Source organism: Streptomyces sp. NPDC023481 (genome assembly GCF_055560195.1).
The window spans coordinates 250,281-295,646 of record NZ_JBVHJE010000010.1 but is presented as its reverse complement, the minus strand read 5'-3'; the positions used below and the strand labels follow the sequence as shown (position 1 = coordinate 295,646).

Sequence of the window (45,366 nt, the reverse complement as noted above, 5' to 3'; positions counted from 1 at the left end):
GCCCCCCCCCCCCCCCACCCCCCCCCCCCCCCCCCCCCCCCCCGCCCCCCCCCCGCCCCCCCCCCCCCCCCGCCGGCCCCCCCCCCCCCCCCCCCCCGCCCGGCGCCCTGTCGCGGGCTGCTTCAGTCCTTCCGTTCCGGCGGGCTGATCTGCGACTTCCTGATGGCCGAGCCGGTCGTGCCCCACTTCTCGAGAATGCGGTCGTAGGTGCCGTCGGACAGCAGCCTGTTCACCGCCGCCTGGAACGCCGGAGCCAGTTTCGTGCCCTTCCTGAAGGCGAAACCGACGTCCAGGCGGTGGAATTCGTTCAGGAACTTCAGGCCCTGCTGGTGCGCGACCGCGTAACGCAGGCCGTTGATCGTGGACATCACGATGTCGCTGCGGCCCTGCTGGAGCGAGGACCAGATCGCGCTCGACTCGGCGTACGTCTGCACCTCGTACGCCTTCCTGCCCGCGTCGGCGCACACGTGCCTGTTCTGCTCCAGCGTGGCCTCGAACGTCGTGCCCGCGCTGGTCGCGACCTTCAGGCCGCACAACTGCCTCAGGTCGGTGACCTTCGACAGCTTGCTGTCCGCGCGGGTGACGAAGCCCTGCCCGTCGTTGATGTAGGTGACGAAGTCGATGGTCCTGCGGCGCTCGTCGGTCACGCCGAAGTTGCTCGCGCCGACGTCGTACTTGCCGCTGTCCAGGGCGGGCAGGATCGCCTCGAAGCTCGCCTGCTCCACCTTGAGCCGGACGCCGAGGACCCGGGCGACGGCCCGGGTGAAGTCGACGTCCTGGCCGGTCAGGGCCTTGCCGTCGTCGAGGTAGGTGGTGCCGGGCGGGGTGCCCCCGACGCTGACCGCGACGGTGAGGCTCGTCGTGCCGGCGGGCAGCAGCCGCGCCGCGGAGCCGTCCCTGCGCACGGCGGAGACGACGTCCGTGGTGGGCACCCCGCCGGACCTGGCCGCCACGCCGGAGGCGTCCGTACCGCCCGGGCCACCGGACCCGGAGCCGCAGGCGGTCAGGAGCAACGCGGCCGCGGTGATGGTGACAAAGGGCAGTACATGTCGATAAAGGGACTTGTGCATCGGGTAGCGGTCTCCTGGAGCAGAAGGGGTACCGAAAGCAGAAGAGGTGCCGAAAGCAGAAGGGATGCCGGGAGCGGCAGAGGTGCCGAGGCGCGAGGGGGGCGCGTGTGAAGGCGGGAAGAACGGCGGAGTGCCGGAGAACGCGAGAACGCCGCCCCGGGGGCGGGCGCGCAGGGGGTCAGCTCAACAGGAACAGGACCACACGCGACCGAAGTCGATGTGGGAGCGGGTGACCAGCCACTGCTGTGGATGCATGGGCCAAGTGGAACAGGCATCCGGTTTCCCGTCAACCGAGTTGAGATGTACGGCTCACACTCTGGACAGCCTTGACAGCGGACGGAAACGCCCCCGTACTCTCGGTGCACGGCCCTGCTGAGGGGCTCGGCCGTATCCGCGCCGCACAGCGCACCCGTGTGAAGGCACCGCCCGTTCCGACGCCTCATCGCGTCTTCGACGACTCGCGTCACGGAGCCTTCGCATGTCATCCGACACCCTCGCCAAAGTCCCCACCGCATCGGACCTGCCCGAGCCGGCCGACGCCCCCCGGATCGTCCCGCAGCGCCGGTACGGCCAGTGGGCCGCGGCCGCCGCCGTCCTCGTGCTGCTCGGGTTCGCCGTCAACTCCGTCCTGCGCAACCGGGCGTTCCAGTGGGACGTCGTCGCCGACTACTTCACCTCGGACTCCGTCCTGCGCGGACTGTGGCTCACGCTGTGGCTGACCGCGGTGGTGATGGTCCTCGGCTTCGCCCTCGGCACCCTGATCGCCGCGTTCCGGCTCTCCGCCAACCCGGTGCTGCGCGCGGTCGGCTGGGGGTACGTCTGGCTGTTCCGGTCCATCCCGATCCTGGTGCAGCTGCTGCTGTGGTTCAACATCGGGGCGTTGTACCCGCGGCTGTTCGGCGTGCGGACCGTCGACCTGCTCAGCCCGGTCGCCGTCGCGATCATCGGCCTCACCCTGCACGAGGCCGCCTACGCCGCCGAGGTCGTCCGCGGCGGCGTCCTCTCCGTCGACCGCGGCCAGATCGAGGCCTCCCAGGCGCTCGGCCTGAGCCCGTGGCGGCGCCGGCGGCGGATCGTGCTGCCGCAGGCGATGCGCGCCATCGTGCCACCCGCCGGGAACATGCTGATCGGCACCCTCAAGGGCACCGCGATCGTCAGCGTCATCGCCGTCAACGACCTGCTGTTCTCCGCCCAGTTGATCTACCACCGCACCTACCAGGTGATCCCGCTGCTGATGGTCGCCACCCTCTGGTACGCCGTGGTCACCTCGCTGCTGGGCATCGGCCAGTACTACGTCGAGAAGCGCTACGCCCGCGGCACGGGGAACGCCCGATGAGACAGCAGCTGGTGATCGTCGGAGCCGGGCCGCGGGCGACCGGCATCCTGGAACGCCTCGCCGCCAACACGCCCGAGCTGTACGCCGGTCCGGGCCTCGACATCCATCTGGTCGACCCCCATCCGCCGGGCGGCGGACGCATCTGGCGGCAGGCGCAGTCGCCGCTGCTGTGGATGAACTCGCAGGCCGAGGACGTCACCATGTTCACCGACGACACGGTGCCCATGGCCGGCCCGGTCCGCGAGGGCCCCACCCTGCACGAGTGGGCCGGGCTGGACGGCCGTACCTTCCCCGACCGGCAGCTCCAGGGCCGCTACCTGCGCTGGGTGTACGAGCGGGCCCTCGCCGAACTGCCCCCGGACGTCACCGTCCACCATCACCCCCACCGCGCCCTGCGGGTCACCGGGCCGCGCGAGGGCCGCCAGCAGGTCTGGCTGGAGGGCCGCCCGCGCCCGCTCACGGCCGACCTGGTGATCCTCGCCGTAGGGCACCAGGACGCCGAACTCGACACCGAACAGATCGCGTTGTCCGCGTACGCCCGCGCGCAGGGTCTGGTGCACCTGCCGCCCGACTTCACCGCCGACAGCGACCTCTCCGCGCTCGAACCCGGCGCACCCGTCATAGTCCGCGGCTTCGGGCTGGCCTTCGTCGACCTGATGGTGCTGCTCACCGAGGGGCGCGGCGGGCGGTACGACGGGGAGACGTACGTGCCCTCGGGGCGGGAACCGGTGCTGTACGTCGGCTCCCGGCGCGGGGTGCCGTACCACTCGAAGATCGGCTACGACTGGACCGGCGACCGGCCCCCGCTGCCCCGCTTCCTCGGCCCCGCCGAGGTGGACGAACTGCTCGCCCGGCCCGGCGGTTTCGACTTCCGGCGCGATGTGTGGCCGCTGGTCGACAAGGAGCTGGGCTTCGCCCACTACCACCGGCTGTTCACCGCCCACCCCGGGCGCACGGCGATGGCCTGGGCCGACTTCGAGGAGAAGTACGCGGCGGCCGGCGGCACCGCCGAGACCCGGGCACTGGTCGCGGCCGCCGTACCGGATCCGGCCGACCGGCTCGACCTCGGCGCGCTCGACCACCCGCTGCAGGGCGTGCGGTACGCCTCGCACGACGACTTCCAGGAAGGGCTCCGGGAGTACATCGAGGCCGACCTCGGGCGCCGGCACGACCCGGCGCACAGCGCCGACCTGGCCGTCTTCCTCGGGCTGCTCTCCGTCTACGGGCAGCTCGTGCGGCTCGGCGACATCGGGACCTGGTGGCACGGCTTCTTCAGCTACCTGGCCTCCGGGCCGCCCGGGCCCCGGCTGCGGCAGATGCTCGCGCTGTCCCGGGCCGGACTGCTCCGGTTCGTCGGGGCCGGCATGACCGTCACCGCCGAGGACGGCGTGTTCCGGGCCACCAGCCCCACCGTGCCGGGCTTCTCCGTCGAGGCCCGGGCCCTGGTGGAGGCCCGGCTGCCCGAGCCCACCCTCGGGCGCGCCCGCGACAGCCTGCTGCGCGAACTGCACGCCGACGGCGCCGCCGAGACCCCCGAGGGACTGCTCCGGATCGACCCCGGCGACGGCCGGATCCTCGACCGCGCCGGACGCCCGCACCCCCGGCGCTTCGCCCTCGGCCCCTACACCGACGCCCGCACCCCCGGCGCCTTCACCCGCCCCCGCACCGGCGGCCCCGCCTTCCGGCAGAACGACGCGACCGCCCGGGCGGCACTGGCCCTGCTGAGCGGCTCACTGGAAAAGGAACTCGCGCGATGAGTGTCATGGTCGACATCAGGTCGGTGCACAAGAGCTTCGGCCCGCTGGACGTACTCAGGGGCATCGACCTGAAGGTGCGCGCCGGCGAGGTCACCGTCGTGCTCGGGCCCTCCGGCTCCGGCAAGTCCACGCTGCTGCGCACCATCAACCACCTGGACAAGGTGGACCGGGGCGAGATCCGCGTGGACGGCGTGCTGATGGGCTACCGGCGGACCGGTGACAGGCTGCGCGAACTGCCCGAGCGGGAGGTGCTCAGGCAGCGCACCCGGATCGGCTTCGTCTTCCAGAACTTCCACCTCTTCCCGCACCTCACCGTCCTGGACAACGTGGTCGAGGCGCCGGTGTCCGCGCTGAAACGGCCCCGGAGGGCGGCGGTGGAGAACGCGCACCGGCTGCTGGCGCGGGTCGGACTCGGGGACAAGGCCGACGCCTATCCGCGGCAGCTGTCCGGCGGGCAGCAGCAGCGGGTCGCCATCGCGCGGGCGCTGGCGTTGGAGCCGAGGCTGCTGCTGTTCGACGAGCCGACGTCGGCGCTCGACCCCGAGCTGGTGGGGGAGGTGCTGGACGTCATCCGGGACCTGGCGGCGCAGGGCACGACGATGATCGTCGTCACGCACGAGATCGGGTTCGCCCGGGAGGTCGCCGACACGGTCGTGTTCATGGCCGACGGGCGGATCGTGGAACAGGGGCCACCGGCGAAGGTGCTGGGCGCTCCGCGCGAGGACCGCACCCGCGCGTTCCTGGCGAAGGTGCTGTGAGGGCGCGGGCGGCGGGACGCGCGGGGGGCGGGGATGAGTAGTCTGCTGCACCTCGCGGCCGCCCTCGATCTGCCGGGAGTGGCCGACGGCGGGGCGCACGTGGAGCTGGCGCGGCTCGCCGAGCGCGGCGGACTGGACTTCGTGACGCTGGACGACTCCTTCGCCCGGCCCGGGCCCGACGCGCTCGGCGTGCTGTGCCGGGTGGCGCCCGAGACCCGGCGGATCGGGCTGGTGCCGACCGTCACCACCCCCCACACCGAGCCCTTCCGGGTGCAGGCCGCCGTGGCCGCCCTGGACCGGGTCAGCGGGGGCCGGGCCGGCTGGCGGACCGACGTGTCCCCCACCGAGGCGGAGGCCCGGCTGTCCGGCCGCCCGCACCCGGCTCCGGCCGAGACCGTGTGGCAGGAGGCGGCCGAGGCCGCCGGCGCGGCGGGGATACCGGGGGACGGCCGGGCGGACCGCGCCGGGATCCGGGACGCGTCCACCGGCCGGTTCCTCGACCGGGACCGGCTGCACCGCGCCGACTTCACCGGCACCGCCTTCCCGGTCCGGGGCCCGTCGACCGTGCCCCGGTCGCCGCAGGGCCACCCCGTGCGGGTGGTCGACGCCACCGACGGCCCCACCCGGGCGGTCGCCGCCCGGTACGCGGACGTAGCCCTGGTGCGCGCCGTCGCGCCCGCCCAGGCCGCCGGCGCCCGGGACCTGCTGCGCGAGGAGGCGCGGGCGTCCGGCCGGCACCCGGACGCGCTGCGGGTCCTGGTGACCCTGCTGGTCGACCTCGGCGACGGCGAGTACGCGGCCGAGCCGGGACACGGGGGCGGCGGCCCGCGGCCCACCGTGCGGGGCCCGCTGTACCGGGGCGGCCCGGTCGACCTCGCGGAGCTGATGGCCTCCTGGCACGCCGACGGCGTCACCGACGGCTTCCACCTCGTCCCCGTCGAACCGCGGCGCGATCTGGAGCGGCTGGTCAACGGCACGGTGGCGGTGCTCCAGCACCGCGGACAGTTCCGTACCTTCTACCCGGGCAGCACCCTGCGCGAGCACCTGGGCCTGGCCCGGCCCGCCCACCGCCACACCGCCCCCGGGGCGACGCCCGTCCCCGGGGCGACGCCCGTGACCGGGGGAACGACATGACCGCCCGGCGGCCGCACCCGGTTGCCGTGCCCCTCTCGGGCTGTCCCCGCCGGCCGGGGAGAGCCGGACATGACGAGCCGTTCACCGTGGAAAGGAACCGATGGCATGACGACCGACGCGTCCGACGCCTGGAAGCAGTGGCACGAGCAGCGCGTGGAGAGCGTCTCGGCGCCCTACGGGCCGCTCGCGCTGACCGCGACGCACTGGATCGAGGATTATCCGGAGGGTCGACTTCCGGACATTCCCGGGAACTGGGTGGCGGCCGAGGACGGAGTGGTGCTCACGGCCGCCGGGGCCGACGGGCTCTCCGTGGCCGGCCGGCCCTTCTCCGGCGAGGTCAGGCTGGCCGCGGACAGTGGTCCGGAATCCCGGTCGCGGGTCGCGCTCGGCGGCAAGCGGCTTGTCGTACTGGTGCGCGAGGGGGTGTGGGGCGTGCGGGTGTACGACCCCGACTCCGCCGCCCGGCAGGCCTTCCGGGGCATCGAGGCCGGGCCCCACGACCCCCGTTGGTCGGTGCCGGGGCGGTTCACGCCGTACGACGGCACGCGCACCATCCGGCTCGGCAACGCGGACGGCCGTGAGCGCGGCTTCGCCCTCGCCGGCGAACTCACCTTCGCGCTGGGCGGACAGGAGCGGACGCTGAAGGTCGCGCAGCAGGGGGACGGGCGGCTGTGGGCGGTGTTCGCCGACGCCACCAGCGGCGACACGAGTTTCCGCTTCCGCTTCCTCCACGCGCCGGCCCCGGACGCCGAGGGGCGCACGACCGTCGACTTCAACCGGGCCCAACTCCCCCCGTGCGCCTTCGCGGACCACTTCATCTGCCCCTTCCCCGCCCCCGGCAACACGCTGGACGTGGCGATCACGGCGGGGGAGCGCCGGCTGAGCTGACGGCGGTGCGCCGGCCCGGGCCGCCTTGGTGCATCCGGGTGGTTCCGGGCCGACGGCCGAAAGGCACCCTTGTGCCGACCGGCCGTTCGGCCGAATACTCCCCCCAGCGCTTGTCAGGGGCATGCGTATTCGAATATCCGGTCGGTCCCCTGGCTGCGCCTCACGGGCCCCGACCCCACGCGGGCCCCTGACTTCCCTTGGAGGGAACGACAAGTGAGGAACAAGCGCACCACTCCCCGCGGCACCATGGCGAGACGCACCCGGCTCACCGCCGTGGCCACAGGCTTCCTGGCCGCGGCCGCGTTCGCCGCCCCCAACGCGAACGCCAGCGACGGCCACACGTTCAGCGCGAGCCAGCTCACCAAGGCGAGCGACTCCGTCCTCAAGGCCGACATCCCCGGTACGGCCTGGGCGGTGGACGGCAAGTCCCACCGCGTCGTCGTCACCGTCGACAGCACGGTGTCGCAGGCCGAGATCGCCAAGATCAGGAAGCAGGCCGGCGCCACCGCGGACGCCCTGGTCGTCAAGCACACACCAGGCACCTTCAAAGAGCTCATCTCCGGCGGCGACGCCATCTACGCGAGCAGCTGGCGCTGCTCGCTGGGCTTCAACGTCCAGGACTCCAGCGGCAACTACTACTTCCTCACCGCCGGGCACTGCACCGACGGCGCGGGCACCTGGTGGTCGAACTCCTCCCACAGCACCACGCTCGGCACCACGGCCGGCTCCAGCTTCCCGGGCAACGACTACGGCATCGTGCGCTACACCAACAGCTCGGTGGCCAAGTCGGGTGCCGTGGGCAGCCAGGACATCACCAGCGCGGCCACGCCCTCCGTGGGCACGACCGTCTACCGGCGCGGTTCCACGACCGGCACGCACAGCGGCCGGGTCACCGCGCTGAACGCCACGGTCAACTACGGCAACGGCGATGTCGTGTCCGGCCTGATCCAGACCACCGTCTGCGCCGAGCCCGGCGACTCCGGCGGCCCGCTGTACGGCGGCACCACGGCCTACGGTCTGACCTCGGGCGGCAGCGGTGACTGCACCTCCGGCGGTACGACCTTCTTCCAGCCGGTGACCGAGGCGCTGAGCGCCTACGGGGTGCACGTCTTCTGACGATCGGCCCCCGCTGACGGACGAACCCCGGCAAGCCCCCGCACGCTCCGGCGTGCGGGGGCTTCCTGCGTGCGGGCGCCGCGCGCCTCGCCAAAGAATCGCTGTTGTGTTCGAAGCAAGTTCGCTGACCGGGGCTGATGGGGCTAGAGTATTCGAACGAGCGTACGATGAACGTATCGGATGTATAGGCTAAAAAGGGTGAAGTGATGGAGGTGCGGCATGGAGGGTTTCGCCCACGTGCACGTCGCGTCCGGTTACTCCGCCCGCTACGGCGCATCCCACCCCGAACAGCTCGCCCGGCGGGCGGCCGAGCGGGGCATGTCCGCGCTCGCGCTCACCGACAGGGACACGGTCACCGGCGCCGTCCGGTTCGCACAGGCCTGCGCGAAAGACGGAGTCCGGCCGGTCTTCGGAATCGACCTGGCGGTGGAGGCCCTCGCACCTCCGCCGCCCGTCCGGCGTGCCCGTACCCCGGTGCGTGGCGGCGCGCACGTCGTCGAGCCGCCGCTGCGGTTCGTGCTGCTCGCGCAGGACCGCGCGGGATGGGCGCGGCTGTGCCGCATCACGTCGGCGGCCCATGTGGGGGCCGTGTCCGGTACGGCGCCGGTGGTGCCGTGGGAGGCGCTGCGCGAGTACGGCGGACCCGGGCTGACCGTGCTGCTCGGGCCGCTCTCGGAGCCGGCACGGGCGCTGTCGGTGGGCCGGGAGGATGTCGCGACAAGGCTGCTGGCGCCCTGGAAGGAGATCTTCGGGAGGGGCGTCCGGTTGGAAGCCGTTACGCAGAAACGTTTCGGCATCGGGCCGGGATCCCTGCGCCTGGCCGCTCGCACCCTTGCCCTGGCCGACCGCACCGGCACCACCGCCGTGCTCTCCAACGCCGTCCGCTACGCCGATCCCGACCAGCACCGCCTCGCCGACGTCCTGGACGCCGCGCGCCTGCTCCGACCGGTCGACCGGCGCCACCTGGACACCGGGCAGCGCTGGCTCAAGGACGAGCGGCACATGGAGACGGTCGCGCGAATGATCACCGAATGCGCCGGAGGAGACATCCGCCGGGCGCGCCGTCTGATGGCGGACACCGCCGCCACGGCGGCCGCGTGCGCGCTCGATCCCCGGGCGGACCTCGGACTCGGCACCCGCCACTTCCCGGAACCGTCCCTCTTCGGCGCCGAGCCCCGACCGGACGGCGCGGCGAAGTTCCTGCGCAGGCAATGCGAGACCGGCATGGCCAGGCGCGGCCTCGACCGCGACCGAGCGGCGCTCGACCGGCTGGACGAGGAACTCAGGGTGATCTCCGCGCTGAACTACGACTCGTACTTCCTCGCCGTCGGCCAGGTCGTGGCCGACATCCGGGCCAAGGGCATCAGGGTCGCGGCCCGCGGCTCCGGCGCCGGCTCGATGGTCTGCCACGCTCTGGACATCGCCACCGCCAACCCGCTCGACCACCGCCTGCTGTTCGAACGCTTCCTCAGCGTGCGCCGGGCCTCGCTGCCCGACATCGACATCGACGTGGAGTCCGCCAGACGGCTTGAGTGCTACGACACGATCTTCGAACGCTTCGGCAGGGAACGGGTCGCCGTCACCGCCATGCCCGAGACCTACCGCGCCCGCCGCGCCCTGCGCGACACCGGCCTCGCCCTCGGCATCGCCCCGGCCGAGGTCGACCGGATCGCCAAGAGCTTCCCGCACCTGCCCGCCTCCGACATCACCGGCGCCCTCGCCGAACTGCCCGAACTGCGCCGACTGGCCGCCGAGGCACACCGCTACGGACCGCTGTGGGAGCTGGCCGAGGGCCTCGATTCCCTGGTGCACGGCATGGCCATGCATCCCTGCGGCGTGGTCATCAGTGACGCGACCCTCCTGGACCGGCTACCGGTGCAGCCCACACCGCAGGGCGACTACCCCATGGCGATGGCGGCGAAGGAGGAGATCGAGGCTTTGGGCAACATCAAACTCGACGTCCTCGGCGTGCGGATGCAGTCCGCGATGGCCCACGCCGTCACCGAGATCGAGCGGACGACGGGCGACCGTATCGACCTCGACGACCCACGGCAGGTGCCGCTCGACGACGCCTTCGCGTTCAAGCTCATCCAGGACAGCCAGACCCTGGGCCTGTTCCAGCTCGAATCGCCCGGCCAGCAGGACCTGCTGTCCCGACTGCAGCCGCGCGACGTGCAGGACGTCATCGCCGACATCAGCCTCTTCCGGCCCGGACCGGTCGCCGGCGGCATGCCCGAGCGATACATCGCCGCCCGGCACGGCGGGAGACCGTCGTACGCACATCCGGACCTGGAGCCGGTGCTCGCCGACACCTACGGCGTGACCATCTGGCACGAGCAGATCATCGAGACCCTCTCGGTGATGACCGGTTGCGACCACGCGCTGGCGGAGATCGCCCGGCGGGCGCTCGGCGAGAAAGACCGGCTGCCCGGCATCAGGGAGTGGTTCCACGGCCGGGCACGCGTGCGTGGCTACAGCGAGGCCGTCCGCGACGAGGTCTGGAAGACCGTGGAGGCCTTCGGCGCATACGGCTTCTGCCGCGCTCATGCGGTCGCCTTCGCCGTACCGGCGTTGCAGAGCGCCTGGCTCAAGGCGCACTATCCGGCGTTCCTGCTGGCGGGCCTGCTGGAACACGACCCCGGGATGTGGCCCAAACGGGTCCTCGTCTCCGATGCCCGCCGCCGGGGCGTCCCCGTCCTGCCCGTCGACGTCAACCACTCCCTGGTGAAGCACACCGTGGAGAAGGCCGATGGAGACCAGTGGGGCGTGCGGCTCGCGCTGTCCGAGGTCCACGGCATCAGCGAGGAGGAGTGCGCCCGCATCGAGGAGGGGCAGCCGTACGGATCGCTGTCGGACTTCTGGCAGCGGGCCCGTCCCAGCAGGCCGGTCGCCGAACGCCTCGCCGAGATCGGCGCCCTGGACTGTCTGCACGACGGCCGCCTCACTCGACGTGATCTCCTGCTCCAGATCGCCGAACTCCACCGTGCATCGCGCACGCGGTCCGCCGGCAAGGGCCAGCTGCCCATCGACGCGGGTGCCGTCGGCGGGGCGGAGCCCAGCGGCCTGCCGGAGATGACCGGACGCGAGGCTCTCGACGCCGAGCTGAGCACGCTCGGGATCGATGTCTCCAAGCACCTGATGGAGCACCACCACCGGCTGCTGCGCGAGATCGGCGCGACCGACGCGGCCCATCTGGCCGGTCTGCGAGCCGGGCGGCAGGTCCTGGTCGCCGGTGTGCGTGCCTCCACCCAGACGCCGCCGATCGCCAGCGGCAAGCGGATCATCTTCGTCACCCTGGAGGACGGGTCCGGCCTGGTCGACCTGGCCTTCTTCGAGGACTCCCATCCGGCCTGTGCGCACACCGTCTTCCACAGCGGCCTGCTGCTGGTGCGCGGCACGGTCCAGGTGCGCGGTACCCGCCGTACCGTCGTCGGCACCATGGCCTGGGACCTGGACCGGATCGCCGCCGCCCGCCGCGACAACGGCCCCGAGGCCGCGCTCGCCCTCCTCGGCGAGAGCCATCCGCACCCGACCCCCGCCCAGCCGCGGCGCACCCTGGCCAACGGCACCACCGGCGCCCGCCTGCACCCGTACGCCGACCTCCAGCCCGCCGGCGCCCGCTCGGCCGACCTGAAGAAGTTCGGCCACCGCAGCCCGGGGAGCGCAGGATGAGCACACGTCAGCGGCACATCGCCCACCTCCATCTGCACGCCACGCTGACCGAGGATCAGTACGCTGATGTCATCGAACTGATGTATGGAATTACGCCCCATGTCCAGGCTGTCCCGCCCAACGCCGTACAGCTGGACCTGACGTCGGCGCTTCGGTACTTCGACCTGTCCCCCTACGATGTCGTCCAGCTGGCGAAGATGAGGCTGAAGCTCTTCTACGGCATCGACAGCAGCGCAGGTCTCGCGGGCAACCGCATGGTGGCCGCCATGGCGGCCGACGCGTCCGCGCCGGGGGACACCACCTGGGTTCCCGCCGGGCGGGCGGCCGACTGGCTCCACCCCCGTCCGGTCACGGCACTGCCCGGGATCGGCCGCACCACGGCGGAGACGCTCGGCAGGTACGGCCTGCACACGATCGGCCAGGTCGTCGAGCTGCCCGCGGGTACCCTGCAGCGACTTCTCGGTGCGGGCCCCGCCCGTCTGCTGGCCGAGCGGGCTCGCGGTCACGACCCCCGCCCGGTCACCCCTTCGGAACCGGCGGCGCACCTGGTCGCCGACCTCGTGCTGGAACGGGACTGCCTCGACCCGGCGCAGCATCACCGCGTGGTCCTGGGACTCGCCGACCAGATCGGCCAACGCCTGCGCGGCGAACGTCAGATCACCAGCCGGCTCGCCCTCACGGTGAGGTACGCCGACCGCAGCTCCACCACCCGTACGCGCGCGCTGGCAGAACCCACCAACCACTCACCGGCCCTCGCGGTAGCCGCCCTGGGCCTGCTGAACGCTCTCGGGCTGCAGCGGGCAAGAGTCCGCGCCTTCGTGGTCCGCGCCGACGCTCTGCTGCCGGCTCACAGTGCGTTCCACCAGCTCTCCCTGGATCCCGGCGACGATCGCGCCCGCGCAGCCGAAGCCGCCGCCGACCGTGCCCGTCGGCGTTTCGGGCCTGACGTCATACGCCCGGCGACCCTGGCCGACTGACTGCGCCGAGAACCACTGGTTTTCGGCGGAGGCGGTCGTGTGAGACATGGGGTTCCCGTTCCTGCCGGCGGGGCACCGAGTCCAGGAGACCCCCTGTTGCGGCGTCGGCCGGCGGTGATCACCTCAGCGGACCTCCCGTGCGTACGGCGCCACGGTGATCCGGTCGATGAGCGGGGCGTAGCGGGAGCGGAGGAGTAGGCCGGGGAAGGTGTCCGAGGCGTAGGTGGTGCCGTCGAAGTCCGGCAGTTCCTCGGAGCGGAACGTGATCGTGTTCGGTCCCTTCGCGAGGCGGACCGGGACCGTCAGCTCCCAGAAGTTGTTCGGGTGGAAGGTGTGCGGGAAGCCGACGCGCTGCATCGCACCGCCGTTCACGGTGATGTCGGCGTGCCGGACGAGCGGGTCCGGGTTGTAGTGGGTGGCTTCCGACTGCTCCGGGTTGGAGTAGCGCAGGCGCAGCGCGTACAGGCCGGCCCTGTCCGCGGTGACGGTGAAGGTGGCCGTGTTGCCGTTGCCCGGGTCGCCCCCGATGCCGGTGATCGCCGTACCGTCGGTGGCCAGGGACAGCGGGGTCAGCGTGGCCGAGCCGGCGAGCCTGGCGTCCTGGGCCTCGTACGTACGCGCCTTGAGCGTGCCCTCGGTGGGCGTGACCGTGAGGCGGTCGACCAGCGTGGCGGCCGAAGCACCGGTCACCGTCACCTTGTTGATGCCGCCCGAGAGGGAGACCGCCACCGCGTGCCGGTCCTTGGACAGGCGCAGTACGTCGTGACCGTTGACGGAGAGCCGGGCGTTCGCGGCGCCCAGGGTGTCGACCCGGAGGGTGGCCTCGCGGTCGGCGGGGGAGTAGACCCAGAACGTCGCCGTCTGGCCCTTCGCGACGCGGACCGCGCCCGAGCCCGTGGCGGGGGTCCCGGTGTGCTTCGGCAGGTCGTAGACGGGCCGCGCGCCGCCGCTCGTCCAGGCCAGCTCGCCCTCGTACACCCGGGTGGCCGCCGAGGCGTCCGGCAGGGTCAGGGTGAGGCGGTCGACGATGGCGTCGCCCTTGGTGGCACGCCTGCCGTCGAGGCTCTTCGCGGCGAGCGTCAGGGTGTGCCTGCCCTTGGTGAGATGCACCTTGGTGTCGGTGTGGTCCCACACCACCCACTTGTAACCGAGCGGCAGGTACAGCTCCTGCTCGCCGTCCGCCCTGCCGTCCACCCGCAGGAAGACGTTGGTGGGGCCCTGCTCCTTCACCTTGTCGAAGGTGTTATGGGAGTTGGCGAAGACACTCAGGTCGTACGTGCCGTCCTGCGGCACGTCCACCGTGAAGTCGAGTGTGACGTCCGAGCCGGTGCGCAGTCCGCCCACGTCGTAGCCGCCGGAGGTGTAGAACTTCGACACGTCGCGCGGCGAGCCCTCCGGACCGTTCCTCGAGTAGCCGGACCCGGTGTGGGCGGCGTCCTCGGCCTCGTACGAGCCCCGCCAGCGCACCGGCGCGGCCTGCGTGCCCTTCGCCTTCCCGGCCGGGCTGAGAACGATCTCGTACGCCGAGGACTCCTTCAGCGCCGGCAGCGTGCCGTCGCCGAAGTCGACGACGACCTCGCCGTCGTCCCCGACCGGCAGGTTCGTCTCCGTGAGCAACTCGGGGCCGGAGCTGTCGCCCACTTGCCCGCTCCACCCGATCTCGCGCACCCATGCGTGCACGCTGTCCCCGAAGACCTTCTCCGGGACGCCCGCGAAGGTGATGTGGCCCTTCCCGGTGGACCCGCCGAAGATCAGCCGGGCCTGCTTCTTGTGCTCGTCCAGCGTGGCCACGCCCTGCATCGTGTAGTTCTCGCCCGGGAACGGCGGGGTCACCCTCACCGTGTGCCCGCTCATCGAGGCGTACGAGTGCAGCAGCCACCACTGGCCGTTGCCGCGGGCCGACTGCACCGCGGAGTCGGAGAGGTTGCCGTCGATGTTCCAGTACGCGATGTCGGCGTCCACCTTGGATTCCTCGATCGCGGACGCCCACTGGATCATCTGGCCGGGGACGGAGGTGTGGTAGTTGAAGGCGTACTCGTTGATGTTGACGGGGAGCCGGGTGCCTTCGTGGTCGGTGCCCTCGAACAGCTCCTTCTCCCACGCCCGGTACGTGGCGACGCTCTCGCGCACGGCCTCCGGGTGGCTCAGTTCGTGCCAGGTGATGACGTCCGGGAGGGTGCCGGCGGCCAGGGTGTGCGCGAGGAAGCCCTTGACCTGGTCGTACAGGACGCTGGTGTTGGGGCCGGCGATACGGGCGTCGGGCATCCTGCCCTTGATGAGCCTGTAGACCTCGTCCCAGGCGGCGAAGTAGGCACCAGGGTCGGTGAGCCAGCTGACCTTGTCGTAGCTCCACTCACCGGTGCCGAACATGTTGCCCTCGGGCTCGTTGAACGGCACGAAGACGATGTTGTCCTGGTAGCGCTTCGGCAGCCGCAGCACCTGGTCGACCTGCTTGGCGATCTTCTGCTTGTAGAGGTCGAGCTTCTCGGCCGGGGTGGCGCCGGGCCACTCGTACGGGAAGCCGCGGTGGATGTCGGTCATGTAGATGTACACGTCGCCGTCGGTGGAGTCGGCCAGCGGCTTCACGACGTCGAGTGCGTCGGCACCGGGGTGCTGCGGGCCGTCCTGGGCCTTGGTGGAGACGGTGCGCAGCCCCATGCCCTGGATGAGGTTGTCGGTGGGGACGTCCGGTCCGTACACGCCGTAGAGGGTGCCGGAGGCACCGCCGTGGAACGCGCCGGTGTCCGAGGCCAGATCGACGGTCAGGGCTCCCTCGCGGACCACGGTGACGGTGGCCTCCACCGCGCGTCCGGCGGCGGTTCCGGCGACCGTGAAGCGTCCCGGCCGGGCGTACTTCCCGGACGGTACGGCGTCCCAGGCGATCGGTGTGTCGCGGTCGTAGCCGTCGGAGAAGGAGGAGCGGACGGCTGCGGGGAGGGACGGGGCCGTCCCGGTCGTCGTACGGACCGCGAAGGACGTCCGCGAGAGCTGCCGAGGCGTCGGCACGGCTGCGACGAGACCGGCCACCTGTGCGGGGCTGAGCGCGGAGTGCCAGACCGTGAAGTCGTCGATCACGCCCTCGAGCAGCGGGTCCGGGTAGAAGGACTTGCCGATGTAGCCGGCGGTCGTGGCCGCACCGTCCAGCAGGTCCGTGGCCTTGACGGTCGTCTCGGCGGAGGAGACGGGCACGCCGTCCAGGTAGGTGGTGACCCGGTGGGCGGCGGTGTCGAGGGTGACGGTGACGGTGCGCCAGCCGTCGGCGGGGAGCGGTTCGTAGCCGGAGATCTGTGCTTCCGCGCCCCCGCCTGCGGTGGTCACGGCGGTGCGCAGCACGCTTCCGTTGTACGGGGTGGTGAACAGGTATCGGGTGGTGTCGGTACCCAGGTCGAAGATCCGCTGCCAGGCCGACGTGCCGCTCCACTTCACGCGGGCCGAGACGGTCAAGTCGCTCGCGTCGCCGAGCACTTCGCGGGGCAGACGGACGTACGCGCCGTCGGACGTGGGCGCTCCGCCGGGCAGGGCCAGCGCTCTGCCGCCCTCGTGGCCCTCGACGGACTGCGCGGTGGAGCCGTTCACCAGGGTCGCCGTCAGGCCGTTGCCGGAGCTGTCGGTGATCCGGCCGGAGGCGGGGTCGTCCTGGTCGAAGGTGTAGTGGGCGACGGGCTGGGGCGTGTCGGCTGCCTGCGCGGGGACGGCCGGCGCCGCCAGCAGGCCCGCACCCAGGGCCAGCGCCATGGCGGCCGGGGCGCGGCGGCGGCCGGATCTGTCAGCGGATGACATGGATGGCGTCCTCAGTCCTCGTATCGGCGTGCATCGAACCGGTTCGATCGCGGGCGGCACGGTGGTGGGGCGTTTCTCCGGGGCAGACTGACCTCCGGCCTCGCTCCCGTTAGAGGGCGGGGCAGGGTCGGCGGCCGCCGGAAGGAATCACGTCATCGAACCGGTTCGGGGAAGCTAGCACCGGTGCCCCAGACCGGCAATGCCTCCGACACGAGCTTCTCGCGACGGTTCCGGGCGCAACCCACCCAAGTCCTGCCGGCATTCCGGCGGTCTCGCGTCGGGCGGGGAAAGTGCGGCCAGAGGTGTTGACAGACGGGGGGTCAGTTCCTACCTTCACTTCACGCGAACCGGTTCGACAACCGGGACTCGCCTTCTCCTCCGCCCCGCACCCCTCACCACCGGCAGGCGTACCCTCCGACGAGATGCCGAACCGGTTCGAGCAAGGAGCCCCTCGTGAACATCGGTGAGATCGCCCGCCGGGCCGGTGTCTCAAGGAGCACCGTGTCCTACGCACTCAGCGGCAAGCGCCCGGTCTCGGACGACACCCGCCGCAGGATCCAGCAGGTCATCGACGAGCTGGGCTACCGCCCGAACGCCAGCGCCCGCGCCCTGGCCAACGGCCGCACCAGCACGATCGGCCTGGTCTTCCCGCCGGCCGGCAACCACTACACCGGGATGCAGCTGGACTTCATCGGCAGCGTGGTGGAGGCCGCCGCGGCCTACGACTACGACGTGCTGCTGTCCCCGAGCGGCGTGGACAGCGACCGCTCCTTCCAGCGGCTGCTGGGGGAGCGGCGGGTCGACGGCGCGATCCTGATGGAGATCAGGCTGGCGGACGACCGGGTCGATCACCTGGCCGACCTCGGCTTTCCCGCCGTCGCCATCGGCCGCACCGCACACCCCGAGGGCAGCTGGTGGGTGGGCCTGGACCACACCGCGCTCGCGGCGGCGTGCGTGCACCACCTGGCGGACCTCGGCCACCGCCGGGTCGCCTTCGTCAACCGGCCCGAGCAGCTGCTGCGCGCCGGATACGAGTCCGCCCACCGCGGTCTGGACGGCTTCACCAAGGCCGCGGCCGAGCGCGGGCTGACCGTGCGGACGTACTGCTGCGGGGACGACGCCGCCTCGGGGCAGGCCTGCCTCCAGCAGATCCTGCACGACGACCCGGCCACCACCGCTCTGGTCACTTTGAACGAGGCCGCGCTGGGCGGGCTGTACCGGGGGCTCGCCCAGGCCGGCCGTCATGTGCCGCGCGACTTCTCCGTCACCGGGGTCGTCGCCGGACGCTGGGCGGAGACGGTGACTCCGCAGCTCACCGCGGCCGACGTACCGGCTGAGGAGATGGGCCGGTGCGCCGTCGACCTGCTGGTGGAGCGGCTCGACCACCCCGACGCACCGCCCCGGCACCATCTCCTCGCGCCGCCGATCTCCCTGCGGGCCAGCACCGGGCCCGCCACGGCACCCTGACCGCTCCCCGCGGACAACCTCGCACCCACCTCACCCGCCGACCGCCCTCTGCTCAGCGGCGCTGTTCGGCGTGCCCGTCACTCCTCACCACCCCGTGCCTCGGCACCCGCATGCCCAGAACAAAGGACCCCTCGCCATGAACAGCTCCTCCAGACAGCGCCGTCTGACCGCTGCGGCCCTCACCGCCCTCGCCGTCGCCGTCACCGCCACCGCCTGCTCCTCCGGCTCGGGCGGCACCGGCTCCAAGGGCGCCGGCAGCGGGACGTACACCGTCTGGGACCCCTACCCGCAGTTCGACAAGGGCTCGGCCTGGGTGAAGCTGCTCGACCAGTGCGGCACCAGGGCCGGGGTGAAGGTCAAGCGGACCGGCTTCGACACCAGCGACCTGGGCAACAAGACACTCCTCGCTGCCCAGCAGGGCAACTCGCCGGACGTCCTCATCGTCGACAACCCTGTGGTCTCCACCCTCGCCGAGGCGGGCGTGCTCACCACGACCGACGACAACAAGCTGGACACCTCCAAGGTCGACCCCAACCTGCTCGCCGCCGGCCAGTCGGGCGGCAAGGCCTACGGCACGCCGATCGGCGCCAACACCCTCGCCCTCTACTACAACAAGAAGGTGCTGAAGGAGGCCGGCGTGGACGTCTCCTCCGTCAAGGACTGGAAGTCGCTGACAGCGGCCCTGGCCAAGGTCAAGAAGGCCGGCGAGAAGGGCATCACCTTCTCGGCGATCGGCACGGAGGAGGGCAGCTTCCAGTTCCTGCCCTGGTTCTGGGGCGCGGGCGCCAAGCTGACCGAACTCGACTCCGCCCAGGCCGTGTCCGCCCTCTCCCTGTGGAAGGACTGGCTGAAGAGCGGCTACGCCCCCAACTCGGTGCTCAACAACACCCAGACCACCAGCTGGCAGGAGTTCGCCGGCGGCGACTACGCCTTCGCCGAGAACGGCACCTGGCAGCTCGCCAACGCCAAGAAGGCCGGCTTCGACTACGGCGTGCTGCCCATCCCCGCCGCCACCGGCGGCAACGCCGCGGCCCCGACCGGCGGCGAGTTCGTGACCATCCCGGTCCAGCAGGACACCGGCCGCTACGCCACCTCCCAGAAGCTGGCGACCTGCCTGACCAGCGGCGACAACCTCTACGACACCGACACCACCCTGTCCTACGTGGCTCCCACCAGCGAGGCCCAGGACAAGCAGGTGGCCGCGAACGCCGAGCTGAAGCCGTGGGTGGCCGCGGTCAAGGCGGCCAGGGGCCGCACCAGTGACGACCTGGGCACCAGGTATCCGAAGATCTCCGAGCAGATGTGGAAGGCCGTCCAGTCCGCCCTCAGCGGCTCCAAGTCGCCCAAGGACGCGCTCACTTCGGCGCAGACCGCGGCCAGGTGACGTGAGCGCGATGAAGCAGACGACCCATCCGCCGGACCACCGGCCCGTGCCCGTCCGGAACGGGTCGGCCACCACCGCCCCGCTCCCGGCCCGCACCGAGAAGCGCCGCCGGCCCACCTCCACCCAGTGGGCCGCCTGGGCCTTCCTCACCCCGGTGACCGTCTACCTCGCCCTCTTCTACGCCTATCCGCTGTACCGCAACATCGACCTGAGCCTGCGCGACTACACCGTCCGCTCCTTCGTCCAGGGCGACGCCCCCTTCACGGGCCTGGCGAACTACCGGACCGTCTTCGACAACCCGGCCTTCGCCCCGGCGCTGCTGCACACCGCGGTGTTCACCGCCGTCTGCCTGGTCTTCCAGTACGCCATCGGGCTCGCCCTCGCGGTCTTCTTCAACCAGCACTTCCGGCTCTCCGCGACCCTGCGCGCCCTGTTCCTCGTACCGTGGCTGCTGCCGCTGATCGTGTCCGCCTCCACCTGGTCGTGGATGCTCAACAGCGACTCCGGCATCGTCAACGCCGCCCTGCACGCCGTCGGCATCGATCCGGTGAACTGGCTGACCTCGCCGTCCTGGTCGCTGGCCTCGGTGATCATCGCGAACATCTGGATCGGCGTCCCGTTCAACCTGGTCGTGCTCTACAGCGGCCTGCAGTCCATCCCGGCCGGCCTGTACGAGGCCGCGGCCCTGGACGGGGCGGGCGCCTGGCGCCGCTTCTGGAGCGTCACCTTCCCGCTGCTGCGCCCGGTGTCCGCGATCACCCTGCTGCTGGGCCTGGTCTACACGCTCAAGGTCTTCGACATCATCTGGATCATGACCAAGGGCGGCCCGGCGGACTCCTCGACGACCTTCGCCACCTGGTCCTACCAGCTCGGCTTCGGCAACCTCCTGCCCGCCTTCGGCCCGGGTGCGGCCGTCGGCAACCTGCTCGTCGTCGCCGCCCTCGTCTTCGGCCTGGTCTACGTCCGCGTCCAGAGAAAGCAGGCGCTGTCATGAGCCGAAGCCGCAGGCGTACGTGGGGGAAGACCACCATCGGTGTCCTGCTGACCGCGCTCATGCTGTTCCCGGTCTACTGGATGCTCAACGTCTCCCTCACCCGCGACCAGGACATGCGCAAGAGCCCCCCGGACCTGCTGCCGCTGCACGGCACCCTGGCCGGCTACCGCGCCGTCCTCGACGAGCAGCTGCCCTACCTCGGCACCAGCTTCGTCATCGGCCTGGGCAACGTCGTCCTGACCGTGGTCCTGGCCGCCCCGGCCGGCTACGCCCTGGCCACACTGCGCCCGCGCGGTGGCGGCATCCTCAGCTTCGTCCTGCTGGCCGCCCAGATGATCCCCGGCATCATCATGGCGATGGGCCTGTACGCCGTCTACCTCCAGCTCGGGCTGCTGCAGTCCGTCCCCGGTCTGATCGTGGCCGACTCCACCCTGGCCGTCCCCTTCGGCGTCCTGATCTTCACCGCGTTCATGTCCGGCATTCCCCGCGAACTGCTCCAGGCCGCGCAGGTGGACGGAGCGAGGGCCCTGCGGACCTTCTGGTCCGTCGTGCTGCCGATGAGCCGCAACGCCGTGGTCACGGTGTCCCTGTTCGCCTTCCTGTGGTCCTGGTCCGACTTCGTCTTCGCCGGCACCCTCGTCAACGGCGGCACCCACGAGCCGATCACCCTCGGCATCTACCACTACATCGGCAACAACAACCAGCAGTGGAACGCCATCATGGCCACCGCCGTCGTCGCCTCCCTGCCGGCCGCGGTCATCCTCGTCCTCGCCCAGCGCTACGTCGCCGCCGGTGTGACCGCCGGTGCGGTCAAGGACTGACCTCCACAGGCGCGTCCCTGCGCTGACGATCCCTGCTCCAGAAACGAGTCACGCCACATGACCGCCGCCCGATCCGGCCCGGCCTTCTCCGTCCACGACATCCCGTTCAGCACGTACGGATCCTGGTTCGACCTCTCGCCCGTGGTGGCGGAGAAGACCTACGCCGACGACCTCCACCTCGTCTCGCACCAGAACGGCATGCACGCCGTCCTGCGCCTGGTCCCCGTGCACACGACGGGCGACCGCGCCGAGACCCGCGTCGAGGCGACACCGGGCCTGCTCAGCTGGACCGGCGAGAGCGGGCGCATCGACCTCGCCTACGAGTCGCCGGACACCGTACGGCTGCGGGGCAGCGGCCTCGGCATCGCCGTCCTCGCCGCCGCGCACACCCTGACCCCGTTCAGCGGCACGTACTTCTTCCACGACCCGGCGGCGGACGCGCACGTGTTCACCTCGTACGAGACCGGACGCCGTTACCGCGTCACCGTGCTGTCCGGCACCCTCGCCGAGGCGGCCGGAGCCCAGGCCCTGGGCAGCGGCGACCGCGGTCTCACCCTCACCGGGGAGGGGGACGGCGGCTGGGAGATCGCGCTCGAGGAACTCGACACCGCCCGCCCGCCCTACACCTCCTCAGCGGCCTTCGACGACATCGTGACGTCGGCGCGCGGCGCGTTCGCGGACTTCGTCGACGCGGTGGCCCCCTGGCGCTCGTCCGCCACACCGGCGGCCGAACTCGCCGCCTACGTCGTCTGGTCGGCGACGGTACGGCCGACGGGCCTGGTCACCCGGCCCGCGGTGCTGATGTCCAAGCACTGGATGGACAAGGTGTGGAGCTGGGACCACTGCTTCAACGCCCTCGCCCTGGCGTCCGGCCGCCCGGAACTGGCCCTCGACCAGTTCGCCCTGCCCTTCGACCACCAGGAAGCCGGCGGCGCCCTGCCCGACTCGGTCACCCACTCCGAGGTCCTGTACAACTTCGTCAAGCCACCCATCCACGGCTGGGCCCACGGCCACCTGCGCCGAAGACTGCCGGCCCCGCCCAGCCGGGCCCAACTGGCCGAGACCTACACCCGGTTGGAGCGCTGGACGGACTTCTGGCTCACCGCACGCAGAGTTCCCGGAACCTCACTGCCCCACTACCAGCACGGCAACGACAGCGGCTGGGACAACGCCACCACCTTCGACCCCGAGCGGGTTGTCGTCACCGCCGACCTGTCCGCCTTCCTCGCCCTGCAGTTGCGTGAACTCACCCTTCTTGCCGAAGAGTTGGGGCGCACGGAGGAGGCGCGCCGGTGGGCGGCGACCGCCGAGGAGATCCAGACGGCGCTGCTCGACCAGCTCTGGACCGGCGACAGGTTCGTCGCCCGATCGGCCGCCACCGGGAACACCTGGAGCAGCGCGAGCCTCCTGGACCTGATGCCCGTCGTGCTGGGCGAGCACCTGCCCGGCGAGGTCAGCAGCGCGCTGGCCGACCACATCAAGGCCCACCTCACGCCGTACGGCCTCGCGACCGAACTGACCACCTCCCCGCACTACCTCCCCGACGGCTACTGGCGCGGCCCGATCTGGGCCCCCGCCACCGTCCTCGTCGAGGACGGCCTGCGCCGGGCCGGCCACCACCGCCTCGCCGACGACATCAGCGCCCGCTTCCGCGCCCTGTGCGAGACCCACGGCTTCGCCGAGAACTTCGACGCCCTGACCGGAACGGGCCTGCGCGACCGCGCCTACACCTGGACCGCCAGCAGTTACCTGCTGCTGGCCGCAGCACACGCACAGCGAGAGGGCCGCTGAGCGGCCGCCTCCCGCACCGCCCCGGGACCGTCCGGGCCCCGGGTCCCACCCCACTCCCGCAGGAGACGCACCATGAAGTCGCCCCGGATACCTGCCCGCCCCGCGACCCGCACCGGACGCCGAGCACTCTCGTCCGCCGCCGTCGTCCTGACCGCCCTGGCCACGACCCTGATCCCCGCCGGCCCCTCCCAGGCCGCGGACACCGGCGTCACCGTCGACTTCGCCACCGCCGGGGGCGCCCCCGCCTACCGCGCCTCCGGAATGATCTACGGCATGACGCCGGACGGCTCACTCCCGCAGGACCACTTCTTCAAGGACATCAAGTGGCACTTCATGCGGGCCGGAGGCGCCCAGCTCAACAGCGGCGGCTACGCCACCAGCCTCGCCGACTACCGGACCCGCTGGAACTCCACCCTGGCCCAGTACAAGCGCACCGCCGCCCTGGGCGGCACCTTCGTACTGCTGCCGCACGACCTGTGGGGCGCCGACGGCACCACCACCCAGGGCTGGCCCGGCGACAACGGTGACTGGACGCAGTTCGACAACTTCGTCACCCAGCTCATCAGCGACGTCAAGGCCAACAACATGACGGTCCAGTGGGACCTGTGGAACGAGCCCGACGGCAGCGGCTTCTGGAAGCCCTCGCAGACGCAGTACCTGCAGATGTGGTCGCGCTTCTACGCCCGGGTCCGGGCCGCGTTCCCGGGCCAGCTGATCGTCGGCCCCAGCACGGCGAGCCAGCCGAACGCGTCCAACACCTGGTGGACCACCTACCTGGACTACGTCAAGGCCCACAACGTCGCCCCCGACATCTACAGCTGGCACGACGAACCGGGCGACCCCGTCACCGACGCCGGCCGCGCCGATTCCACGCTCTCGGCGGCCGGACTGACCCGCACCCGCCCCTACCAGATCAACGAGTACGCCACCTTGTCCATGCAGTCCCCGGGCGGCGGAGCCTGGTTCATCGGCCGCCTGGAGCGGGCCGGCGCCGACGGCCTGCGCGGCAACTGGGCCTCCGGCACCGGCCTGCACGACAACGAGGCCAACCTGCTGACCAAGAACAGCGCGGGCCGGTACCTGCCGCTGGGCGAGTGGTACCTGTACCGCTTCTACGGCTCCCAGACCGGCAACATCGTCAACTTGGTCCCCGGCACCGGTACCGACGGCCTCGCCACCAAGGACAACACCGCCAAGAACGCCAGGATCCTGCTCGGCAGCAACGGCAACACCGGTACCGTCACCGTGAACCTGACCGGCCTGAACACCACGTCCGTGGTCGAGAGCGGCAAGGTGCGTGCCGTCGTCCAGCGCGTCCCCTACAACAACGGCGCCGCGGTGGCGGGCCCCGAGACGATCTCCGACACCACGCTGACCGTCGGCAACAACGCGGCGTCCGTGAGCATCCCCTGGTCCAACGCCAAGGACGGCTACACCGTCACCCTGCTCCCGCCGTCCGACACCACCGTCTCCACGGTCGCGGTCAGCCAGAACAGCGGGCAGTGCCTGGACGACACCAATCTGAGCACGGCCGACGGCACCCAGTACCAGCAGTGGAACTGCGAGGGCGGTTACCAGCAGATGCTGGACCTGAAGCCGGTCACCGGCAAGACCAACACCTACACGGTCGTCGACGAACTCGCTGGCAAGTGCCTCGACGTCTCCGGCGCCTCCACCGCCGACGGCGCCGCCGTCATCCAGTACACCTGCAACGGCGGCACCAACCAGCAGTTCACCCTCAACCCCGTCACCGCGCTCGGCAACAGCAAGGACTACCAACTCGTCGCCGTGCACAGCGGCAAGTGCGTCGACGTCAGCGACGTCTCCACCACGGCGGGCGCACTGATCCACCAGTGGACCTGCGACCCCGCGAGCGCACTGAGCACGAAGAAGAACCAGATCTGGCGCCTGCTCGGCAGGAACTGACACCTGCCGGGAGGGGGGCGAGGACGACGAGGAGGCGGTCTGGCGCGCCGCCATCGACCGCTTCCTCCTCAACACCGGCAACCCCGCACCCTCGGCTGCGCGATCAGGTGCTGGCGGCGCTGATCGAGTAGGCGGGACCATGATCAACCTCGGGCGTGCACGATCTCGCCGACATCCTGGCCCGGATCGCCGCACATGGGATCGGCCACGAACCCCTCGAGACCTACGGCAACGGGGTACGCCATGTCGTCGTACGGGGTGGCGTGACGGGCGTGTCGACGGGCCGGTGAAGCGCCGGTTGGCGGCGGAAGTTTTTACTGACGCGTAACTTCACACTTGCACTACCCGATCGTAACTTGACGAATGAACAGCATCCCGTGATCCGGATCACAGGGTCAGGCCGTGCACCTCCCGTGAGCCGCTAGGAGATCACACGATGCTGCCCTGGAAGCGAGCGCTCAGACCGCTCGCCGCCCTGCTCCTCACCGCCGCCGTCGCCGTCGTACCGGCCGCCACCGCCAGCGCCTCCGACACCGCCGCCCCCAGCTCGGGCTGGAACGACTACTCCTGCAAGCCCTCCGCCGCCCACCCCCGCCCCGTCGTCCTCGTCCACGGCACCCTCGGCAACTCGGTCGACAACTGGCTCGGCCTCGCGCCCTACCTGACGAGCCGCGGGTACTGCGTCTACTCCCTCGACTACGGCCAACTCCCCGGCGTCCCCCTCTTCCACGGCCTCGGCCCCATCGACAAGTCGGCCGAGCAGCTGTCGGCCTTCGTCGACAAGGTGCTCGCCGCGACCGGAGCCGCCAAGGCCGACCTGGTCGGGCACTCCCAGGGCGGCATGATGCCCCGCTACTACCTGAGGTTCCTCGGCGGAGCCGCCAAGGTCGGCGCCCTCGTCGGCCTCGCCCCCGACAACCACGGCACCGACCTGGACAGCCTCACCAACCTGCTGCCGTACTTCCCCGGCGCCGAGGACCTGCTCAAGGCCACCACCCCCGGCCTCGCCGACCAGATCACCGGCTCCGCCTTCCTCGCCAAGCTCAACGCCGGCGGCGACACCGTCCCCGGGGTGCGCTACACCGTCATCGCCACCAAGTACGACGAGGTGGCCACCCCCTGGCGCACCCAGTACCTGAACGGCTCCGACGTCCACAATGTGCTGCTCCAGGACCTGTGCCCGCTCGACCTCTCCGAACACCTCGCGATCGCCCTGTTCGACCGGATCGCCTACCACGAGGTGGCCAACGCCCTCGACCCGTCCCACGCCACCGCCACCACCTGCGCCTCGGCCCTCAGCTGAGCCGCCGCCGGGGCCTGTCCGACCTGAGCCGCCGGACGGGCCCCGGATCCCCGCGGATCCGAAGCTAGCCCGGAAAAACCGTGAAACGGCTCGCCGGGAGCGGCCGGAGAAGATCCTTATGGTTCGCTTAAGGGGCCACTCAGGCTGCGCTCAGGTATCGGATGTTCCCGGAGGTCAGGCGTCGGGCCACCAGGTGCGGGCGATGTCCTTGCGCACCTCGGGCCGTCCCGCGGGGCGCTCCTCCGCCTCGTCGCGGATCCGGCGGGTGTCCGTCCCCCTCTTCAGGGGCTTGTGCACGGTCACACGGCGCATGACTGCCTCCTTCGAGCCCACCGGGCTCCGCGGTGTCACGCGGGGCGGACCCTTCCGGCGAGAGTTCCTCATCGAAAGCCGCGTTGTCAGTGGCGGCTGTCACACTCCGGGGATGACGAGCAGGAACAGCTACACCGTTGCGGATGCCCCGGAAGCGGACTGGGATGCGCGGGCCGCCGCCTTCGACGACGAACCCGACCACGGCCTGCGCGACCCCGCGGTCCGCGCGGCCTGGGCGGACCGGCTCCGCACCTGGCTCCCCGAACTCCCCGCCGACATCCTCGACCTGGGCTGCGGAACCGGCACCCTGTCACTCCTCGCCACCGAACAGGGGCACCGGGTGACGGCCGTCGACCGCTCCCCGGCGATGACGGAACGGGCCCGCGCCAAGCTCGCCGGGCGCACCGCGTGGGTCCTGCGCGGGGACGCCCTCGCCCCGCCGGTGGCGCGGCAGCGCTTCGACGTGGTCCTGGTCCGGCATCTGCTGTGGGCGCTGCCCGACCCGGCCGCGGTGCTGCGGCGCTGGCGGGACCTGCTGCGGCCCGGGGGCCGGTTCGTCCTGGTCGAGGGCGTCTGGGGCACCCTCACCCCGGTCGGTGTACCGGCCGCGCGGCTCGCCGCCCTCCTGCAGCCGCTCACCCGGGACGTGCGCGTGGAGCGACTGTCCGGCGACCCCCTGCTGTGGGGCAAGGCCGTGGACGACGAGCGGTACGCGGTGGTGGCCGCCATGTGACCCCGCCACGGCGGTCGCGCGGCTCAGGACAGCAGCTCCGCGAAGCCGCCGGCGTGGGCCAGCGCCTCCAGGGTGTCCAGGGCCGCCGCGGCGGCGGCCGCGGCCCGCGGGTCCCGCCGGGCGAGACCGCTCGCGGCGAACTCGTCCTCGTCCAGACGCCGTACGTCCCGTCCGTCCGCCGAAAGCCACAGGTCCAGGTCGAGGTCCTCCACGACCAGCTCCGAGCCGGAGCGCACCGCGGGGCGCGTGACATCGCAGTACCAGCCCTTGAGGGAGCCGTCCGCGGCGCGCACCTCCTTGACCGAGTACCACCGGTCCCGCCAGTAGTACTCGGTGAACACGTCACCGGGCTCGAAGCGCACGAACCCGAAGTCGCGGACCCCGGCCCCCGCCCAGGCGGCGCGTACGGCGATCCGGTCGCCGTCGTCCCCGAGCAGCTCCGCCGGGTAACGGATCTTCGTACGGCCCGCCTTGACCAGGACGACCTCCAACCGGGCCGCCGGCTCAGCCGGTTTCGCGGACATAGCGCACCTCCTGCGCGCAGACCTCGTACCCGAGCCACGCGTTGATCGCGACCATGGGGCCGTTGCCGGTGTCGTTGCCCGTGAAGGCCTCGGTGACACCGGCCGCGCGGGCCCGGTGCAGGGAATGGATCTTGGCGAGCTTGGCCAGGCCACGGCCGCGGTGGGCCCGGGCGGTGCCGGTCATCGCCGTGGAGTAGCGGCCGTAGCCGTCGGTGTGGGCCACGGAGAACGCGACCGGCCGGCCGCCGACGCAGGCGGCCGTGGCCAGCTCCCGGTCCAGCAGCGGGTGGTCCCAGGCTTCCGCGAGCCAGGCCTGGTAGTCCGTGAGCGCGTGGTCCACGTCGCTCGGCTCGTCCAGCATCGTCTCCGCGTCCAGCTCGAACAGCGGCCGGGGATCGTCCGCGAAGTCGGCGGCCGTCCGCAGCTCGACACCGGGCGGCGGCTCCGGGAGCGCCGGCAGGGTGCCGTGCGCCACGTCCAGCCGGAGGAACCGCGCGGTACGGCCCCGCCGGTAGCCGCGCCGCTCGGCGAAGGCCCGGTTCGCCGGCTCGTCCAGCGCCCACGCGAACAGCCGGGTCGCGCCCAGGCCCGTCAGATACTTCTCGGCGGCCGCCACCAGCAGCCGGCCGGCCCCCCGGTGCGTCCGGTCCGGGCGGACGTAGACGTTCAGCGCGCCCTGCCCGGGTTCGCGGCTGTCGTGGATCAGATGGACCTGCGCCGTGCCGACGATCTCCCCGTCCTCCTCCGCGACGAGCGGCCGGAAACGGGCGTCCGGGTGGAGCCGGGTGGCCGTGTGCCGGACGGACTCCGGGGTGAACAGCAGGTACGGCAGGGCGAGTCGGCGGACACGGGCGAACCCCTCGGCGTCGCCGGGGACGTCGGGACGCAGGGGGCGGACGAGTACGGTCATGATGCGGCACCGTACGGACGGGAAGGCCGGGCTGCCTCCCATTTTTCCCCGGGTGCGGGACAATCGGCCCCGTGAGCCTGAAGATCCGCATCGATGACAGCGCGCCCCCGTACGAGCAGGTGCGGGCGCAGATCTCCGAGCAGGCGCGGTCCGGGGCGCTCCCGGTGGGGTACCGGCTGCCGACCGTGCGGGGGCTGGCCGAGTCCCTGGGGCTCGCGGTGAACACGGTGGCCAAGGCGTACCGGGCGCTGGAGGGCGACGGGGTGATCGAGACGCGCGGGCGCAACGGCACCTTCGTGGCCGCCGCCGGCTCGGCCGCCGTACGCGAGGCTTCCCTGGCCGCGCAGGCGTACGCCGATCGCGTGCGGCGGCTGGGCCTGGGGGAGGCGGAGGCACTGGCCGCGGTACGGGACGCCCTGCGGGCCGCGTTCGGGCAGTAGCGGCGGATGCCGGTCAGCCGAGTTTCACCGGCTCCGGTGTCCGGGTGACCGGCAGTCCCGCTCGGCTGGCCGAGCGGGCGAAGACGGCCGCGTCCCGGACCGCCGCGCCTCCCGGGTCGTTGTTGAAGTACGCGTACACGTCCTCCCCGTCCGGCCAGGTCGTCGCGATGCGGTCCACCCAGGTGTCCAGGCAGCGGCGGCCGTAGCGCGGCCAGGGCCGGGCGCGGCCCTGGTGGAAGCGGACGTAACCCCAGTCGGCGGTGCGCCACAGCGGGGTGACCGGGCGGGCCAGGACGTCCGCCCAGCACAGGGCCGCGCCACGCGAGGTCAGCACCTCACGCACCTCGCCCGTCCACCAGGACGCGTGCCGGGGCTCCACCGCGACCCTCGTACCGGGCGGGAAACAGGCCAGGCAGGCGTCCAGCAGCGGCGGGTCGGCGCGCAGGGTCGGCGGGAGCTGGAGGAGGACCGGGCCCAGGCGGTCGCCGAGGCCCGCCGCGTGCGTCATCAGGCGGTGCACCGGCTCCTCGGGGTCCTTCAGCCGCTTGATGTGGGTGAGGTACCGGCTGGCCTTGACCGCGACCACGAACTCCGGAGGGACCCGCCCGCGCCAGGCGGCGAAGGTGTCGTACGACGGCAGCCGGTAGAACGCGTTGTTGATCTCCACGGTCGCGAACAGCCGGGTGTACTCCTCCAGCCACAGCCGCGTCGGCACCCCGGCCGGGTAGACGACGTCCCGCCAGTCCTTGTACTGCCACCCCGACGTGCCGACGAGCAGGGTCATACCCTCATGAAAGCACTACAGGTACAGACCCGCGTCCGCGCCCTCCCGAGCGCCCGGCACCGACGTCGGCGTGGTGCCCCGGCGCAGTGCGTACAACTCGGCCAGGGTCGCGCCCTCCCGGCCCAGGCCCTGCTCGGTGCCCAGCCAGTTCACCGCCTCCGTCCGGGTCAGCGGGCCCACCTCGATGCGGGCCAGACAGCGGCCGGGGCGGACCACGGCCGGGTGCAGCCGCTCCAGGTCCTCGTTGGTGGTGACGCCGACCAGGACGTTGCGGCCCTGCCCGAGCAGGCCGTCGGTCAGGTTCAGCAGCCGGGACAGGGCCTGCCCGGCGGTGTGCCGGGCCTCGCCGCGGATCAGCTCGTCGCAGTCCTCCAGCAGCAGCAGACGCCAGCGGCCCTTGCCCGCGCCGTCGTCCTCGCCGATCGCGATGTCCATCAGATAACCGACGTCGGAGAAGAGCCGCTCCGGGTCCAGGACGCAGTCGACCTGGCACCACTCCCGCCAGGACCGGGCCAGGGTGCGCAGGGCGGAGGTCTTGCCGGTGCCCGGCGGCCCGTGGAGCAGCAGCAGCCGGCCGGCGATGTCCTCGGGGGTCGTCTTCATCAGGCGGTCCATGGCCTGCGCCACCGGCGCCGTGTAGTTGGGCCGGACCTCCTCCCAGGTGCCCGCGGAGATCTGACGGGTGGTGCGGTGCGGGCCGCGCCTGGGCGAGACGTACCAGAACCCCATCGTCACGTTCTCCGGCTGCGGTTCCGGTTCGTCGGCCGCGCCGTCCGTGGCCCGGTCGAGGATCTGCTGGGCCAGTTCGGCGCTGGTCGCGGTGACCGTGACGTCCGCGCCCCGGCTCCAGCGGGAGATCAGCAGGGTCCAGCCGTCCCCCTCGGCGAGGGTCGCGCTGCGGTCGTCGTCGCGGGCGACCCGCAGCACCCGGGCGCCCTCCGGCAGCAGGGTCGCGCCCGAGCGCACCCGGTCGATGTTCACCGCGTGCGAGTACGGCTGCTCGCCCGTCGCGAAGCGGCCGAGGAACAGCGCGTCGACGACGTCGGACGGCGAGTCGGAGTCGTCGACGTGGAGCCGGATCGGCAGAGCGTCGTGTGGGTTGGCAGACATGCCGCCATGATCCGGCACGGATGCGCTCCGCGCATGGCATTTCCCTCGCCGGGGCGTCCGGTTCTTCGCCGCGGGTCCGTCGCGGGGCCCGGCGGACGAGGTGACAGGGCGTCAGCAGACCCGGCGTGCCCGCGCCATACATGAGCGGTGAACATTCCGGGTTGATCCTGTTGAGAACGCAAAAGTCTTGGCATGGACACTTCCTGTCAACACGCGTAGCTGCTACGACAGTTATGGCAGAGATCCTGCTAAAGGGAGGTTCCATGAGACGTTCCCGACTTACCGGATTCGTGACCTCGCTCCTCCTCGCCACCGGCCTCGGTCTCACCGGGGCCGCTTCGGCGCAGGCCTCCTCGACGGCCGCGAACGGCGGCTACGTGGCACTCGGCGACTCCTACTCCTCCGGGGTGGGCTCCGGCAGCTACATCAGCTCCAGCGGCAGCTGCGACCGCAGCACGAAGGCGTACCCGTACCTGTGGAACGCCGCCCACGGCCCCTCCTCGTTCGCCTTCAGCGCCTGCTCCGGCGCCACGACGGACGACGTGCTCTCGGGCCAGCTCGGCTCGCTGAACTCCTCCACCTCGCTGGTCTCCATCACCGTGGGCGGCAACGACGCCGGCTTCGCCGACGTCATGACCACCTGTGTGACCAGCTCCGACAGCACCTGCCTGTCCCGCATCAACACCGCGAAGGCGTACGTCGCCAACACGCTCCCCGGCAAGCTGGACACCGTCTACAACGCGATCAGCGCCAAAGCCCCGTCCGCCCGAGTGGTCGTCCTCGGCTACCCCCGCTTCTACCTGCTCGGCCAGACGTGCCTCGGCCTCTCGGAGACCAAGCGGTCCGCGATCAACGACGCCGCCGACTACATCGACACCGCCATCAAGGCCCGCGCCGGCGCCCACGGCTTCGTCTTCGGTGACGTGCGCACCACGTTCAGCGGCCACGAGATCTGCTCCGGCGACTCATGGCTGCACAGCGTCAACTGGCTCGACATCGGCGAGTCGTACCACCCGACCGCGTCCGGCCAGTCCGGCGGCTACCTGCCGGTGCTCACCAACGCGGCCTGACCCGTGCGGGCTCGCCCTTCCGGGTGAACTGTGCGGGTGACTTCGGCGGAGGCTCCGCAGGACGGGGTCTCCGTCGCGCCGAAGTGGCTCAGCCCAGCGCGGACGCGGCCCCCTTGAGCACCAGTCCCGTGCCCAGCGCCAGCACGACCAGCGCCGACACCAGCGGCAGGGTCCGGCGCACGAGGCCGGCCAGGGGGTGCGCGCTCCAGCGCGGGCGCCGTTCCATGACCCGGGACGCCCCCGCGCCCAGCCGTACGACGGCGAACCCGGCGGCGGTCAGGGTCAGCGCCAACCCCGCCCCGTACGCCACGACGAGCAGCAGCCCGAACCACGCCTTGCCGAGCGCGGCGGCACCGACCAGCACGACCACGGCCGACGGACTGGGCACCAGCCCACCGGCGAACCCCAGCAGGATCGTGCCGCGGACGGTGGGCGCCACGGGGTGGGTGTGGGTGAGACCGCCGTGGGTGTGGGTGTGCCCGCCGTGGGTGTGCGAGTGCCCGTCGTGGCTGTGGGCGTGGCCCTCGTGGGTGTGCTCACCACCATGATGGTGATGACGGTGGTCGTCGGCACCATGTCCGGCTCCCACAGCCGCCAACTCCCGCCGCTCCCCGTGCCCATGGGCCGGTACGGTCACCCGCTCGCGGTGGGTGCGCCAGGCCCGGCGTACGAGGGTGACGCCTGCCGCCAGCACCAGGGCGCCGCTGGCGACGCCCAGCCAGGAGATCACCGCCGGTGTGGCGGCGGAGCCGGCGGTGACCAGCAGGCCCAGGGCGACCACGCCCAGGGTGTGGGTCACGGTGACCGAGGCGGCCAGCGGCAGCACGTCCCGCGGCCGGGCCCGGCCCCCGCGCGCCGCGGCCGTCGCGGCCATCAGGGTCTTGCCGTGGCCCGGGGCCAGTGCGTGCATCGCGCCCAGGGCGACCGCGATGAGCAGGGCCACGGCGGCGAATCCGACGGTGAGATCGCGCCGGGCCACGAGGTCGTCCAAGGCCCGGGTCCAGCGGTCGGCGCCCCGGGGCAGCACACCGGAGCCCGGGGCCGCCTGCCGCCGGGCGTCCGCCGCGAGCGCCGGGCCACCGGGCCGCACCCGCACCGAGGCCGTGACGGTGTCGGCGGGGGAGGACAGCAAGTCCTTGGGGTAGGAGGTCAGTTCCCGCGAGACCGACGTCTTCGGCACGTCGGTCGCGGTGAGCGTCATCCGGTCGCCCCGCGCCGTGATCTCCCGCCAGCCGGGGCCGCCGGTGGCGCCCGCGCCGTGGAAGCCGAGGGTCACGGTGCCCGTGCGGGGGAGCGACGCGGTCAGCCGGCACTCCACGCGCAGGGTGTCGAGGCCGGCCTGACCCGGGCGCAGGCGCGCGCTGCTGCGGGCGGCCGTCAGGGTGGCCGTACGCCCGTCGACGGTGAGGGCGCTGTCGGCGGCGGCCCGCGCGCAGCGCTGCCCGGCCCACGCGGCCAGCCCCAGTCGTTCGATGCCGGGCCTGGCCTGGGTCGCCGGGATCTCGGCCAGGTCCTCCACATGGTCGACGCGGAGCTGCCCGGGAGCGGCTACCAGGCCGTCGTAGCGGTTGACGGTGAAGTTGCCGAGCGGGTGCGCGCTCGCGGTGCCGGCCGGGAGGAGCGCCAGGGCGCACCCGGCGAGCAGCACGTACAGCAGACGGGGTGTCACCGGGCCGCCTCCAGCGCCGTGCGGGCCCGTGCGGCGCCCAGCGGGGAGAAGCCGGGGTTCAGCTTCAGGGCCGCGGTGAGGCAGGCGCGGCCGGCCGACCGGTGGCCGGTGGCCAGCTCGATCATGCCGCGGTGGTAGCGGAAGGAGGCGTTCAGGTAGCCGGTGGCGGTGGCCCGGCGGGCGTAGGGCAGGGCCTCGGCGTCACGGCCGTTGACGTGCAGCGCCCAGGCGAGGGCGTCGGCGGTGTGCACGGTGTGCCGGCGGGCCCACTCGGCGCGGGCCGCGCGCAGGGCGGCCCGCCTGTCGCCGTGGTCGGCGGCGGCCAGCGCGGTGTCCAGGTCGGCGTCGACGCCGTTGGCGCGGGCCAGCGCGATCCAGGCGTCGACCAGCGTGTACTGCTGCCGGGCCCGCGCCCGGTCGCCGGCCGCGCCCCGCGCCTCGTACAGCTCGCCCAGGGCGACCAGCGAGGCGGGCAGCGGAGCGCGGGCCACCACCGTCTCCATGTCCTTGACGGCCCCGGCCCGGTCACCGCTCGCCGCCCGCGCGCGCGCCCGGCCCTCCAGCGCCGGGAGGTAGCCGTCGTCGGCGGCCAGGGCACGGGCGTAGTAGGTGAGCGCCGTGCGCTGGTCGCCCTGGTTCCAGGCGAGTTGGCCGAGCTGGGTGGCCACGTAGGCGGTGTCGCCCGGCGAGGCGGCCGAGGTCAGCGCCTGTTGCAGGACCCGGCGGGCCGTGCGCACGTCGCCACGCAGCTCGCGCACATAGGCGTACCGGGTGAAGACCGGCACGCCCGGCTTGCGCGCGTCGGCGGTCCGCACCGCCTGTGCCGCGTCGGCGTACCGGCCGAGTTCGACGAGGGCGTCGACCCGGGAGGACAGGGCGCGCTCGCTGTACGGGTTGCGCCGCAGGGCCGCGTCCGCGAAGGACAGGGCGCCGTGGAAGTCGTGCCGGGCGGCGGCGAGGGCGGCGCGGCCGGCCAGGGCCTGGTCGTTGTCCGGCGCCAGCGACAGGGAGCGCCGCAGTGCCTGTTCCGCCTGCGGGTACCGGGCCGGGTCGCCCTTGGTCCGCGCCTGCTCGACGTAGGCCAGGCCGAGGGTGGCCCAGCCGCCGTAGTCCTTGGGCTGGGCCCGCAGATGCGTCTGGAGCGCGGTGATGCTCGCGTCCAGGTTCCCGCCGCTCAGCACCCCGGGATCCACCGCACCGGCGGCGACCGGCACGGCCACCGGCCCCCGGTCCGCCCCGAGCGCGATCGCCCCACCGGTGAGGGCGACCGCCAACAGCGACGCGGCTACGACGAGTTGGGCGCCGCCCCGCCACACCCGCCGAACCGCCCCGACCCGCCGCACGGCAGCGACTCGCAGATCAGCGCCGGTCTCCGGCTCGGTGACCGGCTGGTCGTCGCCGCTCTTCGCCCTGGCGGCCCGCTCGTCGCTGCGGGTCTCCGCCTCAGTGGCCCGCTCGGTACTGCCGGTCTTCTCCTCGGCGCCCCGCTCGTCGCCGGTCTCCGTTTGGGCGGCCCGCTGGTCGTCGCCGGCCTCCGCCTCAGTGGCCCGCTCGTCGCTGTGGGTCCCCGCCTCGGTGATCGGCTCGTCGCCCGTCTCCGCCTTGGCGGCCCGCTGGTCGTCGCTGTCGGTCTCCGCCTCGGCGCCCTGCTGGTCGTCGATGCCGGTCGTCGCCTCAGTGACCCGCACGTCGGTTCCGGTCTCCGCCTGGGCGTCCACCTTCTGCCCGGTACCGCCGGCCTCCGCCTCAGTGGCACGCCCGGTGCCGCCGGTCTTCTCCTCGGCGGCCGCCCGCCGCCCGGTGCCGCCGGTCTCGTCGGCGTCGGCCGGTGCGGGCGGCAGGGCCTGGCTGCTCGCGCTCGCGCCGGCCCTCTGCCCGTCCTGTCCGTCCTGCTCGTCGTCCTGCCCGCGCGGGCCCATGCCTCGTCCTCCGTCGCTCGTGTGGGAGGCGCGGCCCGCCGTGGGGGTCGCGGGCCGCGCCGGTCTGGGTGGGGCGGGATCAGTACGGGCGCTGCAGGCGTCGGCGCCACCACGCGAAGGCGGCGCCGAGCAGCAGGATCCCGGCCGCGCCGGAGGCCGCCGAGGCGGCGATCAGCATGGTGCTCCCCGAGCCGCCGGAGGCGGAACCGGCCGGCTGGAGGGCGTCCGCGAGCCCGCTGCGCACGTCCGCGCCCGCCGTCGTGCCCTTGGCGAGACGCCCGCGCGAACCGGCCGTGGGCTCGGCGACGTACGGGAAGTAGCTCTCGAACTTCTTGTCGTTCTTGTCGACCGCGTCACCCAGGTCGTTCTTGGAACCGACCAGTTCGCCCTCGACGACCTGGAGCGCCGCGTCGATCACGTCGTCGCCCAGCCGACGGCCGTTCGGGAAGCCCGCGTTGTCACCGTCCAGCACACCGAGCCGCTTCGGGTGCATGCTCGGCTTGATCGACGTGTTCAGCCGCAGCTCCTCCGAAGGGGTCACGCGCGGCGGCTGGTTGAGGCCCTTGACGCCCTTGAGGAAGACGTCCACCAGGTCGTTGCGCGGCTCCGCCGGCGCCTTGATTTTGTAAATGGACTCGATCAGCTTCGGCAGCTCCGGGTTGGTGACGTTCTTCAGGAACTGCGCGTCGTACGCGGGCTGCGAGGCGTTGAACCTGTCCTTGTCCTTCTGCGGGTTGACGACCTCGTTGACCAGCGGGTTGCCCAGGCGCGAGACCTGGCTGTAGTAGCCCTGCGCGTTACGGCGCTGAGCGGTCGACCAGATGCCGACGACCGGCTGCCCCGACGACTCGCGGATCAGGTCGTTCGGTACCTGGAGCGCGATCGTGTTGACGTTGTACCCCTTGAGGGTGTCCCGGCCGACCTCGGTGAGGTTCCCGCCGTACAGCAGGTCGAAGACGCGCAGGTCCGCGAAGAACGGGTCGTCCGCCTGCCCGGCGAAGGTCGCGGCGCCGCCCGCCGTCCTGTACACGGCCTGGGCGCGCAGTCTGCCGTAGTCCGGCATGGACGCCTTGCCGACGTCCGACGGTGCCACCGGCACGTCGTCGGCCAGCTTGGTCCGCGCCGTCTCGTGCCCGTGCCTGAGCTTGATGAGGTCGATGTCGTACGTCTGCGTGATGTTGAGGTCGGGGTCGTCCAGGCTGGTGACCGGGCCGGTGTTGTAGAGGAACGTGTCCCCTCTGCGCGTGTGGGTCTTGAAGGTGTAGCGGAATACCAACTCGTCCTGCGCGTCACCGTTGTTGTCGACGTGCAGGTCGTACTGGGCGTCGTCGGCGAACGTGTAGAAGTTCGGTCCGCCGGCCGGTTCCTCGAACGGGATCCAGTTCGCCACGATCGTCGTCGTGTCGGGCTTGTCCGGGCTGACGAACGCGTACAGGTCGGTGTTGTCGTACTGCGGGGTGCCCGAGATCAGCGGGGCCTCGCGGTGGGAGGAGGCGGAGGCCGCCCCGGGGGCCAGGGCGGCCACACCGGCGGCCGTGAGCCCTCCGGCGGCCAGTGCGCCGCAGATGAGCGTGACCAGTCCGGTGCGTCCCGTGCCGCGCCCGGAGAACGCCCTCCCGAAGAGGGCGCCCCTGGAGAAGTGAGGTGTCATGCCGTCCGTCCTCAGAGCCGACTTGCCTTGTGACGGAGGGGTATACGGACCGGACGCGCCGATCGGATTGGTCGGCGGCGAAAAACTTTTTCCCGCTCCGGGACCCGCGTTTTCGGCCCGCTGATCCGTAACCCCTCGGGGAGGTGTGTCTCGGTGCGGATGCGCGGTGCGCGGGGAAGAGCCGGCTGCGGCCACGGCGAGGGGGCCCGGATGCGGGCGGACGAACTGCTGGCGCTCGTGGCGGGCGGCGACCAGCGGGCCTTCGAGGAGCTGTACGGACTGGTGTCGGGGCCGGTGTTCGGCCTGGTGCGCCGGGTGGTGCGCGACCCGGCCCAGTCCGAGGAGGTCGCCCAGGAGGTGCTGCTCGAACTGTGGCGCTCCGCCGCCCGGTTCGACCCCGGCCGGGGCAGCGCCCTGTCCTGGATCCTCACCCTCGCCCACCGCCGCGCCGTCGACCGGGTGCGCAGCGCCCGCGCGGCCGGGGAACGCGAGCAGCGCGAGGCCCTGCGCGCCGCGGAGCCCGCGTTCGACCAGGTCGCCGAGGAGGTCGAGGCCGGCCTGGAACGCGAGTGGGTGCGCCGCTGCCTGAACCGGCTCACGGCCCTGCAACGCCAGTCGGTGACCCTCGCCTACTACGACGGCTACACCTACCGTGAGGTGGCCGAACGGCTGTCACTGCCGCTGGGCACGGTCAAGACGCGGATGCGCGACGGGCTCACCCGGCTGCGCCAGTGCCTGGGAGGCGCCGTATGAGCATCCTCGGCCAACTGCTGCGCCGCGGGGACCCGCACTCCCTGGCCGCGCCCTACGCGCTCGACGCCCTGGACCCGGGCGAGCGGCGCCGCTTCGAGAAGCACCTGGCGGGCTGCGACCGCTGCGCCACCGAGGCGCGGGAGCTGGCCGAGGACGCGGTCCGGCTCGCCTGGTCCACGGCGGCCCCGCCGCCCGCCGCGCTGCGCGACCGGGTGCTGTCCGCCGTCCGCGGCACCCCGCAGGAGCCGGCGCCGGCCCGCGGCCGCGCGGCCGCCCGGGCGCCGGGCCGGGGACAGGCCCCGCTGCTGCCGCCGCACGTCTGGGGAGCCCAGCCGCCGCCGGGTCGCGCCCGTCCGCCCCGCCGGCGCCCCCTGTTCGCCCCGTTCGCCACGGTCACCGCCGCCGCGGCCCTCGTCGTCGCCTCCCTCTTCGCGGTCCAGGCACACCGCACGGAGGACCGGCTCACCGCCGAGCGGGCCCGGGCACGTGAGATCGCCCACGTTCTGGCCGCTCCCGACGCCCGCGCGACGAGCAGCGAGGACGCCCGGGGCCGCGGTATCGGAGTGATCGCCTCCGCATCCGAGCGGGAGGCCGTCGTCACCCTCAGCGGATACGGCGCCCCGCCCGGCGGACGCGTCCACCAGCTCTGGCTCACGCGTCCCCGGGCGCAACCGCGCTCCCTCGGGCTCCTCGCGGGCGACACGCCCCTGGTCGCGAAGGGACTCGACACCGCCTCGACGTCACTCGCCGTAACCGTCGAGCCGGACGGCGGATCAACGCAGCCCACCGGCCAGCCGATTGTCCAACTCACCCTGAAATCGGTCGGATTCGGAGAGTAGTCAAACGGGGATGGTCAACCCCCTTACGGGGAAGGTGAATCCTGTGGCCGAGATACACGCGTGCCCCGGTGGGGCGATAGGGTTACCCTGCCCGGGCCGGGTGGACTCGTACGGGTGGGGAGTGACATGGAACAGATAACAGTGCGCAGCAGGGCGAGGGTCCCTGCGATCACCTGCGGGAGCAGCGCGAGCAGTTCGCGCCTCGACCGCCATCTGTCGGTACTGGCGGGTCCCGCCATACCGCAGCGGGAGACGGTCGAAGCCATCTCGCTGATGCGCGAACTGACGGCGCGTGACTCCGTGCGCCCGCGCAGCGACCGTGGCACGCGGATCGGCCGCGTCTCGCTCTTCGCGCCACTGCGCCGGCTGCGCCGCTCACTGTTCGGCGGTCACTGACCGCACCGCAGGGCCCCTGACCCGAGCAGGGGTGCCCGCGCTCAGGCCGCCACACCGTCCCGGCGCAGCGCTGCGACCTCGTCGTCCGTCATCCCCACGGCACGCAGCAGCGCTCCGGTGTGCTGCCCGAGTGCGGGCACATCACCCATCCGTGCCTCTTCCCCGCCCGGCAGCGTGAGGGGAGGCAGCAGCGCCCTCAGCGGGCCCACCGGCGACCCCACCCGACGCCACCGCTCCCGGGCCGCCAGCTGCGGATGCTCCGCCAGCTCGTGCACGTCCCGCAGCCGCGCGCAGGCGATGCCCGCCTTCTCCAGCCGGGCCAGCGCCTCCTCGGCGTCCAGCACCGCGAGCGCCCCGGCGACCAGGGCGTCGGTGCGCTCCCGGTGCGCCACCCGCGCGGCGTTCGTCGCGTACGCCGGATCCGTGCCCAGCTCCGGGCGGCCCACGACCTGCTCGGCCAGCCGCCGCCACTCCCGGTCGTTCTGCACCGACAGCAGCACCCGCCCGCCGTCCGCCGTCGGATAGGCGTCGTACGGCGCGATCACCGCGTGCGCGAGCCCGGTACGGGCCGGCGCCTCACCGCCGTGCAGCGCGTGGTGCAGCGGATGGCCCATCCACTCGGCGAGCGCCTCCAGCATGGACACCTCCACCGGCCCGCCCCGCCCGGTCGTACCGCGCCGCACCAGCGCGGCCAGCACGCCGGAGAACGCGTACATGGCCGCCGCGATGTCCGCCGCCGGGATGCCCGCCTTCACCGGCTGCTCCGGCGTCCCGGTCACCGACACCAGCCCCGCCTCGCACTGCACGAGCATGTCGTACGCCCGCTTGTCCGCGTACGGCCCCGAGGAGCCGTACCCGGAGATGTCCACGGCGATCAGCCGGGGGTGCGCGGCGCACAGCGTGGCCGCGTCCAGGCCGAGCCGGGCCGCCGCCCCGTGCGCGAGGTTCTGCACGAACACGTCCGCGTCCGCCACCAGCCGCCGTACGACCTCCAGGCCGCGCGGGTCCTTCAGGTCCAGCGCGAGGGACTCCTTGCCCCGGTTGCACCACACGAAGTGCGAGGCCAGGCCGCGGGCAGCGGTGTCGTAGCCGCGGGCGAAGTCGCCGCCGTCGACCCGCTCCACCTTGATGACGCGGGCGCCCAGGTCGGCGAGCTGCCGGGTGGCGAAGGGCGCGGAGACGGCCTGTTCGACGGCGACGACGGTGATGCCCTCCAGGGGCAGCGGGAGGTGGTCCATGGGGTGGATGATCTCCCCTGACCGGCGCTCCTGTCAGCAGTGCGGGCTCACTCGGCCCGCGCGTACCCGCGCACCGCGAGCGGCAGGAACAGGGCGATCAGGGCCAGGCTCCACAGCAGCGAGCCGGCGACCGGGTGCGCCACCGGCCAGGCCGCGTCCTCGGGGACCGGCGCGTTGCCGAAGAGGTCCCGCAGGGCCGTGGTGACCGCGCTGATCGGGTTCCACTCGGCGAGCGCGCGCAGCCAGCCGGGCAGGTTGCCGGTCGGGATGTACGCGTTCGACAGCAGCGGCAGCACGAAGGAAGAGGCGCCGAGTTGTCCGGCGGCGTCCTCGCTGCGGGACAGCAGGCCCAGGTGGATCCCGGCGCAGGTGCAGGCGAACCGGAAGAGCAGCAGCAGCCCCACCGCCCCGGCGGCCCCGCCCGCGGAGCCCTCGATCCGCCAGCCCACCGCGAGCGCGACCAGCAGCAGCGGCACCGTCCCGGCGGCCGTGACGACGAGGTCGGCGACGGCCTGCCCGAGCGGGACGGCGGCCCGGCTCACCGGCATCGTGCGGAACCGGTCCATGACGCCCCGGTGGGTGTCCTGGGCGGCCTGGAACATGCCCGTCATCAGTCCGCCGGCGGCCGTCGCGACCAGCAGTCCCGGCACCAGGAAGGAGCGGTACTCGCGGCCCGGCATGGCCAGCGCGCTGCCGAAGACGTAGCCGAAGAAGAGCAGCATGTTGACCGGCATCAGCTGGGCCAGCACCGTGAGTCCCGGATTGTTGCGGACCCGGCGCAACTGCCGGCCCGCCATCGTCAGTCCGTCGTACGCGAACGCGCTCATGCGGCGAGCTCCTCAGGGTCGGTGGGCTCACCGGTGAGCCGCAGGAAGACGTCGTCGAGGGTGGGCGGCCGGATGCCGGCGTCCAGCAACGGCACGCCGGCCGCGTCCAGTTCGCGCACCAGGCGGGGCAGGGTCAGCGTCGGGTCGGTGGTGACCGCGGCGACGGCGTTCCGCTCGCGGTCGAACACCGGCTCCCGGCCGGTGAGCCGGTCGAGCACGGCCGCCGCCGACGCCAGCGCGCCGGGGTCCGCGACCACCGCCTCCACCTGCGAGCCGATGAGCGCCTTGAGCGCGGCCGGCGAGCCGGTGTGGGCGACCCGGCCCCGGTCCACCAGGACGAGGTCGTCGGCGAGCTGGTCGGCCTCCTCCAGGTACTGCGTGGTCAGCAGCACCGTCGTCCCCTCCGCCCGCAGCTCCCGCACGGCCTGCCGGACGCGGGCCCGGCTGGCCGGGTCGAGGCCGGTGGTCGGCTCGTCCAGGAAGAGCACGTCGGGACGGCGGACCAGGCTCGCGGCCAGGTCCAGCCGGCGCCGCATACCGCCCGAGTACGCCGACGCCCTGCGGTCCGCCGCCTCGGTCAGACCGAGGCGCTCCAGCAGTTCGCCGGCCCGCGCGGCCGGCCCGCGCACCCGGTGCAGCCGCGCGAACAGCAGCAGGTTCTCCCGGCCGGTGAGGTCCCCGTCGACGGAGGCGAACTGCCCGGTGACCGAGATCCGGCGGCGCACGGCCGCCGCCTCCCGCACCAGGTCGTGCCCGGCGATCCGCGCCGAGCCCCCGTCCGGGCGCAGCAGGGTGGTCAGCAGCCGCACCGCCGTCGTCTTCCCGGCCCCGTTCGGCCCCAGCAGCCCGCAGACCGTGCCCTCGGCAACGGCCAGGTCCAGCCCGCGCAGCGCCCGGACAGCGCCGAAGCGCTTCTCCAGACCCTCACTAAGTACGACGTACGTAGTTGTCGGGCCGGGACCATACCGCACTACGTACGGCGTACGTAACTACGATGGTGGCCGAGGTGATGACCGATGGCAGTCCGAGGGGCCGTCCCCGAGGTGATCTGGGCGCGTCCCGAGCGCACCGGCCGGGGTCCGCGACCGGCGTACACGCGCGACGACATCGCCGCCGCCGCCGTCCGGATCGCCGACGCGCGGGGGCTCGACGCGGTGTCGATGCGGCACGTCGCGGCCGAGCTGGGCTGCGGCACCATGTCGCTGTACAACTACGTCCCCCGCAAGGAGGACCTGTACGAGCTGATGGTGGACGCCGCCGGCGCCGAGCACGCCCTCTGGGAGCCGAGCGGCGACTGGCGGGCCGACATGCGCCGCGTGGCGGCGCAGACACGCGAGCTGATGTACCGGCACCCCTGGCTGCCGCGCCTGATGTCACCCGTGTACGGCTTCAGTCCGCACGCCCTGCGCTACCTGGAGCACTGCCTGGCCTGCCTGGATCCGCTGGACGCGCCGTACGGCACCAGGCTGGAGCTGATCGCGATGCTCAACGGGGTCGTGACGACGTACGTCCGCAGCGAACTCGACACCGCCGAGCGGGCCCGTGCCCTGCCCTGGTCGCAGGCCGAGGAGAACGCGGCCCGCGTCGCCTACCTGGGCCGTCAGATCGCCTCCGGCGCCTACCCGCGCATGGCGGCCGCGTTCAGCGAGGACCCGGGGCCGATCGACCTGGAGGCGGTCTTCGAACGGGCGGTGGAGCGGGTCCTCGACTCCTTCGACACCGAGCGCCACGGCCGGTGAACGAGGACCGGGCCCGGCGCCAGCTGCTGCTGATCTCCGAGGTGCTGGAAGCAGCCCGGGCCGACGGCATCCCGCTCTGGCTGCGCGGCGGCTGGGCCATGGACTTCTTCCTGGGCGAGGTCACCCGGGACCACGGGGACATCGACTGGTTCGCCTGGGCGCAGGACGCGGCACCGCTCGCCGGCACCCTGACCCGGCTCGGCCACACCCCGGTGCCCGGACCGCCCGCCGACCTCCAGCTGGACTTCGAGAAGGACGGCCTGGAGAGCAGCTTCACCCTCCTCGGCACGGACGCGGCGGGCCGGGTGACCGTGGCCGGCGGCCCCTGGGCCGGCACGCCCTGGCCGGACGGGCTGCTCGGCACGGAGCCGGGTCGCATCGCCGCGGGGTCGGACGGCATCGGCGCGGGGCCGGCCCGCGTCGGGGCGCTGGAGGCGCCGATCGTCGATCCGCGCGTCCAGATCGAGATCAAGCGCATGATGCCGGTCTGGGACCCGTCCCGGCCCCGCCGCGCCAGGGACGCCGAGGACATCGCCCGGCTGGAGGCCGCCCTGCGCCGGCGGGCAGCGGGTCAGAGCAGCGCGAACTGCCCCTCCGGCCCCTCCTCTTGGTGATCGAGGACCGAGGCGGGGCGGCGGGACGACTCCGGGGCCGGCAGGACGCCCGCCTGCCGCAGGACGGCCACCGTGACCGGGGACGTCACCTCCGGCCCGGCCCGCAGCGACCGCACTTCCGCCAGCAGGGCGAGGACCGTGATCAGCTCCAGCAGCTCCGAGGTCCACGCCTGCGGCCAGACCGAGGGGCGGATCGCGGCCAGGGTGCCCGGCTCGGCCGGTGCGGTGCGGACCGCGAACCAGCTCTCCAGCACCCGGGCGCCGGCCACCTCGAAGTCCCAGGCCTCGGGCGGTACGGGGGAGATGCGGCCCTCGTCCAGGTACAGGGCCTCCTCGTCGCGGTCGTAGCGCAGGCCGGCGGGCCGGCTCGGCAGGGGCGCGCGGACGTAGGGGCGGCGGCCGCCGGGCAGCTTGGGGCGCTCGCCGTCGCGGAGCATCAGCCACAGCGTCCGGCGGCCCACGTCCACACCGGCCGCCCACAGGGCGGGATCGTCGGTGAGCGGGACGGTGAGGTCAGGGCGGACCGCCGCCAGGATCCAGGCCAGCACGTCCGGCGCCGAGGTGGGTGCGCCCAGCCGGGCCGACAGGTGGTCCAGCAGGCCGGGGGCCAGGTTCGGTTCCGTGCCGCCGGGCCGGCGGTACAGCGGGCGGACCCGGCCGGCGCGCAGCACCGGCAGGTACGGGGTCGCCAGCACCGGGCTGCCGGCATCCCCCGTCTCCACCGCGAACACCTGCCGTGCGTCCGCCACCCGCCACAGCTCCGGGCGGGCCGCGTCCAGCAGCCGGTGGTCCGGGATCAGCCACTGCTCGTCGAAGGGAGCGGCCAGGACCCGCACCGGCTCCGCGCAGGGCCCGCCGGCGCGCGCGAGCCGCTCCGTCCCGGTGGCCTGCCCGGGCAACTGCCCCACCGCGGACCGGAGCGTACGGGCGCGGGTCGTCTCGAACAGCCGCTCCCGCTCGGGTCCGTCGGCTCTCAGCAGGGCGTCCCAGCGGGCCGTGAGCGAGACCGCGTCGGGCGCCACCGGCCAGCCGCGGCCCGGCCGCAACGGTGCGACGGACCACGGCATGAGGTCCGCCAGCAGCGGAGCGTCGTCGTGCGTCACGGTGGGCATGGTACGGCCTGAACCGACCCCGGAATCAGGTGGCTTCCAGGGTGACCGTGAACGAGAAGCGGTCCCCCCGGTAGTGGATGACCGCCACGTCCAGCACCCGGCCCTCGGTGTCGTACGTCACACCCGTGTAGTGCAGGATCGGGCTGAGCAGCGGGACTTCGAGCAGCCGGGCCGTCTCCGGGTCGGCGAGCCGGGCCTCCACGGTGTCCGTGATCCGGCTGATGTCGGCCTTCACCACGTCCCGCAGCACCTTGGTCATCGGCCAGCGGACCAGGTCGTCCAGGTCGACGCGCTCGGCCAGTTCGGGACGGATGTGGTTGACGGCGTGGTTGGTCGGCTCGCCGGTCTTCTCGTCGCTGCGCAGGCGGTGGTACGACGCCACCTCCGCGAGGTCCGGGAAGTACTCGGCGAGCCCGCTCGGCACCGGCACCCGGCCGTGGCCGAGCAGTTCGCTCGTCATCCCGGACTGCTGGGCCACGATCGCGTCCACCGAGCCCAGCAGCCGGACCGGGGCGCCGCGCCGGACGCCGGGTTCGATGAACGTGCCGCGCC

At 72.7% G+C, this 45,366-nt stretch carries 39 protein-coding genes (1 of these 39 cut by a window edge); 24 read left to right on the top strand and 15 right to left on the bottom strand.

Annotated features, from left to right (window positions below):
* Nucleotides 1-122: 122 nt before the first annotated feature.
* Nucleotides 123-1,070: an ABC transporter substrate-binding protein gene (locus ACZ3ZD_RS21480; protein WP_467399606.1), complete on the bottom strand. Its 948-nt coding sequence runs from the start codon at nucleotides 1,068-1,070 to the stop codon at nucleotides 123-125.
* 478 nt (nucleotides 1,071-1,548) lie between these two features.
* Between ACZ3ZD_RS21480 and ACZ3ZD_RS21475 the strand changes: the two genes are divergently transcribed.
* The 8 genes from ACZ3ZD_RS21475 (at nucleotide 1,549) to ACZ3ZD_RS21440 (ending at nucleotide 12,708) form a co-directional block, all read left to right on the top strand.
* Nucleotides 1,549-2,406 carry an amino acid ABC transporter permease gene (locus ACZ3ZD_RS21475; RefSeq protein ID WP_467399604.1) on the top strand — a complete coding sequence of 286 codons (858 nt, stop codon included), beginning with the start codon at nucleotides 1,549-1,551 and terminating at the stop codon, nucleotides 2,404-2,406.
* Nucleotides 2,403-4,163 (top strand): FAD/NAD(P)-binding protein, encoded by a 1,761-nt coding sequence (locus ACZ3ZD_RS21470; RefSeq protein ID WP_467399601.1) that lies wholly within the window; start codon nucleotides 2,403-2,405, stop codon nucleotides 4,161-4,163. Before ACZ3ZD_RS21475 ends, ACZ3ZD_RS21470 begins: the two co-directional genes overlap by 4 nt.
* Nucleotides 4,160-4,921 carry an amino acid ABC transporter ATP-binding protein gene (locus tag ACZ3ZD_RS21465; protein WP_467399599.1) on the top strand — a complete coding sequence of 254 codons (762 nt, stop codon included), beginning with the start codon at nucleotides 4,160-4,162 and terminating at the stop codon, nucleotides 4,919-4,921. The genes ACZ3ZD_RS21470 and ACZ3ZD_RS21465 overlap by 4 nt, the downstream gene beginning before the upstream one ends.
* Nucleotides 4,922-4,954: 33 nt before the next feature.
* Nucleotides 4,955-6,055, top strand: a complete 1,101-nt coding sequence (locus ACZ3ZD_RS21460; protein ID WP_467399596.1) for an LLM class flavin-dependent oxidoreductase — start codon at nucleotides 4,955-4,957, stop codon at nucleotides 6,053-6,055.
* A gap of 105 nt (nucleotides 6,056-6,160) precedes the next feature.
* Nucleotides 6,161-6,943, top strand: a complete 783-nt coding sequence (locus tag ACZ3ZD_RS21455; RefSeq protein WP_467399594.1) for a DUF1684 domain-containing protein — start codon at nucleotides 6,161-6,163, stop codon at nucleotides 6,941-6,943.
* 213 nt (nucleotides 6,944-7,156) lie between these two features.
* On the top strand, nucleotides 7,157-8,059 hold the full coding sequence (locus tag ACZ3ZD_RS21450; protein WP_467399592.1) for a S1 family peptidase: 903 nt from the start codon (nucleotides 7,157-7,159) through the stop codon (nucleotides 8,057-8,059).
* Nucleotides 8,060-8,278: 219 nt separating this feature from the next.
* Nucleotides 8,279-11,731 carry a DNA polymerase III subunit alpha gene (locus ACZ3ZD_RS21445; protein WP_467399589.1) on the top strand — a complete coding sequence of 1,151 codons (3,453 nt, stop codon included), beginning with the start codon at nucleotides 8,279-8,281 and terminating at the stop codon, nucleotides 11,729-11,731.
* Nucleotides 11,728-12,708, top strand: a complete 981-nt coding sequence (locus ACZ3ZD_RS21440; RefSeq protein ID WP_467399587.1) for a DNA polymerase Y family protein — start codon at nucleotides 11,728-11,730, stop codon at nucleotides 12,706-12,708. Before ACZ3ZD_RS21445 ends, ACZ3ZD_RS21440 begins: the two co-directional genes overlap by 4 nt.
* 123 nt (nucleotides 12,709-12,831) lie before the next feature.
* Here ACZ3ZD_RS21440 and ACZ3ZD_RS21435 read toward each other — a convergent pair whose 3' ends face one another.
* On the bottom strand, nucleotides 12,832-16,488 hold the full coding sequence (locus tag ACZ3ZD_RS21435; RefSeq protein WP_467399585.1) for a LamG-like jellyroll fold domain-containing protein: 3,657 nt from the start codon (nucleotides 16,486-16,488) through the stop codon (nucleotides 12,832-12,834).
* 453 nt (nucleotides 16,489-16,941) lie between these two features.
* Here ACZ3ZD_RS21435 and ACZ3ZD_RS21430 point away from each other — a divergent pair, with 453 nt between their 5' ends.
* From ACZ3ZD_RS21430 to ACZ3ZD_RS21395, 8 genes are all read left to right on the top strand, one after another.
* On the top strand, nucleotides 16,942-17,955 hold the full coding sequence (locus tag ACZ3ZD_RS21430) for a LacI family DNA-binding transcriptional regulator (RefSeq protein ID WP_467399582.1): 1,014 nt from the start codon (nucleotides 16,942-16,944) through the stop codon (nucleotides 17,953-17,955).
* A gap of 136 nt (nucleotides 17,956-18,091) precedes the next feature.
* Nucleotides 18,092-19,339: a sugar ABC transporter substrate-binding protein gene (locus ACZ3ZD_RS21425; protein ID WP_467399580.1), complete on the top strand. Its 1,248-nt coding sequence runs from the start codon at nucleotides 18,092-18,094 to the stop codon at nucleotides 19,337-19,339.
* Nucleotides 19,340-19,349: 10 nt separating this feature from the next.
* Nucleotides 19,350-20,333: a carbohydrate ABC transporter permease gene (locus ACZ3ZD_RS21420; protein WP_467399578.1), complete on the top strand. Its 984-nt coding sequence runs from the start codon at nucleotides 19,350-19,352 to the stop codon at nucleotides 20,331-20,333.
* The gene (locus ACZ3ZD_RS21415; protein ID WP_467399575.1) at nucleotides 20,330-21,154 is read left to right on the top strand and encodes a carbohydrate ABC transporter permease; all 825 of its coding nucleotides are present in this window, start codon (nucleotides 20,330-20,332) and stop codon (nucleotides 21,152-21,154) included. The genes ACZ3ZD_RS21420 and ACZ3ZD_RS21415 overlap by 4 nt, the downstream gene beginning before the upstream one ends.
* A gap of 57 nt (nucleotides 21,155-21,211) precedes the next feature.
* Nucleotides 21,212-22,945, top strand: coding sequence for an amylo-alpha-1,6-glucosidase (locus tag ACZ3ZD_RS21410; RefSeq protein ID WP_467399573.1), 1,734 nt, complete (start codon nucleotides 21,212-21,214; stop codon nucleotides 22,943-22,945).
* Nucleotides 22,946-23,017: 72 nt separating this feature from the next.
* Nucleotides 23,018-24,871 carry an RICIN domain-containing protein gene (locus ACZ3ZD_RS21405; protein ID WP_467399571.1) on the top strand — a complete coding sequence of 618 codons (1,854 nt, stop codon included), beginning with the start codon at nucleotides 23,018-23,020 and terminating at the stop codon, nucleotides 24,869-24,871.
* Nucleotides 24,872-25,026: 155 nt separating this feature from the next.
* Nucleotides 25,027-25,161, top strand: a complete 135-nt coding sequence (locus ACZ3ZD_RS21400; RefSeq protein ID WP_467399568.1) for a hypothetical protein — start codon at nucleotides 25,027-25,029, stop codon at nucleotides 25,159-25,161.
* 146 nt (nucleotides 25,162-25,307) lie between these two features.
* Entirely contained in the window at nucleotides 25,308-26,174 is an 867-nt protein-coding gene (locus ACZ3ZD_RS21395) for an esterase/lipase family protein (protein WP_467399566.1), read from the top strand.
* 174 nt (nucleotides 26,175-26,348) lie between these two features.
* Here the strand turns inward: ACZ3ZD_RS21395 and ACZ3ZD_RS21390 are convergent, their stop codons facing one another.
* The gene (locus ACZ3ZD_RS21390) at nucleotides 26,349-26,486 is read right to left on the bottom strand and encodes a hypothetical protein (RefSeq protein WP_467399564.1); all 138 of its coding nucleotides are present in this window, start codon (nucleotides 26,484-26,486) and stop codon (nucleotides 26,349-26,351) included.
* A 112-nt stretch (nucleotides 26,487-26,598) separates the two neighbouring features.
* Here ACZ3ZD_RS21390 and ACZ3ZD_RS21385 point away from each other — a divergent pair, with 112 nt between their 5' ends.
* Nucleotides 26,599-27,219 (top strand): class I SAM-dependent methyltransferase, encoded by a 621-nt coding sequence (locus ACZ3ZD_RS21385; protein ID WP_467399562.1) that lies wholly within the window; start codon nucleotides 26,599-26,601, stop codon nucleotides 27,217-27,219.
* Between the two features lie 23 nt (nucleotides 27,220-27,242).
* Here ACZ3ZD_RS21385 and ACZ3ZD_RS21380 read toward each other — a convergent pair whose 3' ends face one another.
* Together ACZ3ZD_RS21380 and ACZ3ZD_RS21375 are read right to left on the bottom strand one after the other, a co-directional pair.
* Nucleotides 27,243-27,743 (bottom strand): ribonuclease FAU-1 family protein, encoded by a 501-nt coding sequence (locus ACZ3ZD_RS21380; protein ID WP_467399559.1) that lies wholly within the window; start codon nucleotides 27,741-27,743, stop codon nucleotides 27,243-27,245.
* Nucleotides 27,724-28,653, bottom strand: coding sequence for a GNAT family N-acetyltransferase (locus ACZ3ZD_RS21375; protein WP_467399557.1), 930 nt, complete (start codon nucleotides 28,651-28,653; stop codon nucleotides 27,724-27,726). The genes ACZ3ZD_RS21380 and ACZ3ZD_RS21375 overlap by 20 nt, the downstream gene beginning before the upstream one ends.
* A gap of 71 nt (nucleotides 28,654-28,724) precedes the next feature.
* Here ACZ3ZD_RS21375 and ACZ3ZD_RS21370 point away from each other — a divergent pair, with 71 nt between their 5' ends.
* Nucleotides 28,725-29,093: a GntR family transcriptional regulator gene (locus ACZ3ZD_RS21370; RefSeq protein ID WP_467399555.1), complete on the top strand. Its 369-nt coding sequence runs from the start codon at nucleotides 28,725-28,727 to the stop codon at nucleotides 29,091-29,093.
* Between the two features lie 13 nt (nucleotides 29,094-29,106).
* On the opposite strand, the gene ACZ3ZD_RS21365 is transcribed toward ACZ3ZD_RS21370, so the two are convergent.
* Together ACZ3ZD_RS21365 and ACZ3ZD_RS21360 are read right to left on the bottom strand one after the other, a co-directional pair.
* Entirely contained in the window at nucleotides 29,107-29,877 is a 771-nt protein-coding gene (locus ACZ3ZD_RS21365) for a DUF72 domain-containing protein (protein ID WP_467399553.1), read from the bottom strand.
* A gap of 15 nt (nucleotides 29,878-29,892) precedes the next feature.
* On the bottom strand, nucleotides 29,893-30,987 hold the full coding sequence (locus tag ACZ3ZD_RS21360; protein ID WP_467399551.1) for a DUF5925 domain-containing protein: 1,095 nt from the start codon (nucleotides 30,985-30,987) through the stop codon (nucleotides 29,893-29,895).
* A 263-nt stretch (nucleotides 30,988-31,250) separates the two neighbouring features.
* On the opposite strand from ACZ3ZD_RS21360, the gene ACZ3ZD_RS21355 reads away from it, so the two are divergent.
* Nucleotides 31,251-32,057, top strand: coding sequence for an SGNH/GDSL hydrolase family protein (locus tag ACZ3ZD_RS21355; RefSeq protein ID WP_467399548.1), 807 nt, complete (start codon nucleotides 31,251-31,253; stop codon nucleotides 32,055-32,057).
* A gap of 88 nt (nucleotides 32,058-32,145) precedes the next feature.
* Here the strand turns inward: ACZ3ZD_RS21355 and ACZ3ZD_RS21350 are convergent, their stop codons facing one another.
* The 3 genes from ACZ3ZD_RS21350 to ACZ3ZD_RS21340 form a co-directional block, all read right to left on the bottom strand.
* Nucleotides 32,146-33,726 carry a HoxN/HupN/NixA family nickel/cobalt transporter gene (locus ACZ3ZD_RS21350; protein ID WP_467399547.1) on the bottom strand — a complete coding sequence of 527 codons (1,581 nt, stop codon included), beginning with the start codon at nucleotides 33,724-33,726 and terminating at the stop codon, nucleotides 32,146-32,148.
* A complete protein-coding gene (locus ACZ3ZD_RS21345; protein WP_467399545.1) occupies nucleotides 33,723-35,645 on the bottom strand; it encodes a tetratricopeptide repeat protein in 1,923 nt (640 codons plus the stop codon). Before ACZ3ZD_RS21345 ends, ACZ3ZD_RS21350 begins: the two co-directional genes overlap by 4 nt.
* A 79-nt stretch (nucleotides 35,646-35,724) precedes the next feature.
* Nucleotides 35,725-37,296, bottom strand: coding sequence for a DUF4331 domain-containing protein (locus tag ACZ3ZD_RS21340; RefSeq protein WP_467399544.1), 1,572 nt, complete (start codon nucleotides 37,294-37,296; stop codon nucleotides 35,725-35,727).
* A 210-nt stretch (nucleotides 37,297-37,506) separates the two neighbouring features.
* Between ACZ3ZD_RS21340 and ACZ3ZD_RS21335 the strand changes: the two genes are divergently transcribed.
* The 3 genes from ACZ3ZD_RS21335 (at nucleotide 37,507) to ACZ3ZD_RS21325 (ending at nucleotide 39,284) form a co-directional block, all read left to right on the top strand.
* The gene (locus tag ACZ3ZD_RS21335; protein ID WP_467399542.1) at nucleotides 37,507-38,049 is read left to right on the top strand and encodes a sigma-70 family RNA polymerase sigma factor; all 543 of its coding nucleotides are present in this window, start codon (nucleotides 37,507-37,509) and stop codon (nucleotides 38,047-38,049) included.
* Nucleotides 38,046-38,888, top strand: coding sequence for an anti-sigma factor (locus ACZ3ZD_RS21330; protein ID WP_467399540.1), 843 nt, complete (start codon nucleotides 38,046-38,048; stop codon nucleotides 38,886-38,888). Before ACZ3ZD_RS21335 ends, ACZ3ZD_RS21330 begins: the two co-directional genes overlap by 4 nt.
* A gap of 126 nt (nucleotides 38,889-39,014) precedes the next feature.
* Nucleotides 39,015-39,284 carry a hypothetical protein gene (locus ACZ3ZD_RS21325; RefSeq protein WP_467399539.1) on the top strand — a complete coding sequence of 90 codons (270 nt, stop codon included), beginning with the start codon at nucleotides 39,015-39,017 and terminating at the stop codon, nucleotides 39,282-39,284.
* 41 nt (nucleotides 39,285-39,325) lie between these two features.
* On the opposite strand, the gene ACZ3ZD_RS21320 is transcribed toward ACZ3ZD_RS21325, so the two are convergent.
* Genes ACZ3ZD_RS21320 through ACZ3ZD_RS21310 form a run of 3 tightly spaced genes read right to left on the bottom strand, consistent with a single transcriptional unit; the run spans nucleotide 39,326 to nucleotide 42,320 of the window.
* The gene (locus tag ACZ3ZD_RS21320; RefSeq protein WP_467399537.1) at nucleotides 39,326-40,522 is read right to left on the bottom strand and encodes a CaiB/BaiF CoA transferase family protein; all 1,197 of its coding nucleotides are present in this window, start codon (nucleotides 40,520-40,522) and stop codon (nucleotides 39,326-39,328) included.
* Nucleotides 40,523-40,569: 47 nt separating this feature from the next.
* A complete protein-coding gene (locus tag ACZ3ZD_RS21315; protein ID WP_467399536.1) occupies nucleotides 40,570-41,349 on the bottom strand; it encodes an ABC transporter permease in 780 nt (259 codons plus the stop codon).
* Nucleotides 41,346-42,320 carry an ATP-binding cassette domain-containing protein gene (locus ACZ3ZD_RS21310; RefSeq protein WP_467399535.1) on the bottom strand — a complete coding sequence of 325 codons (975 nt, stop codon included), beginning with the start codon at nucleotides 42,318-42,320 and terminating at the stop codon, nucleotides 41,346-41,348. Before ACZ3ZD_RS21310 ends, ACZ3ZD_RS21315 begins: the two co-directional genes overlap by 4 nt.
* A gap of 45 nt (nucleotides 42,321-42,365) precedes the next feature.
* Here ACZ3ZD_RS21310 and ACZ3ZD_RS21305 point away from each other — a divergent pair, with 45 nt between their 5' ends.
* Together ACZ3ZD_RS21305 and ACZ3ZD_RS21300 are read left to right on the top strand one after the other, a co-directional pair.
* Nucleotides 42,366-43,088 (top strand): TetR/AcrR family transcriptional regulator C-terminal domain-containing protein, encoded by a 723-nt coding sequence (locus ACZ3ZD_RS21305; protein WP_467399533.1) that lies wholly within the window; start codon nucleotides 42,366-42,368, stop codon nucleotides 43,086-43,088.
* Entirely contained in the window at nucleotides 43,085-43,702 is a 618-nt protein-coding gene (locus tag ACZ3ZD_RS21300) for a nucleotidyltransferase domain-containing protein (protein WP_467399531.1), read from the top strand. Before ACZ3ZD_RS21305 ends, ACZ3ZD_RS21300 begins: the two co-directional genes overlap by 4 nt.
* Here the strand turns inward: ACZ3ZD_RS21300 and ACZ3ZD_RS21295 are convergent.
* Both ACZ3ZD_RS21295 and ACZ3ZD_RS21290 read right to left on the bottom strand, forming a co-directional pair.
* Nucleotides 43,660-44,814 carry a type ISP restriction/modification enzyme gene (locus tag ACZ3ZD_RS21295; protein ID WP_467399528.1) on the bottom strand — a complete coding sequence of 385 codons (1,155 nt, stop codon included), beginning with the start codon at nucleotides 44,812-44,814 and terminating at the stop codon, nucleotides 43,660-43,662. The genes ACZ3ZD_RS21300 and ACZ3ZD_RS21295 overlap by 43 nt on opposite strands.
* A gap of 25 nt (nucleotides 44,815-44,839) precedes the next feature.
* A protein-coding gene (locus ACZ3ZD_RS21290; protein WP_467399526.1) for a GntR family transcriptional regulator crosses the window boundary here: on the bottom strand, nucleotides 44,840-45,366 show its 3' portion. Its footprint extends 223 nt past the window's final position; only the last 527 of its 750 coding nucleotides appear in the window; its start codon lies off the right edge, out of view; the stop codon is at nucleotides 44,840-44,842.

Excerpts from the sequence above, each read along its gene's own strand:
- ACZ3ZD_RS21480 (WP_467399606.1), bottom strand. The coding sequence starts at position 1,070 with ATGCACAAGTCCCTTTATCGACATGTACTGCCCTTTGTCACCATCACC.
- ACZ3ZD_RS21475 (WP_467399604.1), top strand. The coding sequence starts at position 1,549 with ATGTCATCCGACACCCTCGCCAAAGTCCCCACCGCATCGGACCTGCCC.
- ACZ3ZD_RS21470 (WP_467399601.1), top strand. The coding sequence starts at position 2,403 with ATGAGACAGCAGCTGGTGATCGTCGGAGCCGGGCCGCGGGCGACCGGC.
- ACZ3ZD_RS21465 (WP_467399599.1), top strand. The coding sequence starts at position 4,160 with ATGAGTGTCATGGTCGACATCAGGTCGGTGCACAAGAGCTTCGGCCCG.
- ACZ3ZD_RS21460 (WP_467399596.1), top strand. The coding sequence starts at position 4,955 with ATGAGTAGTCTGCTGCACCTCGCGGCCGCCCTCGATCTGCCGGGAGTG.
- ACZ3ZD_RS21455 (WP_467399594.1), top strand. The coding sequence starts at position 6,161 with ATGACGACCGACGCGTCCGACGCCTGGAAGCAGTGGCACGAGCAGCGC.
- ACZ3ZD_RS21445 (WP_467399589.1), top strand. The coding sequence starts at position 8,279 with ATGGAGGGTTTCGCCCACGTGCACGTCGCGTCCGGTTACTCCGCCCGC.
- ACZ3ZD_RS21440 (WP_467399587.1), top strand. The coding sequence starts at position 11,728 with ATGAGCACACGTCAGCGGCACATCGCCCACCTCCATCTGCACGCCACG.
- ACZ3ZD_RS21435 (WP_467399585.1), bottom strand. The coding sequence starts at position 16,488 with ATGTCATCCGCTGACAGATCCGGCCGCCGCCGCGCCCCGGCCGCCATG.
- ACZ3ZD_RS21425 (WP_467399580.1), top strand. The coding sequence starts at position 18,092 with ATGAACAGCTCCTCCAGACAGCGCCGTCTGACCGCTGCGGCCCTCACC.
- ACZ3ZD_RS21420 (WP_467399578.1), top strand. The coding sequence starts at position 19,350 with ATGAAGCAGACGACCCATCCGCCGGACCACCGGCCCGTGCCCGTCCGG.
- ACZ3ZD_RS21415 (WP_467399575.1), top strand. The coding sequence starts at position 20,330 with ATGAGCCGAAGCCGCAGGCGTACGTGGGGGAAGACCACCATCGGTGTC.
- ACZ3ZD_RS21410 (WP_467399573.1), top strand. The coding sequence starts at position 21,212 with ATGACCGCCGCCCGATCCGGCCCGGCCTTCTCCGTCCACGACATCCCG.
- ACZ3ZD_RS21405 (WP_467399571.1), top strand. The coding sequence starts at position 23,018 with ATGAAGTCGCCCCGGATACCTGCCCGCCCCGCGACCCGCACCGGACGC.
- ACZ3ZD_RS21395 (WP_467399566.1), top strand. The coding sequence starts at position 25,308 with ATGCTGCCCTGGAAGCGAGCGCTCAGACCGCTCGCCGCCCTGCTCCTC.
- ACZ3ZD_RS21390 (WP_467399564.1), bottom strand. The coding sequence starts at position 26,486 with ATGCGCCGTGTGACCGTGCACAAGCCCCTGAAGAGGGGGACGGACACC.
- ACZ3ZD_RS21385 (WP_467399562.1), top strand. The coding sequence starts at position 26,599 with ATGACGAGCAGGAACAGCTACACCGTTGCGGATGCCCCGGAAGCGGAC.
- ACZ3ZD_RS21380 (WP_467399559.1), bottom strand. The coding sequence starts at position 27,743 with ATGTCCGCGAAACCGGCTGAGCCGGCGGCCCGGTTGGAGGTCGTCCTG.
- ACZ3ZD_RS21375 (WP_467399557.1), bottom strand. The coding sequence starts at position 28,653 with ATGACCGTACTCGTCCGCCCCCTGCGTCCCGACGTCCCCGGCGACGCC.
- ACZ3ZD_RS21365 (WP_467399553.1), bottom strand. The coding sequence starts at position 29,877 with ATGACCCTGCTCGTCGGCACGTCGGGGTGGCAGTACAAGGACTGGCGG.
- ACZ3ZD_RS21360 (WP_467399551.1), bottom strand. The coding sequence starts at position 30,987 with ATGTCTGCCAACCCACACGACGCTCTGCCGATCCGGCTCCACGTCGAC.
- ACZ3ZD_RS21355 (WP_467399548.1), top strand. The coding sequence starts at position 31,251 with ATGAGACGTTCCCGACTTACCGGATTCGTGACCTCGCTCCTCCTCGCC.
- ACZ3ZD_RS21345 (WP_467399545.1), bottom strand. The coding sequence starts at position 35,645 with ATGGGCCCGCGCGGGCAGGACGACGAGCAGGACGGACAGGACGGGCAG.
- ACZ3ZD_RS21340 (WP_467399544.1), bottom strand. The coding sequence starts at position 37,296 with ATGACACCTCACTTCTCCAGGGGCGCCCTCTTCGGGAGGGCGTTCTCC.
- ACZ3ZD_RS21335 (WP_467399542.1), top strand. The coding sequence starts at position 37,507 with ATGCGGGCGGACGAACTGCTGGCGCTCGTGGCGGGCGGCGACCAGCGG.
- ACZ3ZD_RS21330 (WP_467399540.1), top strand. The coding sequence starts at position 38,046 with ATGAGCATCCTCGGCCAACTGCTGCGCCGCGGGGACCCGCACTCCCTG.
- ACZ3ZD_RS21325 (WP_467399539.1), top strand. The coding sequence starts at position 39,015 with ATGGAACAGATAACAGTGCGCAGCAGGGCGAGGGTCCCTGCGATCACC.
- ACZ3ZD_RS21320 (WP_467399537.1), bottom strand. The coding sequence starts at position 40,522 with ATGGACCACCTCCCGCTGCCCCTGGAGGGCATCACCGTCGTCGCCGTC.
- ACZ3ZD_RS21315 (WP_467399536.1), bottom strand. The coding sequence starts at position 41,349 with ATGAGCGCGTTCGCGTACGACGGACTGACGATGGCGGGCCGGCAGTTG.
- ACZ3ZD_RS21305 (WP_467399533.1), top strand. The coding sequence starts at position 42,366 with ATGGCAGTCCGAGGGGCCGTCCCCGAGGTGATCTGGGCGCGTCCCGAG.
- ACZ3ZD_RS21295 (WP_467399528.1), bottom strand. The coding sequence starts at position 44,814 with ATGCCCACCGTGACGCACGACGACGCTCCGCTGCTGGCGGACCTCATG.